Annotated in this window: 36 protein-coding genes, 1 pseudogene and 1 riboswitch; of the genes and pseudogenes, 20 read left to right on the forward strand and 17 right to left on the reverse strand. The window is 65.9% G+C overall.

Going from position 1 to position 43,078, the window contains the following annotated elements; all coding sequences use genetic code 11:
- Positions 1 to 614: AMP-binding protein (locus tag ACQKDV_RS02120; RefSeq protein WP_427782143.1), on the reverse strand; the 614-nt coding region annotated here is incomplete at its 3' end.
- 104 nt (positions 615 to 718) lie between these two features.
- Here ACQKDV_RS02120 and ACQKDV_RS02125 point away from each other — a divergent pair.
- Positions 719 to 1,090, forward strand: coding sequence for a YkgJ family cysteine cluster protein (locus ACQKDV_RS02125; RefSeq protein ID WP_116865281.1), 372 nt, complete (start codon positions 719 to 721; stop codon positions 1,088 to 1,090).
- Between the two features lie 74 nt (positions 1,091 to 1,164).
- On the opposite strand, the gene ACQKDV_RS02130 is transcribed toward ACQKDV_RS02125, so the two are convergent.
- The 5 genes from ACQKDV_RS02130 to ACQKDV_RS02150 form a co-directional block, all read right to left on the reverse strand.
- Positions 1,165 to 2,052 carry an alpha/beta fold hydrolase gene (locus ACQKDV_RS02130; protein WP_427782144.1) on the reverse strand — a complete coding sequence of 296 codons (888 nt, stop codon included), beginning with the start codon at positions 2,050 to 2,052 and terminating at the stop codon, positions 1,165 to 1,167.
- Between the two features lie 24 nt (positions 2,053 to 2,076).
- Positions 2,077 to 3,195: a protein adenylyltransferase Fic gene (fic, locus tag ACQKDV_RS02135; protein WP_427782145.1), complete on the reverse strand. Its 1,119-nt coding sequence runs from the start codon at positions 3,193 to 3,195 to the stop codon at positions 2,077 to 2,079.
- A gap of 162 nt (positions 3,196 to 3,357) precedes the next feature.
- Positions 3,358 to 4,374: a 3-oxoacyl-ACP synthase III gene (locus ACQKDV_RS02140; RefSeq protein ID WP_427782146.1), complete on the reverse strand. Its 1,017-nt coding sequence runs from the start codon at positions 4,372 to 4,374 to the stop codon at positions 3,358 to 3,360.
- Positions 4,375 to 4,475: 101 nt separating this feature from the next.
- Positions 4,476 to 4,793, reverse strand: a complete 318-nt coding sequence (locus ACQKDV_RS02145; RefSeq protein WP_108758334.1) for a DUF4156 domain-containing protein — start codon at positions 4,791 to 4,793, stop codon at positions 4,476 to 4,478.
- Positions 4,794 to 4,959: 166 nt separating this feature from the next.
- Complete coding sequence (locus ACQKDV_RS02150; protein WP_427782147.1) at positions 4,960 to 7,809, reverse strand: M16 family metallopeptidase; 2,850 nt, start codon at positions 7,807 to 7,809, stop codon at positions 4,960 to 4,962.
- Between the two features lie 406 nt (positions 7,810 to 8,215).
- On the opposite strand from ACQKDV_RS02150, the gene ACQKDV_RS02155 reads away from it, so the two are divergent.
- Positions 8,216 to 8,692, forward strand: a complete 477-nt coding sequence (locus tag ACQKDV_RS02155; RefSeq protein ID WP_427782148.1) for a hypothetical protein — start codon at positions 8,216 to 8,218, stop codon at positions 8,690 to 8,692.
- A gap of 70 nt (positions 8,693 to 8,762) precedes the next feature.
- Complete coding sequence (locus ACQKDV_RS02160; protein ID WP_079224780.1) at positions 8,763 to 9,242, forward strand: tRNA (cytidine(34)-2'-O)-methyltransferase; 480 nt, start codon at positions 8,763 to 8,765, stop codon at positions 9,240 to 9,242.
- Positions 9,243 to 9,341: 99 nt separating this feature from the next.
- On the opposite strand, the gene ACQKDV_RS02165 is transcribed toward ACQKDV_RS02160, so the two are convergent.
- Positions 9,342 to 10,505: an acyl-CoA dehydrogenase family protein gene (locus ACQKDV_RS02165; RefSeq protein ID WP_427782149.1), complete on the reverse strand. Its 1,164-nt coding sequence runs from the start codon at positions 10,503 to 10,505 to the stop codon at positions 9,342 to 9,344.
- A gap of 256 nt (positions 10,506 to 10,761) precedes the next feature.
- On the opposite strand from ACQKDV_RS02165, the gene ACQKDV_RS02170 reads away from it, so the two are divergent.
- Together ACQKDV_RS02170 and ACQKDV_RS02175 are read left to right on the forward strand one after the other, a co-directional pair.
- Entirely contained in the window at positions 10,762 to 12,438 is a 1,677-nt protein-coding gene (locus tag ACQKDV_RS02170) for an electron transfer flavoprotein-ubiquinone oxidoreductase (protein ID WP_427782150.1), read from the forward strand.
- 65 nt (positions 12,439 to 12,503) lie between these two features.
- Positions 12,504 to 12,905, forward strand: coding sequence for a c-type cytochrome (locus tag ACQKDV_RS02175; RefSeq protein WP_427782151.1), 402 nt, complete (start codon positions 12,504 to 12,506; stop codon positions 12,903 to 12,905).
- Here ACQKDV_RS02175 and ACQKDV_RS02180 read toward each other — a convergent pair.
- Positions 12,902 to 16,534 carry an ATP-binding protein gene (locus ACQKDV_RS02180; RefSeq protein WP_427782152.1) on the reverse strand — a complete coding sequence of 1,211 codons (3,633 nt, stop codon included), beginning with the start codon at positions 16,532 to 16,534 and terminating at the stop codon, positions 12,902 to 12,904. The genes ACQKDV_RS02175 and ACQKDV_RS02180 overlap by 4 nt on opposite strands.
- 76 nt (positions 16,535 to 16,610) lie before the next feature.
- Between ACQKDV_RS02180 and ACQKDV_RS02185 the strand changes: the two genes are divergently transcribed.
- From ACQKDV_RS02185 to pnuC, 5 genes are all read left to right on the forward strand, one after another.
- Positions 16,611 to 17,249: a response regulator gene (locus tag ACQKDV_RS02185; RefSeq protein ID WP_427782153.1), complete on the forward strand. Its 639-nt coding sequence runs from the start codon at positions 16,611 to 16,613 to the stop codon at positions 17,247 to 17,249.
- Positions 17,250 to 17,440: 191 nt separating this feature from the next.
- The gene (locus ACQKDV_RS02190) at positions 17,441 to 17,788 is read left to right on the forward strand and encodes a glycine zipper 2TM domain-containing protein (protein ID WP_427782154.1); all 348 of its coding nucleotides are present in this window, start codon (positions 17,441 to 17,443) and stop codon (positions 17,786 to 17,788) included.
- A 142-nt stretch (positions 17,789 to 17,930) separates the two neighbouring features.
- Positions 17,931 to 19,058: a phosphotransferase enzyme family protein gene (locus ACQKDV_RS02195; RefSeq protein ID WP_427782155.1), complete on the forward strand. Its 1,128-nt coding sequence runs from the start codon at positions 17,931 to 17,933 to the stop codon at positions 19,056 to 19,058.
- A gap of 99 nt (positions 19,059 to 19,157) precedes the next feature.
- Positions 19,158 to 19,252, forward strand: a riboswitch (TPP riboswitch).
- 70 nt (positions 19,253 to 19,322) lie between these two features.
- On the forward strand, positions 19,323 to 21,515 hold the full coding sequence (locus tag ACQKDV_RS02200; RefSeq protein WP_427782156.1) for a TonB-dependent receptor: 2,193 nt from the start codon (positions 19,323 to 19,325) through the stop codon (positions 21,513 to 21,515).
- Between the two features lie 8 nt (positions 21,516 to 21,523).
- On the forward strand, positions 21,524 to 22,081 hold the full coding sequence (gene pnuC / locus ACQKDV_RS02205; RefSeq protein ID WP_427782186.1) for a nicotinamide riboside transporter PnuC: 558 nt from the start codon (positions 21,524 to 21,526) through the stop codon (positions 22,079 to 22,081).
- A gap of 86 nt (positions 22,082 to 22,167) precedes the next feature.
- Here the strand turns inward: pnuC and ACQKDV_RS02210 are convergent, their stop codons facing one another.
- Positions 22,168 to 23,142 (reverse strand): Dyp-type peroxidase, encoded by a 975-nt coding sequence (locus tag ACQKDV_RS02210; protein WP_427782157.1) that lies wholly within the window; start codon positions 23,140 to 23,142, stop codon positions 22,168 to 22,170.
- Between the two features lie 244 nt (positions 23,143 to 23,386).
- Between ACQKDV_RS02210 and ACQKDV_RS02215 the strand changes: the two genes are divergently transcribed.
- Positions 23,387 to 24,307 carry a DUF6624 domain-containing protein gene (locus ACQKDV_RS02215; RefSeq protein ID WP_427782158.1) on the forward strand — a complete coding sequence of 307 codons (921 nt, stop codon included), beginning with the start codon at positions 23,387 to 23,389 and terminating at the stop codon, positions 24,305 to 24,307.
- A gap of 120 nt (positions 24,308 to 24,427) precedes the next feature.
- Here the strand turns inward: ACQKDV_RS02215 and ACQKDV_RS02220 are convergent, their stop codons facing one another.
- A complete protein-coding gene (locus ACQKDV_RS02220; RefSeq protein WP_324806281.1) occupies positions 24,428 to 25,000 on the reverse strand; it encodes an Ax21 family protein in 573 nt (190 codons plus the stop codon).
- A gap of 599 nt (positions 25,001 to 25,599) precedes the next feature.
- The gene (locus ACQKDV_RS02225; protein ID WP_427782159.1) at positions 25,600 to 26,073 is read right to left on the reverse strand and encodes a DUF998 domain-containing protein; all 474 of its coding nucleotides are present in this window, start codon (positions 26,071 to 26,073) and stop codon (positions 25,600 to 25,602) included.
- 1,596 nt (positions 26,074 to 27,669) lie between these two features.
- Here ACQKDV_RS02225 and ACQKDV_RS02230 point away from each other — a divergent pair.
- Positions 27,670 to 27,855 (forward strand): annotated as a pseudogene (locus ACQKDV_RS02230) (magnesium chelatase domain-containing protein); the annotation flags it as partial.
- Between the two features lie 382 nt (positions 27,856 to 28,237).
- Here ACQKDV_RS02230 and ACQKDV_RS02235 read toward each other — a convergent pair.
- On the reverse strand, positions 28,238 to 28,471 hold the full coding sequence (locus ACQKDV_RS02235) for a hypothetical protein (protein ID WP_427782160.1): 234 nt from the start codon (positions 28,469 to 28,471) through the stop codon (positions 28,238 to 28,240).
- Positions 28,472 to 28,533: 62 nt separating this feature from the next.
- Positions 28,534 to 30,078 carry a S8 family serine peptidase gene (locus tag ACQKDV_RS02240; RefSeq protein WP_427782161.1) on the reverse strand — a complete coding sequence of 515 codons (1,545 nt, stop codon included), beginning with the start codon at positions 30,076 to 30,078 and terminating at the stop codon, positions 28,534 to 28,536.
- Positions 30,079 to 30,100: 22 nt separating this feature from the next.
- Here ACQKDV_RS02240 and ACQKDV_RS02245 point away from each other — a divergent pair, with 22 nt between their 5' ends.
- Positions 30,101 to 30,469, forward strand: a complete 369-nt coding sequence (locus ACQKDV_RS02245) for a hypothetical protein (RefSeq protein ID WP_427782162.1) — start codon at positions 30,101 to 30,103, stop codon at positions 30,467 to 30,469.
- 13 nt (positions 30,470 to 30,482) lie between these two features.
- Here ACQKDV_RS02245 and ACQKDV_RS02250 read toward each other — a convergent pair whose 3' ends face one another.
- On the reverse strand, positions 30,483 to 32,840 hold the full coding sequence (locus tag ACQKDV_RS02250) for a YadA family autotransporter adhesin (RefSeq protein WP_427782163.1): 2,358 nt from the start codon (positions 32,838 to 32,840) through the stop codon (positions 30,483 to 30,485).
- Positions 32,841 to 33,213: 373 nt separating this feature from the next.
- On the opposite strand from ACQKDV_RS02250, the gene ACQKDV_RS02255 reads away from it, so the two are divergent.
- Positions 33,214 to 34,596: a sensor histidine kinase gene (locus ACQKDV_RS02255; RefSeq protein WP_427782164.1), complete on the forward strand. Its 1,383-nt coding sequence runs from the start codon at positions 33,214 to 33,216 to the stop codon at positions 34,594 to 34,596.
- On the opposite strand, the gene ACQKDV_RS02260 is transcribed toward ACQKDV_RS02255, so the two are convergent.
- Positions 34,526 to 35,263 carry a response regulator transcription factor gene (locus ACQKDV_RS02260; RefSeq protein WP_427782165.1) on the reverse strand — a complete coding sequence of 246 codons (738 nt, stop codon included), beginning with the start codon at positions 35,261 to 35,263 and terminating at the stop codon, positions 34,526 to 34,528. The genes ACQKDV_RS02255 and ACQKDV_RS02260 overlap by 71 nt on opposite strands.
- Before the next feature lie 383 nt (positions 35,264 to 35,646).
- Here ACQKDV_RS02260 and ACQKDV_RS02265 point away from each other — a divergent pair, with 383 nt between their 5' ends.
- The 3 genes from ACQKDV_RS02265 (at position 35,647) to ACQKDV_RS02275 (ending at position 38,352) form a co-directional block, all read left to right on the forward strand.
- Positions 35,647 to 36,987, forward strand: a complete 1,341-nt coding sequence (locus tag ACQKDV_RS02265; RefSeq protein WP_427782166.1) for a chloride channel protein — start codon at positions 35,647 to 35,649, stop codon at positions 36,985 to 36,987.
- Positions 36,988 to 37,269: 282 nt separating this feature from the next.
- Positions 37,270 to 37,536 (forward strand): hypothetical protein, encoded by a 267-nt coding sequence (locus ACQKDV_RS02270; protein ID WP_108763660.1) that lies wholly within the window; start codon positions 37,270 to 37,272, stop codon positions 37,534 to 37,536.
- A 120-nt stretch (positions 37,537 to 37,656) separates the two neighbouring features.
- Positions 37,657 to 38,352 carry a hypothetical protein gene (locus tag ACQKDV_RS02275; protein ID WP_427782187.1) on the forward strand — a complete coding sequence of 232 codons (696 nt, stop codon included), beginning with the start codon at positions 37,657 to 37,659 and terminating at the stop codon, positions 38,350 to 38,352.
- A gap of 18 nt (positions 38,353 to 38,370) precedes the next feature.
- Here ACQKDV_RS02275 and ACQKDV_RS02280 read toward each other — a convergent pair whose 3' ends face one another.
- Both ACQKDV_RS02280 and ACQKDV_RS02285 read right to left on the reverse strand, forming a co-directional pair.
- Positions 38,371 to 39,243 carry a methylenetetrahydrofolate reductase gene (locus tag ACQKDV_RS02280; protein ID WP_427782167.1) on the reverse strand — a complete coding sequence of 291 codons (873 nt, stop codon included), beginning with the start codon at positions 39,241 to 39,243 and terminating at the stop codon, positions 38,371 to 38,373.
- Entirely contained in the window at positions 39,243 to 40,154 is a 912-nt protein-coding gene (locus ACQKDV_RS02285) for a LysR substrate-binding domain-containing protein (RefSeq protein ID WP_427782168.1), read from the reverse strand. Before ACQKDV_RS02285 ends, ACQKDV_RS02280 begins: the two co-directional genes overlap by 1 nt.
- Positions 40,155 to 40,229: 75 nt before the next feature.
- On the opposite strand from ACQKDV_RS02285, the gene msuE reads away from it, so the two are divergent.
- From msuE to ACQKDV_RS02300, 3 genes are read left to right on the forward strand one after another with little or no spacing between them, the layout of a single operon-like run.
- A complete protein-coding gene (msuE, locus tag ACQKDV_RS02290; RefSeq protein ID WP_427782169.1) occupies positions 40,230 to 40,820 on the forward strand; it encodes an FMN reductase in 591 nt (196 codons plus the stop codon).
- Between the two features lie 17 nt (positions 40,821 to 40,837).
- Positions 40,838 to 41,815, forward strand: a complete 978-nt coding sequence (locus tag ACQKDV_RS02295) for a DUF1852 domain-containing protein (RefSeq protein WP_427782170.1) — start codon at positions 40,838 to 40,840, stop codon at positions 41,813 to 41,815.
- Positions 41,816 to 41,858: 43 nt separating this feature from the next.
- Positions 41,859 to 42,890 (forward strand): methionine synthase, encoded by a 1,032-nt coding sequence (locus ACQKDV_RS02300; protein WP_427782171.1) that lies wholly within the window; start codon positions 41,859 to 41,861, stop codon positions 42,888 to 42,890.
- Positions 42,891 to 43,078: the final 188 nt, after the last annotated feature.

Below are 43,078 nucleotides of genomic sequence, written 5' to 3' on the forward strand. Positions count from 1 at the left end.
AGCTGGATCTGGCCGACGAAGTGGCGGTGGCGGTAGACCACGCCCTTGGGCACACCGGTAGAGCCACTGGTGAACAGGATGGCGGCCATGTCCTCGCCATCGGTGGCGGCCAGCATCGGCCCGCCGCTGGCACCGGCGCGCTCCAGCGCGGCCAGGGTGGTCCCACCCCAGCCCAGGCGGCGGCCGACGGTAACCAGGCGGGTGGCCGACGGCGCCCAGCGCAGCGCCAGCCGCGCCACATGGGCCAGCGGGATGCCGATGAAGGCTTCCGGCTGCGCCTCGTCCAGGCACTGCTTGAGCGCGCGCTTGTCGATGCCCGGGTCGACCAGCACCGGCACCGCACCCAGCTTGAACAGGGCGAACATCAGCAGGAAGAACTCCGGCGAGGGCCGCACCATCACCACCGTGCGCACGCCGCGGCCGATGCCGTAGCCGGCCAGGCCGGCGGCCATGGCGTCGCTGCGGGCATCCAGCTGGCGGTAGTCCAGGGTCACGTCATAGGCCGCCATGCCGTTGCCGGCGCCGCGCCGGCCGGGGCAACGGATGGCGATCTGGTCAGGGCGTTCGCGGGCCAGTTCAGGCAGCCGCGCCGCGATATTGCAGGGTCCGTTCATCCGTTCATTGTCGCCGCTTACGGAATTTCTTGCGCGGCCGCCCGCTTCGTGGAAAATCCGCAGCCTCGTTCCCGATTCCCGTTGCCGCCCGAGGCGGCTTGCCCATGCAACACCCCTGCATGACCTGCGGCGCCTGCTGCACTCAATACCGCGTGGCTTTCCATTGGATGGAATCGGACGAGGTCACCCCCGGCGGCGTGCCGCACCAGCTGACCGAGGTACTGGACCCGCATCGCCTGTGCATGCGCGGCACGCACTCCAAGCCGGTGCGCTGCGTGGCGCTTGACGCGCAGATCGGCGTGTATTCGCGCTGCACCATCCACCCCAACCGGCCCAGCGTGTGCCGCGAGGTGGATGCATCATGGGAGTACGGAAAGGCCAGCCCGCAGTGCGACAAGGCGCGCATTGCCTACGGCCTGGATCCGCTGACCGCGGCGGACTGGGAAGGCAACGACAACAGCCCGATCGCGGCGTAGTCCGGTGTGCCGACCAACGATCGGCACCTACCGGGGGGTGATGGGCGGGTGCCGACCGTTGGTCGGCACATCCATCAGAGCGGATTCGCGTCGAGGAAGGCGCGGATCTCCGGCACCAGCACTTCGTGCTTGTCTTCCAGCACATAGTGGCCGGCGTCCTCGAAGGCATGCACCTGGGCCCGCGGCAGCGCGGCCTGGAAGCCCTTCAGGAAGTGGTGGTCGAAGACGATGTCACGCAGGCCCCAGCCGAGGAAGGCCGGGCGGTCGGCGAAGGACGGCAGCGCCTTGCCGGCACGCTCCAGCAGCGACCATGCCTTGTCGGCCGGTGACAGCGGGATGTCCTGCATGAAGCGGATGGTGCTGATGCGGTTGGCATAGCTGTTGTACGGCGAAACGTAAGCGCGGCGGACGTCGGCCGGCATCTTCCGCTCCACGCCCAGCCACGAGGCTCCGGACGAGAATGCGTTGAAGGTGCGGATGATCCACTCGCCGATCTTCCAGTGGCGGCCCAGCGCAATCTGCCACGGCATCTTCTTCGCCGCCGGCATCGGGAAGGCGGCGGTGTTGAGCACCACCAGGCGCTTGACCTGGTCGTGGTGCGACAGCGCCCAGCCGAAGCCGATCATGCCGCCCCAGTCGTGCACGGCCAGGGTCACCGGGCCGGTGATGCCCAGATGCTTGAGCAGCGCGTCAAGATCGTCCACGCGCGACTGCAGCGTGTATTCGTAGCGGCTGTCGTCCGGCTTGTCCGACAGGCCCATGCCGATGTGGTCCGGCACGATGCAGCGGTACGTGTCCGACAGGCCGGCCACCAGCGTGCGCCAGTAATAGCTCCACGACGGATTGCCGTGCACCATCACCACCACCTCGCCGTCGCGCGGGCCTTCGTCGAGATAGCTCATCGACAGGCCCGGACGGACCTCGAAACGCTGCGGGTGGGCGGGGTAACCGGGAAGATTCATGGGCAGCTCTTCAGGAGTGGGACATCACTGCGCGCCCGCAGGCGGCAGCACGTAATGTTGGGGGGCGTGTACATTGTCGGACAACAGGCGCAGATAGGCAGGATGCAGGAACAGCTTTTCCTTGCCCATGCGCTGTTCCTGCAACATGCCTACGTCCACCAGCTCGCGCAGGTAGCGTGCAGCGGTTTCGCGGCGAGCGATACCGGCGTCGACGAGGTTCTGGATGCGGCAGTAGGGTTGACTGAACAACACGTCCACCAGCTCGCGGCTGTAGATCTTGGGCCGCTGTGCGCGCACCCAATCGCAGGCCTGCTCGTGCAACTGGCGGATGGCGTGGATCTTCGCGCCCGTCCACCGCGCGGTGTCAGCGACCGCCTCGAGCATGTAGGCGATCCATGCCGCCCAGCCACCGTCGCGCGTGACGCCGAGCAACAGACGGTAATAAGCCGCCTTGCGTTCGATGATGTAGCGCGAGAGGTAGAGCACCGGCACGTCAAGCAGATCCTGCTCCACCAGCATCAGCAGATTCAGTACGCGCCCGGTACGACCGTTGCCATCGGTGAACGGATGGATCGCCTCGAACTGGTAATGCGCCACAGCCATGCGGATGAGCGGATCGATGTCCCGCTCGTCATGGATGAAGCGTTCCCAGTTGGCCAGTTTTTCTCGCAGCAGAGCCTCGCCAACCGGTGGCGTGTAGATCAGCTCACCGTTCTGCTGATTGACCAGCGCCGTTCCAGGCACACGCCGCACCTGCATGTCTGCGTCCTTGATGCGGCTGCAGACCCGTTCAGCGGTATGGGTACATAACGGCCGTTCCGCCAGCGACTGGAAGCCTTCCTGCAGTGCGCTCCGATAGCGCAGCGCTTCCCGAGTGACCGGGTCCGCTGCACCTTGGTGGTCTGCAAACCGGAACAGTTCGTCGGTGGTGGTGACGATGTTCTCGATCTCCGAGCTTGCCTGCGCCTCAAGCAGCGGGATGGTGTTGATCAGCACCGCTGGATTGGGCAGGTGCCCGGTAGCCTGCCTCAACGAGGCCAGGGCTTTGTGCGCTTCGATGCAGGCCTTCAGCAGCTCGCGGGTTTCGAGCTCGGCGGCAGGCGGCAACGGCGGCAGGGCGTTGTAGGGCGTCTGGGCATCCATACAGCCGGCTCATGTCGATGGAATCGACATGATGCCGCTGACATGTCGAAAAAGTAACGGTTTTCGCGCATGAACCGCAAAATCGGGACGTATACGCCCCGGTTGCCGACGTTCAGCGCCCCCCAGGAGGTCCAGATCCGCCATACGGCGGATCCCGGGGTCTTACCAGACCACTTCAGCCATCGAACAGTTCAGCCCCGAGCCGATGCCGAGCAGCGCGATGCGGTCGCCCTTCTTCAGCTTGCCCAGCTGCTTGAGCTTGCTCAGCACGATCGGCACCGAGGCCGGGCCGATGTTGCCGTGCTCACCGAAGATGGTCATGACCTTCTTCGGGTCGATGCCGAAGTTCTTGATGAACGCGGCGGTGTGCGGCTGGCTGACCTGGTGGATGACGAACTGGTCCAGTTCCTCCACGGCCCAGCCGAGGGCGATCTTGGCGGCGGTGAAGGTCTTCTGCGCCAGCTTGATGCCTTCGATCAGCAGCAGGCGGGTGTCGGTGACCATGCGGTCGAGATTGCCCAGGCACAGCTGGTTCCACTCGGTGGCCGAGCGGGTCACGCCACCCTTGTAGCGCGGGGCGTCGGGCACCAGCTCCGAGCGCGCCATCACCATGGCTGCGGCGCCCGAACCGGTGGTCAGGGCCGCCAGTTCGTTACGGAAGTCGTCGGCGGTGACATCCGGGGCGGTCATGCGCTCCAGGGTCTTTTCGTACACCAGGTTGGCGGTCTCGCCGTCCACCACCAGCGCATAGTCGATGTCACCGCGCTCGAGCATGCGCGCGGCGATGTCCATGCCGTTGATGAAGGCCAGGCAGGCATTGGCGACATCGAAGGTCATGCATTCGTCGCTGACGCCGAGGTTGCCGGACACGATGGAGGCCGTGGACGGCTCCAGGTAGTCGCGGCTGACCGAGGTGTTGACCAGCAGGCCCACCTGGCCGGCGGTGATGCCGGCATCTTCCAGGGCCTTGCGGGCGGCCATGGTGGCGGCGTCGGAGGCAAGCACACCGTTGTCCCACAGGCGGCGGGCGTGGATACCGGCGATATCGCCGAGCACGTCGGTACGGATGCCCAGGCGATCCAGCGTCGGCTGCAGCCGTTCGTTGATTTCCTTGGTCGTCAGCGTATGCGGCGCGTCGACATGTGCCAGGCCGGCGATCGAGACATTCTTGAAGAGCATCGAGGTTAGCGCCAAGGCTCAGGCAAAAGGGGGCGCTATTCTATAACTCCGGGGCTTTAACCGCATCTTTACGGATTCAGCCTTGCCCGTATGGTCCCTGTTCAGCGCGGCGGGCACTGGAAGGCGGCGAAGCGCTGGCTGCCGTCGGCGGGGGGCGCAGCGGCCTGCACGGCGTTGGCGCCAGCGCTGGGAGCCTCGTTGCGGGCCAGGGTTTCCAGCTCTTCCTGCACGCGCAGCGGGTTGCGGTTGTAGAAGCCGACCTTGCTCTTCACAGTGACCACGACCTCACCCTTGGTGATGCAGCCTGCCGGCAGCGGGCCGGCGGGGAGCACCCGCACCGTCTTTCCGGCCGGTTCCATCGGCACCCAGGTGCAGGCCGTGACGGTGAGCAGCAGGGACGACAGCAGCAGAAGGCGCATGGGCAGATCCTGGAAGGGTATGGGGGGATTCTGCCTGAACAGCCTGAATCGGGGGTAGCCGGGGGCGGGATTGAATCCCTATCGTCACCCTCGGATCACGCGTTGCCGGCCAGCGGCCGGCACTACCGGGGGAGCCGGCCCGCCACATGGCGGGCCGGGTATTGCCTTATTTCTTGACCGGGTTGCCTTCGGCATCGATCACGGTTACCTCGCCCAGGTTCAGCGCGCGCACGGCCGCTTCAGTCTGCTTGAGGTCACCCACCACCACCCAGGTCAGGCCCTGCGGCTTGATCTCGGCGGCGGCCTGCTGCACCTGCGCCGGGGTCATCGCCTCGATCTCGGCCTTGCGGCGCACCACGTAATCATCCGGGCGCTTGAACTGCACGATGTTGCCGATGGTCGCGGCCACCGCGGCGGCGGTCTCGTAGGCGCCGGGCAGGCTCAGGGTCTGGATGTTGCGGATGCGGTTGACCTCGGCCTCCGTGGCCGGCTTGCTGCCATCGGCGAACTGGACGATTTCCTTGCGCATTTCCGCCAGGGCCGGGCCGGTCTTGTCGATCTGCACCGGCGCCATCGCCATCCACGGGCGCTGGCCCACGGTGTTGCTGGCGCTGGTACGGGCACCGTAGGACCAGTGCTTGTCCTCGCGCAGGTTCATGTTCAGGCGCGAGGTGAAGTCACCGCCGATGACGCCGTTGGCGATGTCGAAGCGCACCGAGCTGGCATCGCTGGACGGCGGCACGACCTGGCCGGCGAACAGGTTGGCCTGCACCGCACCCGGCTGGTCGATGAGGAACACACGCGTGGACTTGGGCACGGCCACGGCGGTGCTGGCCTTGATCACCGGGGCATCACCGCTGGCCTTCCAGTCGCCCAGCTGCTTGTCCAGCAGCGGCACGATCTCGGCCAGGGTGGTGTCACCGACCACGATCAGGGTGCCGTCCTGCGGCCGCAGCCAGTCGCGGTGGAAGTCGACCAGGTCTTCGCGGCCCAGGCTGGTGATCGCTGCTTCGTCACCGCTGCCGGTGAACGGAATGGCGTACGGGTGGCCCTTGCCATACAGCAGCGGCGGCAGCACGCGCATGGCCACCGCGTTCGGGTTGACCTTTTCCTGCTGGATGCCGGCGATCCACGAGGCCTTGACCCGGTCGATCTCGCCCTGCTCGAAGCGCGGCTCGCGCAGCAGGTCGCGGTACAGCGCCAGCGACGGCACCAGGTTTTCCTTCAGCGCCGACAGGTCGACGGTCACCGCATCCAGGCCGGCACCGGCATCCAGGCTGGCACCCAGCGCGTCGGCGGCATCGGCGAACGCCAGCGAGCCTAGCTTGCCGGCGCCTTCGGTCATCAGGTTCATGGTGAAGTTGGCGGTGCCCGGCTTGCGCCCCTGGTCGGCGGTGAAGCCGCCGGGGAACTGGTAGCTGAACTGCACCACCGGAATCTCGTGGCGTTCGGCCAGCACCACGGTGGTGCCGTTCTTCAGGGTGGCACGCTGCAGCGCCGGGAACTTCAGCTGCGGGAACTCACGGGTCTGCGGCACGCCGGCCTTGCGATCAACCTGCTCCGGCAGGGTGCTGAACTTCGTGTCCACGGCCGGCACGTTGAACGGCTTCGGGGTCTGCGTCGCCTCTTCCGGCAGCGCCAGGCGCTCGCCCGGCTCGACCACCAGCGTATGGCTGCCCTTGCCCAGCCACTGCGCGCCCACGCGCTTCAGGTCGGCAGCGGTGGCCTTGTCGATGTTGGCCAGCGAGGTGCGGAAGCAGCCCGGGTCGCCGGTGTAGACGGCGCACTCGGCCAGGGCATCGGCCTTGCCGCCGAAGCCACCAATGCGTTCGATGCCGCGGATGAAGCCGGCGCGGAAGCCGGTCTTGGCGCGCGACAGCTCGTCGGCCGTCGGCCCTTCCTTGATGAGGCGCTCGATCTCCTCATCGATGATCTTCTCGACCGTGGCCGGGTCCTGGCCCTGCTTCACCGTGGCCATGACCATGAAATTGGAGCCCAGCTGCGAGGCGTAGGCACCAGCACTGATGTTGTCCACCAGCTTGTCCTGGTGCTGCAGGCGCTGGCTCAGGCGCGAGGACTTCGCGCCGCCGAGGATCTGCCCCAGCAGCTGCAACTGGTCGATGTCGGTCGTACCGACCTGCGCCACGTTCCAGGCACGGTAGACGCGCACCTGCGGCACCTTGTCGGTCATCACTTCGCGGGTGTCAGCCTCGCGCTTGGCCACGTCCACCTTCGGCTGGGCCATGGTCGGGCCGGCCGGGATGCTGCCGAAATACTTGGCGGCCTTTTCCTTGGCGGTGGCCAGGTCGATGTCGCCGGCCAGCACCAGCACCGCGTTGTTGGGGCCATACCAGGTGCGGAACCAGGTCTTGACGTCATCCAGCGAGGCGGCGTTGAGGTCGTTCATCGAGCCGATGACGCTGTGGTGGTATGGGTGGCCGACCGGGTACAGCGACCGGTTCATCTGGCTCCACACCTGGCCATAAGGCTGGTTTTCGCCCTGGCGCTTTTCGTTCTGCACCACGCCGCGCTGTTCGTCCAGCGCCGCCTGGTCGATCGCACCGACCAGATGGCCCATGCGGTCCGATTCCATCCACAGCGCCATGTCCAGTGCGGTGGTCGGCACGTTCTCGAAGTAGTTGGTGCGGTCGGTGTTGGTGGTGCCGTTCTGGCCGGTGGCACCGACCTGCTTGAAGGGCTCGAAGTACTCGCCGTCGTGGTTCTCGCTGCTCTGGAACATCAGGTGTTCGAACAGGTGGGCGAACCCGGTCCGGCCGGCCGGCTCGTCCTTGCTGCCGACGTGGTACCAGATGTTGACCGCCACGATGGGCGCCTTGCGGTCGGTATGCACGATCACGCGCAGGCCGTTGGGCAGGGTGAACTGCTCGAACGGGATATCGACCTTGGCGGCAGCGGCTGGCTTGGCCGCCAGTGCGGCAGTCGGCGCGAGCGTGCCGAGGGCAGTACTGAGGGCGACGGCCAGCAGCGCGGTGCGTGGGCGCAGGGCGAGAGACATTTCCAGATCCTTGGTCACGTTGGTGAACCGCGATCCTAGCGCGCGCCCGGCGCGGCTGGTATCGGCCAGCAGTCACTGGGGGTGTTTACCGCCGAGGACCTTCGGGCCGGTCCATCCACACGGTCACGTGCACCGGGTTCACGGTCCGGACAGTGTCCACCGCACTTCAAACGGACAGGTGTCCGCTCTGCGGACACTGCGGATCCGCCACAAAACCCTTGAATATCAATAACTAAAAGTTGGCACAGCGATTGCTTTGTACTTCCTGCGCCAGAAAGCGGCTTCACACAAAACATGACTGGATACTGAACAAAAACAAGAAACTGAAAAACCTTCTTGCATGCCCAGAACTGGTGTACTACATTACTACCACACCACCTCTCACTAACACTAAACAGGCCCCGTCATGAACACCAAGACCATTGCCATCGCCATCGCCCTGATTGCCGGCACCGCGGTTGTTTCGTCGGTGCAGGCCTCCGAATCCATCAAGACCCTGTCCACCGTGCAGGTCCGCCCGGCCGCCGACCAGCTGGCCCAGCAGGCCTGGGAACAGGCCAGCGGCATCCCGACCCTGGCCACCGTGGAAGTGCGCCCGAGCGCCGACCAGCTGGCTGAGCGCGACGGCTTCTTCGCCGCCCCGGTCGCCGCCGCGATGCCGATCACTACCCTGGCCGCCGTCGAAGTGCGCCCGAGCCTGGAACAGCGCGTCGCCCTGGCCACCGAACTGGAAGCCCAGCGCTACGCCGCCACCCTGGCCGCCGCCGCCACCAGCGTCGCCAACCAGGTCATCACCAACCTGCCCACCCTGCAGGTGCGCCCGAGCGCGGCCGATCTGCAGGCCCTGGCCAGCGAAACCGCCCAGGTCCTGCTGCGCCCGTAAGCGGCGTCCGCCCTGCCCTGTGCAGGGCGTGCGCCGTAAAGGCGGCACCGGTCGCAGGTACACTGCAGCGATGAATGCCGCGCCCCTGTTCCACGTGATCCTGTTCCAACCGGAAATCCCGCCCAACACGGGCAATGTGATCCGGCTCTGCGCCAACACCGGCGCGCAGCTGCACCTGGTCGAACCGCTCGGGTTCGCACTGGAAGACAAGCAGCTCAAGCGCGCCGGGCTGGACTACCACGAGTATTCGCGCCTGCAGGTGCACCCCGATCTGGATACCGCGCTGGCGCGCATCGCGCCCAAGCGGCTGTTCGCCCTGAGCACGCGGGCCAGCGTGCGCTATGACAGCGTGGCGTTCGAAGAAGGCGATGCCTTCCTGTTCGGGCCGGAAAGCCGCGGCCTGCCGCAGGATCTGCTTGATGCCCTGCCCGAAGGCCGCCGCCTGCGCCTGCCGATGCGGCCGGACAACCGCAGCCTCAATCTGTCCAACACCGTGGCCGTGGTGATGTACGAAGCCTGGCGCCAGCACGGCTTTGCCGGCGGGGCGTGAAAGAAAGCAGCCGAGCATGGGCTCGGCTCTACACGTACGCTCCTGTAGAGCCGAGCCCGCGCTCGGCTCCCCCGCATCGCGTCCGGAAACCGGATAGCGTCAGAACGCGTTGATGCCGGTCAGCTCGCGGCCGATCACCAACTGGTGCACGGTCTCGGTGCCTTCATAGGTAATCACTGATTCCAGGTTCAGCGCATGCCGGATCGCCACATGCTCGGTGGTGATGCCGGCGCCGCCCAGCAGGTCACGGCATTCGCGGGCAATATCAATGGCCATGCGGCAGTTGTTCCACTTGGCCAAGCTGACCTGCTGCGGCTGCAGCTGACCGGCTTCCTTCAGCCGGCCCAGCTGCAACGCAAGCAGCTGCGCGGTGGTGATCCGGCGGGCCATTTCGGCCAGCTTGATCTGCGCGCTCTGGGTGGCAGCCAGCGGGCGGCCGAACAGCACGCGTTCCTTGGCATAGCCCAGCGCCTCATCAAGGCAGGCGATGGCCGAACCGATCGGGCCCCAGCTGATGCCGAAGCGGGCCTGGGTCAGGCAGCCCAGCGGGCCCTTCAGGCCCTTCACGTTGGGCAGGCGGTGGCTGTCGGGCACGCGCACGTCATCGAAGTACAGCGCACCGGTCAGCGAGGCGCGCAGGCTCATCTTGTGCTTGATCTCCTGCGTGGTGAAGCCGGCCATGCCCTTTTCCAGCACGAAGCCCTGGATGCCATCCTCAGTCTGCGCCCAGACGATGGCCAGGTCGGCCACCGGACCGCTGGTGATCCACATCTTGCTGCCGCTGATGCGCCAGTCGCTGCCATCGCGCACCGCGCGGGTCTTCATCGCGGCCGGGTCGGAGCCGCCGTGCGCCTCGGTCAGGCCGAAGCAGCCGATCAGTTCGCCGCGGGCCATCGCCGGCAGCCACTGGCGGCGCTGCTCCTCGCTGCCATAAGCGTAGATGGGGTACATGCACAGCGAGCTCTGCACCGACACGAAGCTGCGCAGGCCCGAATCGCCGCGCTCCAGTTCCTGGCAGATCAGGCCGTAGCTGACCGCGCCGAGGCCGCCGCCACCGTACCCGGTGGGCAGGGTCGCGCCGAGCAGGCCGAGCGCGGCCACCTCAGGCACCAGCTCCTCGGGGAAGCGGGCCTGGTCGAAGGCATCGCCGATGATCGGCAGCACGCGCTCGTTGGTGAAGCGGGCCACGCTGTCCTGCACCGCGCGCTCTTCCTCGCTGAGCAGGGAACGGACATCGAACAGATCGTACGGATGCAAAGCCATGGCACTCACGCGCAGTCAGGACCTGGCCATTGTCGGTCATCCGGGCAGGGTTGGTGCACGGGTAGAGGCCGACCTACCGACGGCATCGCTCGCTGCACTGCAGCAAACGCGGTGTGAACATCGCCGATCTAGCTCGATCACGCGCGTCCCGGTACCCTGACACATTCAAACAAGCGTTTCGCACGTGGTTGCACGCGCGATTCCCAGGCACCGCCGGTGGCCCCGATGCCGGCACTACCCACGAGTCATGCATTCGATGAGCGCTGAAGCCAACGCCCTGCCCCCGCGTGAAGTAATGGAATTCGACGTGGTGATCGTCGGTGCCGGCCCGGCCGGCCTGGCCACCGCGATCCGCCTGCGCCAGCGCGCGCTGGAAGCCGGCCGCGAGCTGTCGGTGTGCGTGCTGGAAAAGGGCTCCGAACCCGGTGCACACGTGCTGTCCGGCGCGGTGATGGACCCGCGTGCGCTGACCGAGCTGTTCCCCGACTGGGCCGAGCGCGGCGCGCCGCTGAAGCAGAAGGTCACCCGCGATGAGTTCCTGTTCCTCAGCGAAACCGGCGCGCGCAGCACGCCCAACGCGCTGCTGCCGGAGTGCTTCCACAACGAAGGCAACTACATCATCAGCCTGGGGGAAGTGACCCGCTGGCTGGCGCAGCAGGCCGAAGCGCTGGAAGTAGCGATCTTCCCCGGCTTCGCCGCCGCCGAGGTGCTGTACGGCGACAACGGTGAAGTGATCGGCGTGGCCACCGGCGACATGGGCATCGAAAAGGACGGCAGCATCGGGCCGGCCTTCGAGCGCGGCATGGCCCTGCATGCCAAGTACACGATCTTCGGTGAAGGCGCCCGTGGCCACCTCGGCCGCCAGCTCATCGCACGCTTCAAGCTGGATGAAGGCAAGGATCCGCAGGCCTACGGCATCGGCATCAAGGAACTGTGGCAGATCGACCCGGCCAAGCATGAGCCGGGCCTGGTGGTGCACGCGGCCGGTTGGCCGTTGGACAGCGACACCTATGGCGGCGCGTTCCTGTACCACGCCGACGGCGGCAAGGTCGCCATCGGCTATGTGGTCGGCCTGGATTACAGGAATCCGTGGCTGAGCCCGTTCGAGGAGTTCCAGCGCTTCAAGACCCACCCGTCCATCCGCAAGCACCTGGAAGGCGGCACCCGCATCGGCTACGGCGCCCGCGCGATCACCGCCGGTGGCCTGCTGTCGCTGCCGAAGACGGTGTTCCCGGGTGGCGCACTGGTCGGCTGCGAGGCCGGCTACCTCAACGCCAGCCGCATCAAGGGCAGCCACGCGGCGATCAAGACCGGCATGCTGTGCGCCGACGCCGCGTTCGATGCGCTGGCTGCTGACCGCCAGCACGATGAACTGAGCGCCTATCCGAAGGCGTTCGAAGCCAGCTGGCTGTTCACCGAACTGCAGCAGGCCAAGAACTTCAAGCAGTGGTTCAAGAAGGGCCAGACCGTGGCCACGCTGATGACCGGCGTGGAGCAGTGGCTGCTGCCCAAGCTGGGCGTGCGCAACCCGCCGTGGACCCTGCATCGCACCCAGCCGGACCACGCCTGCCTGGAACCGGCAGCCAAGCACACCCGCATCGCCTACCCCAAGCCCGATGGCGTGCTGACCTTCGATCGTCTCAGCTCGGTGTTCCTGAGCAGCACCAACCACGACGAGAACCAGCCCAGCCACCTGACGCTGAAGGATCCGAGCATTCCGGTGAAGGTGAACCTGGCCGAGTACGCCGGCCCGGAAGCGCGCTACTGCCCGGCCGGCGTGTACGAGTTCGTTGGCGAAGCCGACAACGCGCGGCTGCAGATCAACGCGCAGAACTGCGTGCACTGCAAGACCTGCGACATCAAGGACCCGACCCAGAACATCGTCTGGGTGACCCCGCAGGGTGGCGGCGGCCCGAACTACTCGGGCATGTGATGGCCCGGGGCTGCGACCGCGTGTCGCAGCCCGCTGCGGCGGGCCCACCGCTATCCTGCCCGCCCATGCGCGCCTGCCTGCCCCTGCTGCTGATCCTCGCCCTGGCCGCTACGGCGGCTTGCCAGCGCACGCCACCAGCCCCGCTGACGCCCGCACAGGCCCGCCTGCAGGCCCAGCAGCAGGCCTTCGAGATCTGCGCCGGCTGCCACACGACCGAGGCCGGCGGCATCCACCGCTTCGGCCCCAACCTGCATGGGGTCATCGGCCGCCGTGCCGGCAGCCTGCCCGACTACGCCTATTCGGACGGCATGCGCCGCGCCGGCTTCGTGTGGAGCGCGCAGACCCTGGACACCTTCCTGCAGTCGCCCACCCACATGGTGCCGGGCACGCGCATGTACAACGCCTTCCCCAGTGCCGAACGGCGCGCGCTGGTGATTGCCTACCTGCAGGAGCAGGCGACGCGCTAGCCCGCCGTTGAAGCGGCAAGGCGCTGCAGCTGCTGCTGCAGGTGCTGCACGAACTGGCCGACCTGCTGCAGCACCGGCGTGGCATCAGCTTCGCCGGCCTGCTGAAGCTGCTGTTCCAGCGTCGCGGCGCGCTCGGCCAAGCCACGTGCCCCTACCGACCCCAGAGCGCCGCCCATACGATGCAGCTGCACGATCACACTGGCGCGATCACCTTCGTCCAGCGCGCGCAGCAGCTGCGCAACATCCGTCGCACTGGCCTGCAGCAGGCTGTCGCGCAGCTGGTGGGCCACCTGCAGTGAACCGAAACGCTGCTGCAGGGCGGCCAGATCGGGCAGCTGCAGCGATGCCGTGTCCTCATCGGCGCTGGCCTGCGCCTGTACGGCGGTCGGCGCCGCCTGCAGGTCCTTCGCCTGCGGCAGCCAGCGCAGCAGGGCCTGCCGCAGCGTGGCCAGCGACAATGGCTTGGCCAGCACATCGTCCATGCCGGCCTCGCGGCAGCGGCGCGCATCATCGTCGAACACACTGGCAGTCAGCGCCAGGATCGGCAGGCGCGGCTGGCCGCTGCGACTTTCGCGCTCGCGCAACAAGCGGGCAAAGGCAAAGCCATCGAGCACCGGCATGCGGCAGTCGGTGATAACCAGATCGAAGCGCTCGACCGACAGGCGATCCAGCGCCTGCTGGCCGTCGTCCACCAGCACATGCGGCACGCCCAGCTGCTGCAGGCGCCAGGCCATCATCGCCTGGTTGGTGGGGTGGTCCTCCACCACCAGCACGCGCGCCACGCGCAGCGCCGGCGGCAACAGCGCGGTCTGTTCCTGTTCGGACAGCAGCGCCTGCACATCCTCAGCGCGCGCCTCGACCAGCGACAGCAGCACTTCCACCCGTGTGCCCTGGCCCAGCACGCTGTGCAGGGAGATCTCACCCCCCATCTTGTCTACCAGGCGCTGACAGATGCTCAGGCCCAGGCCGGTGCCGCCGTACTCGCGCTGGATGTGTGCACCTGCCTGGGTGAACGGCGCGAACAGGTGCGGAACATGCTCGTCGGCGATGCCGATGCCGGTGTCCGACACGGTCAGCCGCAGCGGCTGGCTGCCGTCTTCGGTGGTGGCACCGAGCACATCCACCTGCAGCCGCACGCTGCCCTGCGCGGTGAACGTGATGGCATTGCTGAGCAGGTTGAAGATGATCTGCCGCACACGCACGCCATCCACTTCGTGCGCCTGCGCCAGCCGCGGGTCGATCTGCACCTGCAGATCCAGGCCGCGCGCGCTGGCCTGCGCCGACAGCAGCCGGCACACGCTTTCCAGCAGGGGCCGCAACGGCATCGGCACCGGTGCCAGGCGCAGCGCGCCGGCCTCCATGCGCGAGTAATCCAGGATGTCATCGAGAATCTGCTGCAGCATCTGCGCCGAATCCTCGATCACACCGATGATGCGCCGCTGTTCCTGGTCCAGCGGCGAATGCGAAAGCACTTCCAGCATGCCCAGCACGCCGCTCATCGGTGTACGGATCTCGTGGCTCATGGTGGCCAGGAAGCGCGATTTGGCTTCCACCGCCTGTTCGGCTTCTACCTTGGCCGCGGCCAGCGCATCGGCCTGCGCACGCGCTTCGCTCACATCCACCCAGTAGCCGCTCCAGGTCACCACACCCGCTTCGACCGAGTAGGGATGCGCCTGGGTGCGTACCCAGCGCAGCGTGCCGTCGTCGGCGTGCACACGGAACTCGAACGACAGCGGGGCGAAGCTGCGTGCAGCCAGGTCGGTGCCGCGCAGGATGCCGGCACGGTCTTGCTCGTCGATGCGCTTCAGCAGCACAGAGGCATCGGCCATGGCCTGCTGCGGAGATATGCCGAACAGGGCCTGCACGTCGCCGGCAATGAACGGGAAACTGAGCGTACCGTCGGCATCGCGGCGGGCCTGGTAGACCGTGGCCGGCAGGTTGTCGGTGACGTCGGCCAGACGCTGTTCGACAAGGCGTCGCCCAGCCATTTCCCTGCGCAGGCGCCAGTGCCCCAGCGCATACACCACGCCAGCGGCCAGCAGCACCAGCACCACCGGCACGCCCCACTGCAGCAGGGCACTCCACTGCACGTCACGCGCGTACTCGGTGGCCACCCAGCGATCACGCAGGGCCTGGCGCTCCTGCGGGGTCATCTGCAGCAGCAGGCGGTCGAAGGTGGTGGCCAGGGCCGCGTGCCGGGCGTCCACGGCCAGCGCCAGCTCGTCGTTGAAGTTGGCCGGTGCCGCAATCTGCAGTTTCCCGGGAAAACGGGAGCGCATCAGCTGGTCGACCAGGGCCAGGTTGCCTACGTAGGCATCGGCGTCGCCGTCGGCCAGCCGCTGCAGGGCCTGTTCGGCGCTGCGTGCGGCAATGATGCGGGCCTCGGGCGCCTGCAGCAGCACATAGCCGCGCACCCGTTCCGGATCGGACAACAGCACGCGCTTGCCCTGCAGATCGGCCAGCCCGAGCAGCACCGGGCTGCCCTGGGCAGTGACGATCACATTGGGAACACTGATGAACGGCTGGCTGAAGACCCAGTCGGGCCCCAGATAGCGGGAATCCAGGGGAATGCCGATGACCGCCTGCAGTTCGCCGCGCCGAGCCTTCTCGCGCACATCGAACCAATCATGGCTGGGCTCGATCCGCAACGTGGCACCGGCCTTCTGCAGCTGCTGCAGGTAGCCGCTGGCCAGACCGCTGGGTGTGCCATCCGGCCCGGCAAAGGACAAGGGCGCGGCGTTGGGTGCGAAGCCGATCATCAGCGGTTCCTGCAGCACCTGCTTCTCGGCCTGGCTGAGTGCCAGCTGCGCCGTCGCCGACCACTGCAGCGGCGGCAACCAGTGCTGCAGCACCGCATCGCGTTGCGAAGGGCTGGTTCCGGCCAGGGCAACATCCAGCGCCTCGGCCAGGGGCTCACTGCCGTGGGCGACACCGAAATGCAGGCGCTCGGGCGGCAGATCGCTGGGCCGCAGCAACGTGATGCCGTCGATCTGCCGCATCGCGATCAACTCGGTGGCCACGTACGCATTGCCGATGAACACGTCAGCCTTGTCGTCTTTGACCATGCGCAGCGCCGCTTGGGTGTCTGCCGCAAACACCTGGCGGGCCCGGGGGAACCGCGCGCGCACCTGCGGAGCGGTCAGGAAATCCTGCTCGGTCACCACCCGCAACCCATCCAGGTCCGGCGCCTGTGACGCACGCAGGTCGCCGTTGCGGCCCACGATGGCCAGGGGCGCTTCCATATAGGCACGGGTGTAGGTCATGCAGCGGGTCCGCTCACGGCTGAGCGCGATGTTCATCACCACGTCGATCTCGCCGCGGCACGCTGCATCCAGCACGGCATTCCAGTCGCGGTAGCGGCGGTACTGGACCTTCACACCCAGTTGACGCGCCAGAAGCGACAGGTAATCTGGTCCCAGACCCACAGGTTGGTCCTGCTGCAGGGTCTCGAATGGAGCCCACCCACTGTCATACTGGCCGACAACGATGACCGGATGTGCCGCCACGAACCGGCGCTGTTCTGTAGTCAACAGCAGCGGTCCCGGCTCGGCCTGCGCCAGTTGCGCCAGTACGGACAGGCACAGAAGCCCCAGCAAGAGGATCCATCCACGCACTGCCCGGTTCCGCATCTGCGACGTTCTCCCAGAAACCCGCCTGGTACCGCGCGACTCGCGGCTGGCACTGCCCGAAAGGCCATACTAGAGCATGACCTTGCGCATCATCATCGCAGACGACCATCCCGTCGTACGCATCGGTACCCGCGCCGTGATCGAATCCAGCGGCGTGGGCCGGGTGGTGGGTGAAGCGGAGAGCGTGCAGGCGCTGATGGCCGTGCTGGCCAGCCAGCCCTGCGACATGCTGGTAACCGACTACTCCATGCCAGGCAGCGCCCAGGCCGATGGCTTTGCGATGATCGGCATGATCCGCCGCCGCTATCCCGAGATGCCGGTGCTGATGCTCAGCGTGTCCAACAATCTGGCCATCCTGCGCATGGTGCTGGACAGCGGAGTGCTTGGCCTGGTCGACAAGAGTTCGTCGATGGAGGAACTGCCGCAGGCCATCCAGACCGTCTACCGCGGGCAGCCCTATATCAGCCGCAGCCTGCGTGATCGGGTGGAGGAGGCCGGCGGCTGGCGCATGCGCGAGGGCGATGGCAAACCGCTGTCGCCCCGTGAAGTGGAAGTGCTGCGCCTGCTCGGCACCGGGATGACGGTCAAGGAAATCTCCCTGCAGCTGCACAAGAGCGTCAGCACCATCAGCCGGCAGAAGGGCGATGCGATGCTCAAGCTGGGCCTGAAGGGCGATGCCGAGCTGTTCGACTACCTGCGCGATGGGAAAATCTGAACCTCGTGCCTCTGGCGATTGAATTTTCAGGCTGGCTTCATCCCGTTTGACGCTGGATGAATGCAGCACGCTGCACGGTGCCACGCGCAATGTTCCGACAATGTTGGACGACCAGCGTAGGCATCACGGCAGCCGGGGCACCCCCCGCCCTCCCTGCCCACCGTGGCACGTCCCAGACAGGAGAACCGAACATGTTCAGTACGTCCGCAATCAGCTTCCGTGGTCTGGCGATGGCATTGGCCCTGCTGGCCGGGGTGGCCGTGGTCAGCGATGCCAGCGCGATGTCGAGAAAGGACAAGCGCACCGTGGTCGGTGCGGTGGTGGGCGGCGTGGCCGGCCATCTGATCTCCAACGGTGATCCGACCGCGACCGTGGGCGGCGCCGTTGCCGGTGGTGCCATCGGCAACCTGACCACCCGGGACCGCCATGACAACCGCCATGACCGCCGTTACGACAACCGCCGTTACGACCGCAGCTACCACAACCGCGGCCACGACCGGCGCCATTACCACGACCGCGGCCGTCATCGCGGCTGGTAAGCGCGCCATCGGTTGAGCGGTATCGCAGCGGGCAGGTCCTGGACCTGCCCGTTTTTCGTTGCGGCATCGCATGTTGCGTCGGCAGCGCCCATGGCGTTGAATGCGCAGCCTTGGTGACTCCTTTCCAGGCAGCGGCTGCGGCATGACTTCTTTCCCCCATCGCGTGCAGGGCCTCAACAACGACGAGGTTGCCGCCGACTGGCCGGCGATCAGCGCCGCTGAAGTGGCGTGGCTGTGCACGCAGTACCCGGCATTGGCGGCCGACAGCACGCTGCGCTGGCACAGCCCGCGACCGTTGTCGGCGGCGGCTATCGTCGAAGGCACGATGGGGAGGGTGTTCATCAAGCGCCACCACCACAGCGTGCGCAGCGCCGCCTGCCTGCAGGAAGAACACCGTTTCATCGCCCATCTGGCGGCACACGGCGTGCCGGTGGTACAGGTGATGGCGGCCACCGATGGTGCGACCGCCGTCGAGCACGGCCCGTGGACCTATGAGCTGCATGCCGCCGGTGCCGGTGCGGACCTGTACCGCGAGGCCGTGTCGTGGTCGCTGCTGACCGATACCGCGCAGGCACGGCAGGCCGGGCACATGCTGGCGCGCCTGCACCAGGCCTCAGCCAGCTACACGGCGCCGCAACGCAGTACGCATATGCTGGTCGCCCGCGACGATCTGATCCGCGCCGACGATCCGATTGCCGCGCTGCAGGCCGATCTGCCAAAGCGGCCCGGGCTGGCCCGCTACCTGGCGCGCATTCCATGGCAGGCACAGCTGCGTGCCGAGGTGCTGCCCTGGCATGCCGGCCTGGCGCAACGCCTGCGAGAGGAACCACGGCTGTGGGCGCACAACGACTGGCACGTCTCCAACCTGCTATGGGGGGCCGACGGCACGGTGGCCACCGTGCTGGATTTCGGCCTGGCCTCGCCCACCAGCGCCCTGTTCGATCTGGCCACCGCCATCGAGCGCAACGCCGTGGCCTGGCTGGAACTGGAGCGCGGTGCCGACGCCGTGCGCATCGACATCGCACTGGCCCTGCTGCAGGGCTACCGCGAAGTGCTGCCACTGTCGGCCACCCGCGTGCAGCTGCTGGCCGACCTGTTGCCGATGGTCCATTTCGACTTCGCTCTGTCTGAAGTGGAGTACTTCGAGGGTGTCACCGGCTCTACCGCCAATGCCGATGTGGCGTGGCAGCCGTTCATGCTGGGGCACCCGGCGTGGTTCAGGAGCGAGGCGGGGCAAGGGCTGCTGCAGGCGCTGCGCGCAGCGGCGTGAGGGTCGTTGGGTCGGGGTCAGAACCCTTTGCTGCGCAAAGGGATCCGACCCCATGCTCGCCCGCCGCTCGCAAATCCGTACCGTTTGTAGTGAAATGGTCACCTGAAGCGGGGGTGCCTGGATTGCCAGGCTGAGAGAGTCCCTTGGAACCTGATCCGGTTTGCACCGGCGTAGGGAGCTTTGAGCAGCAGTCGCACCCCCACTCCGGGCAGGTGCGCCCGCGCGCCGTCGCTTCGTCTCCCTTGCTGTCAGAAGACGAACCGAATGAACCGCTGCCTGCGCCCCACCCTGCTCGCTCTCGCCCTCTGCGCCGCCCTGCCGCTGCATGCCAGCGCTGCCGAGGTGTCCCCCGACGTGGCCGCCACCGGCGCCGAACGTTCGCCGACCGAACTGGCGGCGGTGCGCGTGCAGGCCGGCAGACCCGCCGCCGATACCTCGCGCGCCAACGCCTTCGGCGGCGGCAGCTGGAAGGACACGCCGGCTTCGGTCAACGTGCTCGACCGCGAGTACCTCGACCGCCGCCAGGTGCGTTCGCTGTCCGAGCTGGCCAGCAACGACGCCTCGCTGGGCGATGCCTATGCACCGGTCGGCTACTACCAGAACATCGCCATCCGCGGCTTCGCCCTGGACGCAGCCACCGGCTACCGCTTCAACGGCCTGGCCATCGCCGGCGAACAGCGCCTGGCGCTGGAGAACGTGCAGGAGGTGCAGATCCTCAAGGGTGAAGCTGGCCTCGCCGCTGGCGTGATGGCACCGGGCGGCATCATCAACTACGTGGGCAAGCGCCCGGCCGAGGTGCGCAACGTCACCCTGGGCACCGATTCGGAAGGCTCGCGCTATGTCGCCGCCGATGTCGGGCACTGGATCACGCCGCGGTTTGGCGTGCGCCTCAATGCGGCGTGGGACGCCAGCAATTCCTACATCGATCACGCCGACGGCAACCGCAACTTCTATTCGCTGGCTGCGGACTGGTTCATCGGCGAGCGCGGCAAGCTGGAAGTGGATGCCAACTACCAGACCAGCACGCAGCGCTCGGTGTCCGGCTATCAGTTGCTGGGCGCCAGCGAGCTGCCGCGCGGCGTAGACCGCAAGCACCTGCTTGGCTACCAGCCGTGGCAGCGCCCGGTGGCTATCGCCAGCACCAACATCACCGCCCTGCACACCTACGACTTCAACGAGCGCTGGCAGTCGCGCGTGTCGGTGGGCTACAGCCGTTCGGTCATCGATGACAACGTGGCCTTCGCCTACGGCTGCTACTACACCGCGCAGTGCGCCGATGGCAGCACGCCGGGCAACTACTTCGCGCCCAATGGTGACTACGACATCTACGACTACCGCAGCCCGGACGACACCCGCCGCAACCAGCAGGCGCGCGCCGAGCTGCGCGGCCGCTTCGACACCGGCAGCGTGGGCCACGAACTGACCGTCGGCGCCGATACCTTCCGCCGCACCGTCGACCGCCGTCCCAGCGTGAACGAATACGTGGGCAGCGCCAACATCCACGACGCGCAGGTGCCGGTGTACGAACCCTCGCCACTGCAGCCCGGCCCGTCCGCACGCCGCCTGGACAGCCGCCAGACCGCCGTGTTCGCGCTGGACCGCATCCGTTTCGGCGATGACTGGCAGTGGCTGGCCGGTGGCCGCTTCGTGCGCCTGGACGAGCGCGCCTACGACAAGCGCGGCAACCGGCAACGCCAGAGCCGCCTGTCGCGGTTCCTGCCGCAGACCGCGCTGGTGTGGAAGGCCACCGACCAGCTCAACGCCTATGCCAGCTACGTGCGTGGCATTTCGCTGGGCCAGGAGGCGCCATTCTGGACCACCAACGCCGATGAATTCCTGCCCTCGGTGCAGTCGCGGCAACTGGAAGTGGGCGTGAAGTACGTGCCGGTGGAGGGCGCGCTGACCCTTGGCGCGGCACTGTTCCGCATCTCCCAGCCGTACCAGTTCGCCCAGCCGGATGACAGCGAGGCGGGCTATACCTTCGTGCAGCAGGGTACGCAGACCCACACCGGCCTGGAGCTGACCGCCAATGGCCGGCTGACCGACGCCCTGCAGGTGGTGGCCAGCGCCAGCGTGCTGCAGGCGCGGGCGCGCGATGCCGGTACGCCGGACTATGAAGGCCACCAGCTGGTGAATGTGCCCAAGGTGCGCGCCAGCGTGCACCTGGCCTATGCGCTGCCGTTCGTGCAGGGCCTGGACGTGACCGGTGGCTGGCGCTACGCCTCCTCCAACGTGGCCCGTGCCGATGGCAGCGTGCGTGCGCCGGACTATTCGGTGTTCGATGCCGGCCTGCGCTTCCAGCATCGCCTGCACGAGCGCGCGGTGACCTGGAACCTGTCGGTGGACAATGTGTTCAACCGCTTCTACTGGCGCGATACCGGCAGCAGCGGTGGTGACTACTACCTGTTCCCCGGCGCACCGCGGCAGGCGCGCCTGTCGGTGACGTTCGCGCTGTGAGCGGCCCGCTGCTGGAGTGGACCGCTGCCCTGTGCAGCGTGTTCGGCGTCTGGCTGATGGCCCGGCGCCGGTTGTCGGCGTGGCCGGTGGGCCTGCTGTCGGTGACGCTGTACGGGCTGGTGTTCGCCGAGGCCAAGCTGTATTCGGACACGCTGCTGCAGGTCGCCTTCGGTGGCTTCCTGGTCTACGGCTGGATCAACTGGCGCCAGCACGCCGCCGATGAAGGCAGCATCCGCATCGTGCCGTTGGCGCGCAGCAAGCTGCTGCGCGACCTGTCCATCGGCCTGTGCGGCGGCGTGGCGCTGGGCGCGGCCATGCACAGCTTTACCGACGCCGCGCTGCCCTGGCTGGACGCGATGCTGACCGCGCTGAGCCTGGTCGGGCAGTGGTGGCAGGCGCGTCGGCATGTGGCGTGCTGGTGGGTGTGGATCGGCGTGGACGTGGTCTACGTGGGCGCGTACGTGTTCAAGTCACTGCACGTGACCGCGGCGCTGTACGTGTTCTTCCTGGGCCTGGCCGTGTATGGCCTTCGTGCATGGAGTGCGGCGGCGCGCGCGAATCGGTAGCCGCCAACCTTGGTTGGCATCTACCAGAGGGTCATCCACGCATGGCGTGGATCTACTGGGCAATGACATCCACGCATGGCGTGGGGTCATTCGCCCAGCTCGGCCAGTACCTTGCGCGAGGGTGCGAAGAAGGTGACGCCCGTGGTGGCCGTGGAGAAATCCAGGATGCGGTCGTGCAGCGGCGCGGGGTTGCCGATGAACATGCGCTCGAGCATCTGCTCGATCACCCACAGCCGCCGCGTGTAGCCGATGAAATAGGTGCCGTACTCGCCACGCCCGGGGGCGGCGAAGGGCATGTTGTCACGCAGGATCTCGTGCTCGCCGTCGGCATCTTCGATGGTGCACAGCGTCTTGTGCGATTTCTGCGCGTCGGCCGGTGCGTCATCCAACTCGATGTTGTCGTGCTTGGTGCGGCCGATGATCGCTTCCTGTGCCTCGGTCTTCTGCGCACGCCAGGCATCGAGGTTGTGCAGGTATTTCTGCACCACCACGTAGCTGCCACCGGCGTGCTCGGGATCTTCATCGCCCACGATCGTGGCTTCCGGCAGCGACAGCCCTTCCGGGTTGGCCGTGCCATCAACGAAGTCCAGCAGATCGCGGCCATCGAAGTAGCGGAAGCCGGCCACCTCATCCACGGTCTCCACGGCATCGCCGAACGCCATGAGCAGATTGCGCTCGAACGCCACGATCAGATCCTGGGTGCGTGCACGGATGTGATACAGCAGATCACCCGGGGTGGACACCGCCGTGTGGGTTGCACCCTTGATTTCGCGGAAGGGCTTGAGCTCGCGTGGCAGCGTGCTGCCCACCACCGGCCCCCACACACGGTGGCCGATGGCCACGTTGCAGGTGAACGTACGCCCGATCTCGCGGATGGCGGTGTTCTTGATCAGGTCATCGGTGCTGCCCAGCACCTCGCGCACCCTGGCGATGGAACCGGCATCATCTCTCACCTTCAGCATCAGGAACGCGGCCGAGTGGGTCAACGGCGCGGTGATCTGCTGCGGCTCGTTGTCGAGCGTGTGGTTGAGGGCGGTGATCGGTGCGGGCTGGGAATTCACGGTACTTCCTGCTGGCTTGAAGCGGGCGATTCTAGCGGAACCCGGCTGCAGTAGAGCCACGCCATGCGTGGCTGGGAAGTGCATCCACGCATGGCGTGGCGCTACTGAAGAGCATCGGGCGATTCCAGCGGAAGCCTCCTGCCGACGACGGAGCGGTTCTCAGGTAGAGTCAAGCGTGCTCGACTGCTGGTCGAGCCATCCGGCCACGCATGGCGTGGCTCTACTGTCCCGTCAGGAAGACACGATGACATCCATCCGCACTTCAACCCTCACCCCGGCACTTCTTGCGCTGCTGCTTGGAACGACCAGCGGCGCCCATGCTGCCGAAACCGGTACGTTCTTCAGCGCAGTAGAGCAGTACCAGGACGACAATTTCAAAGGCTGCGCCGATACGCTCGGCACGATGTATCAGCAGGGCGCGAGCTTTCCCGATGCCGGCGAACTGCTGCTGGTCGAGTGCACCGCTGCTGCCGGTGACCACCCCGCCGCGATGGCCTATGCCCTTGCACTGGTCGAACAGGACCGGCTGCCCGTCGACGACCTACTGCACAAGGACCGCCCCGGCCTGAACGCCCTGCGCGCCGAGCCATCCTGGCAATCACTGCTGGCACGCGTGGATGCCGCACAGAAGCAGCGCGCCGCGCAGATGGACGAACCATTGCGCACGGAGCTGCTCGATCGTGAGGCCCGCGACCAGGCCGAGCAGCACGCGGCCATCGCTGAAGGCGGCGGCGAGGCGTTCAAGCGCGTCGCTCCCTTGGCCCAAGCCAATGCGGACTGGCTGAAATCGGTGATCGCCGAGAAAGGGTGGCCGACACGTTCGAAGGTCGGCCGCGATGGTGCCAAGGCCGCGTGGCTGCTGGTGCAGCATGCCGACCAGGACCCCGCGTTCCAGGCCGAAGTGCTGCCGCTGATCGAACAGGCCGCCAACGACGGCGAAGCCGACCGTGCCGACGTGGCCCTGCTGACCGATCGGGTGCTGGTGGCGCAGGGCAAGCCGCAACGCTACGGCAGCCAGTTCGTGCGGGGTGACGACGGCGCGATGCGCTTGCGTCCCACCGAAGACATGCCCGGCCTGGATGCGCGGCGCAGTGCGATGGACCTGCCGTCGCTGGCGGATTACAAGGCCATGCTCGCCGAAACCTACGGCACGCCGGTGCGTTGATCGCCGTGGTGGTTTCACAAAAAAGAAGCCCGGCGCGAGGCCGGGCTTCGGGTGGCGTGCGGGAGAGAGAGAGAGAGAGAGAGCACACGCCGGTAACGCACTCTTGCTGACTTGCTGTTCTTACCAGGTGAAGCGCGGACCCACGAACCACTCGCGGTCGCCGGCCTTGGCCAGCTTCACTTCGCCACTCAGACCCCAGTTCGGGGTGAACTTGGCGGTGGCACCGACGCGGCCGTAGAACTCGCCGTCCGGATCGATACCGTGCTTCTTGCTGAAGTCTTCGTAGCCGGCCAGCGCGTAGCCTTCCAGGTACGGGTTGAAGGCGGTACGCAGGCCCACTTCCGTGGAGTAGCCGTTGAAGTCCAGGCCGTGCTTCATGTCGAACTTCTGGTACGCAACACGTGCCACCAGGTCGGTGTTCGGTGCGATGCCGTAGTTGTAGCCAGCGCCGATGCGCCACTGGGCGACATCGTTCTTGAAGGTGTCGGTTTCCTGCTTGTTGTAATCAGCGAAGACCGAGAAGTTCGGGTGCACGGCAACCGAGCCCTTGACGCCCCAGCCATCGGCGTCGCCGCCCTTGGCGTCGGTGTTCACGTAACCGCCTTCAACGTAGTTGTACGACAGGCCATCGGCAGCCGATGCAGCAAACGGCAGGGCAGCCAGCAGACCCAGGGCGAGCAGCGAATTCTTGATCATCGGGACACACCTTTTAATTATTTTGATTTCGTCGGCCGCCTCACCGGGAGGGGAAGAGGTGGTCAACAGGTGTGAATTATCCGTTTGCTGGTGAAATCGACCCTGAATATTGAACTGAGCAGTACATGAATGAGGTTGCTGTTCAGGGAACTATGGTGACCAGGCTTAGTAGACGGGCAACCATAGGTTTGCGTTCTTGCTGAACCTATGGTTGCGCAAGGGCTGAAAACCTATGGTTGCAGCGGCCCAATTTCAGTTTCAGCCAACGTCACTACGTTTCAGTTGACGACGCTAGTCGAGTACGCCCATGACTCTTCCAGGCTCGCAACTGACCAATACTATGAATGCACCCACCATCGAATTGGCTTTGCCCACGTTGTAGATCGGTGACTTCCAGATCCTGGCGATCACCGATGGCCATCTGACCGCCAGCCTGGGCCTGCTCGTCCACATCGATCTGGCCGACGCCGCACGGCTGCAGCTACAGGCCGCGCTCAATGATCCGGCCTTGATCACATCAACTGCTATCTGGTCAGGGGCAGGGGGCGCCCTGTCCTCATCGACGCTGGCGCCGGCGGCAACAAAGGATGGGGAGGTCACTTGAGGGGCAATCTGCTGCGAGCGGGTGTGCGGCCCAGGTTCAACCAGAGATAGACGATGCCCGCGATGCTCATCACAGTCGTCACGGCGAACGCCCGTCCGTTGGCAGACCACGCGCTGAATCCGATCTGCGACATCTCCAGTGCGATCATGTTTGCGATACCGATGGCGTTAAAGCCGTGCATCGGATGGCCCGTGGGCCAGAGTCCGTTAGTGAGCATCGAGACGCCAAAGATCATCCAGCAGATCGCACCTACGGCAATCCGTTGGCCGGACACCCGCCATACCCCAATGGCAAGCGCCACCAAACCCATGCCAGAGTCGATGGCGGAGATCCTGACGCAGATGCTTGCGAGCGTTGGCGCCTGCAGCAGCTCGCTGGCGTGCTGTGCAAGCGGATCGTAGCTGGGCGCAAACTCTGCGGCAACGCTAGCCCAGAACAGGAGCCACGGAAGGGGAGCCAGATGCACGGCGGCGTGCGCCGGATATCGAGTGGCTGCTTCTCAGCATCTGCACCAGATCCGGGGCTGGTGCTGTTGTAACGTGCGGCGTCTTCGTGGGTTGAAGCGCGGCTTGGGGCTTCAGTGGGGTGCTGCCTCATTGGCAGCGATGCTTTTAAGGCCCTGAAATGCATAGATCACCGAGACAGCCACCCGCAGCGGATTTGGCTCCGCAGCAAGGCGCTGTGCGTAAACTTCACACTACCCGAGCAAGTCATGCATATCGATGTCCGACGAATTGACCAAGCACTTCTATCGTCCAACGTAATAAAGCTCAAAATTCCCTTTCTCTGAATCGATGACACGAGCACCGTCAAGCACGGCCAGAAATCCGAAAACCGCCGAGCGGGCTGCATCGCGGACAACTGCGCGCACCATGTCAGCTTCCGCATCGGACAAGCTGTTGAACCACTCAGAGCGCGCAGAAAGTTCTGGAGCAACCCGTCGGCCTGGTGGACGCGCCAAGTTGGAAATCGTGTTATCCACAGCTGACTCAAGCACGTCGCGCTGGATTGCGGAGACAAATTCGTATGCTTTGATGGCGCCACCTCGGACCTGTGGATGAATCAGAATGTGTTCGCGTGTGCAGCCAAGTTGTTCTTAGGGATCCTCTGAAGAATCCCCGGTAGTGCCGGCCGCTGGCCGGCAGCTTGAGCGACAATAGCGGCACATGTTGAGGAGCCATCCATGCAGCTGACATTCGGCGACGCCGAGGGCCTGGGAAAGCCTGCAGCTGCCCGTAGGGTGTGTAGTCGTAGCGCTGCTGCAGCTCCCCGGCCCCGTTGGTCAGGGCGCGTGTACTGCCCAGCTGGTCGGTCAGGTAGTAGGCCCGCCCGCTCGTGTCGTTACGGGCGAATCGCTGATCAACGCCGAGGCCAGTCAGTATCGGGTTGACCGTGCTTCCGACCGTCTCCTGCACGGCATTCTGGCCGTCGTACAGGTATTGGGTGGTGATACCCGCTTCGGTACGAACGACGCGTCTGCCCAGCGGGTCATAGCCGAATGTGGCCAGAGTGCTGGCCCCTTCCCGCATCTCCACCAGTTGGTTGCGCACGTTCCAAACGTAGCTGCGGACGCCATCACTTGTGATGGTTGCCGTTGTCGTCGTAACTCAGCGTGCGGCCGTTGTGCGTCAACTGGCGATTGGCATCATCGAAGCTGCTCGCGCCGGTAGTCGCGGCAGGCAGAATCTGACTTGCAAAGCTGCCGCTCTGGTTGATGACCTGGCCGATGCTGTCATATCCGAAGCCCAAGGTACCGACTGCTGGTTGACCAGGCTTCTGCCACGCCATACCCGTGAGCTGGTTGCCGGCGTCATAGCTGTGCGCAACTTCGATGCCATTTGGCAACGTCAGACGGCTCAAGCGATCCGCGCCATCGTAGGCGAACTGGACCGATTCCATGCCCTGATCCAACTGGCGCAGACGGTCAGCCGCGTCGTAGGTGTAACTGACTTTTGCCTGCGCTGCTGCGCGCATTTCCGTGCGCCACCCTATGGCGTCATGGGTGTAGCCTACCCGCAGCGCGCCGCCCCACCATCGAGCGCTCCTCTGCTGGAAACCACACATCAGCCTGGCGCTGGCCCACAGCCGTGCTCGCGCCGGGGTTGATGCCCCGCTGGTGTGCATCGAGGTACATCTCTCTGGCGGCGTGCCGGTCACCCAGATTGTCGGCCTGGCCGAGATCAGCGTGCGCGAATCACGCGAGCGCGTGCGGGCAGCGCTTCTCTGCGCCTGGCCGCTTCCGGCCAGAAGCGGACGTCCGCCATAGCGGCGAGAAGTCGTCCCGGTCACCAGCCAACCTCCAGCAATCTGGCAGGCGGCCTGCGTCCCGGCGTAACGGCAGGCCAGGATTCAGCTTGCTCGCGCACCAGCGCCCTGTAAGACGTTTGCCTTGACGGGCACCAACTGCCCTTTTGGGGTGATCTGATAGCGCGTCCCGCAGAACCACCCGCTCGATCCCGGCGAGGACACTCCCACGCCGGGTCTGCTTGCGCCAGCCCAGGCCCACGTCATCGCCGAGGGCCTGCTGGATGCCCGGCTGCTCACGATGAACTGCCATTCCCGCTCAGGCTGCCAACCAGCGGCCAGCACTCCCAGCGCGATTGTTCAGCGGATGCTCAAGCGGCTCTGCATCAGGCGTCCTTTGCGAAGCACAGCAGATCTTCATCCGCCTGCTGAGTCACTTCGTACATCAACCCCGTTGTCACCAGCTGGCGACAGCGCCATGCCAGCAACTCCAGTTTCCAGTCACTCTCTGCAACGCAACTGCGTTGGCAGAAGACGGTGCGCGAAATAGTGAATTCCAGTCTGCCGGGCACAGTTTCAACCCACAAAGCAGGGTCATGCAGCCAGTCAAATCTGCTCACAACGTTCTCCGCCGCGCAGAACTGCGAGGTACGGCGCCCGCGCGGGGCGCCGTACTCTGCGCTTACTGACGCACCACCACGGTCACGCCGGAATATGTCCCGGTCAGACGGATGTAGTACGTATCGGCGGCCGGCTGCGCAATGCGCACGGTTTCAGTATTGGTCGGGCGCACCGAGCTGGCATCGAAGTCGGTCGCGGTGGGCTTGCGACCGCGGGCGACGTATAGCGATGCATTGCCGCTGCCGCCCAGCGTCATCACCGTCAGCGGTACACCTGCGGTGGCTACGTAGCTGTAAACAGCATCGCCGCTCTCGCTGTTGACGCCGCGCAGTTCGGCCTTGTTGGTCAGTTCAACGGGCGGCGGGCTGCAGTCCTCGGTGTTCGGATCGCACGGCGGTGCCAGCGCAGCTGTCAGCAGGGCAGATGCGTTGAGAATGCCGGTGCCGATGGGCGTGCTGGACGGGATTGAAGCCGGGAACGGACGCGCGGTGCGCTTGAGCAGGTCACGCATCTGGTCCCACTTCAACGGGGTTTCCACCACGCTCTGCACCAGGGCAACGGCGGCTGCCACGTGGGGCGACGCCATCGAGGTGCCAGTGTAGCCGCCAATGACGAATTCACCCGTGGGCACCGTGGTGCCTGCATTGATGACCTGGAAGATATAGCCCTTGGGGTCACCATCCACATCTCCGCCGCCACCCGGTGCGGACAGGTCTACGCGGCTGCCCCAACTGGAATAGCTGGCCTTGCCACCGGTTGATCGGGTTGCGCCCACACTGATGACGCCACTGCATGACGACATCGTGTAAGTACCGGCATCGGCATTGGAGTTGCCGGCGGCCACGACGATGGTGGCACCCAGGCTATCGGCCTGGTTGATCGCATCCTGGTACACCTGTGGGCAGGTATCCGGCCCTGAGCTGCCGAGGCTCATGTTGATGACTTCGGCCGGGTTGGGGTTGACCGGCAGGCCCTCCACGGTCGCGCCAGCGGCCCACAGGATGCCATCGGCGATATCGCTGCTGTAGCCACCGCAGGAGCCGAGCACACGCACGGGCAGGATCTTGGCGTTGTGGGCAAGCCCGGCCAGTCCAGAGCCGTTGTTGGTGACCTGGGCAATCGTGCCTGACACATGGGTCCCGTGCCAGGAACTGGCGCGCGCCGGATGGCCCCCGGCACCCAACTGCGTGCAGTAATCAGCCTCAACCCAGTCACCTTGGTCCCAGCCGCCTGCCACGCGCGCGTCCGACTCACGACGCGAGATGAGGTGGTCGGAAATCATGTCATAGCCGGGCAGCACGTTCGCCGCCAGGTCGGGCGTGTTCTGCACCACGCCGGTATCGACCACGGCTACCACTACCCCCGCACCGGTCGACCGTTCCCACGCCTGCTCGGCGCGCACGCCGCCGGTTGCATCATTGAAGTTCCACTGGAGGGTGCCGTACTGGGGGTCATTGGGCACCATGCGCGGCTGCACCAGCCCTGGCGCGGTGTCCAGTGCGCGGTAGAGCTTGTCTACCTGGACCGATGCAACGCCGGGTTCGGCCGCCAGTTCGCGCACGAAGTTGGCTGACTCGGCAGCGTTGAGCGCTCGCGAGGTCCGCACCACGTACCATCCCGGTACGCCCATGCCGCGCATGATCGTGGCTGTAGCCGCCGAACGTCCTGCGCTGCTCGCCGTGGCTGCCACCGCCCTGTTGATTCCAGCGCGGCTGCTCGAACTGGCCAGCGAGTTGCTGAGCACGCTGCGTGCCTGGCTGCTGCGGTTGGTCATTTTCACGATGAAACGCTGGCCGGGAGCCGCACTGCTGGCAGCAGTGGCGGGTAGTTCGCGCGTGATGACTTTGCTTGTGTTGAGCTTCGGCGCAGCATGCGCACCGGTGCTGGCCAGCAGAAGGATGGAGGCAATGGCGGCGGCCAGGGATGTGTTGACGGACATGGAACGACTCCTGATGATCTGGAAAGGGAAGGCTGCACAAGGTCAAGCGCGCGCATGAAGCGCGCGCATGGTCACAGGTCGATACCGAAGCCGATACCCGCCGACGATTCGCTGCCACTGAAGGCACCGCCCAGGCTGAACGAAGCGCGTTCGCCGACTTTCCTGGCATAGCCGATGGACAGCGCCTTTTCACTGCTCTGGAAACCCGCGCCCACTGCGATTCGACCGCGCTCACTCTGCGTGCCGGACGCGTTGGTGGCCATGTTCAGCATGGCTGCACTCATCGCCCCCTGACGATCCAGGCGCCGATCCACGGCATTGAACCGGCGGTCGACGCCGTTGCGGTAGGTCGTGAAGTCGTCATCCCACGCAGCAAAGCGCGAATCGGTGTAGGCCTTGGAATCAGCCACACCGCGCTGCACCTGGCCGACGTTGGCAGCATCGGTGGTGCGCACGCCATCGGCCACATGGGTGATCTGCCGTTCGTTGCCGGTGCTGCCCACCGAAACGGTGTTGGCACGGTCGGCCACCGCGCCCTGGCCCAGGGCCACGGCACCTTCGGCTGTGACCGAAGCGCCCTGGCCGATGGCGGTGCCGGACGCAGCCGTTACCGTGGCCGATTCGCCAACCGCCACCGCGTTGGTTGAAGACGCACTGATGCTGGTATTGGCACCTACCGCGGTACTGCCGTCGGCACGAACATCGGCATTGGCACCCAAGGCGGTATCGTTGGGGCCGTGCGCATAGGCTGCGCCGCCCACGGCCAGGCCATTCTCACCGTTGGCCGTTGCCCCTGCGCCCACCGCAACGGCATTGGTACCCTCGCCAACCGTCGCTTGACCGGGTCCGCCGACCGCTACCGTTCCGGCCTCGCCGGTGATTTCGGCCGTGCGCTTGATCTGGGTCAACTGCGAATTGATGGCCGCAAACGTATCGCTGAAGGTGCTGTAGGTCGCGCCCTGGATGGTGTAGGCCGGCAGGGATATCGCACCGGTGGACGACAGGGCCGCGCCGCCGCCAACAATGGCGACCGTCGACTGCAGGGCTGCGAACAACTGACCGCCATTGATGGCCTGCAGGCTGCCCGCTGCAATGGCACCCCCTCGTAGATTGGATACGAGCGTGCCGTCAGCACCGGCCAAGGTCAGCGACTGCAGGTCGTCCTGGTCGTAGACCACCGCGCGGGCACTGAGGCTGCCCAGCCCGGCGGCAACAGAATCAAGCTGCGCCTTGTTGACTGCATCGGTGGCCTCGGTACCTGCGGCGACATTGGTGATCTGCCGCTCCTGGCCCGTGGCTCCCACCGACACAGTGTTGTCGCGGGTGGCAACCGAGTTGGCACCCAGCGCCACCGCGTTGTTGACGATCTGCGTATGGCCATCGACAAAGTCCGGACTGCCGGCGCTGGCATTGGCACCGATGGCGATCGATTGGTTGCCATAGACCTGGGCACCGGTTCCGATGGCAACGCTGTTATCGAACAGGACCGGCGTGTCGCCCCAGTAGTCGCCGCGCCAGGTCATCGCATCGCCGATGGCAATGCTGCCTTCGCCCGCCGCCCATGCCTTGCTGCCCAGCGCAGTGCTGGATGCCTGCAGTGCAAATGCCGCATCGCCGATTGCGGTGGCGCCTTCACTCGCGGCAAAGGTGTTGCTGCCGAGGGCCATGGTCCGGTCCGCAGTGGCCCGCGCACCGGAACCAAAGGCATTGGAGAACTCGCCCGTTGCCTGCGCACGATCACCCACGGCCAGCGCATCGTAGGCGGTAGCCTGTGCGCGGTAGCCCACGGCGATGGCACGGATCTCGCTGGCTGCTGACAACGCGCCCACTGCAATCGTCTGGTTCTGGGTAGCCTGTGCCCCGGCCCCCAGGGCGGTCGACAGCGCTCCGGTGGCCTCGGTGGACTTCAACAAGATGCCGGGCGTGCCACCGTACTGGTCCTCCAGATCGTCAGCGATTCCACCCACGGCGACGCTGGACTTTCCGGCACCGACCGCGCCGGCACCGTTGGCCACCGAGAAATCGCCTTCGGCAAGCGCACCCGCGCCGACCGCCGTGGACGCCACGCCGGTGGCGGTCGTCTGCTGCAGCAGGACAACGCCGTTATCAGGGTTGTTGATCGAGTAGTCCACATCCAGCAATCCGCCGATGGCCGTGGAGGATTGGCCCACCGCCAGCGCCTCCTGGCCGACGGCCGTGGCATGGTCTGCGTATGCAGTACTGCCGGCGCCGAACGCGCTGGCGCCGGTGCCCACCGCTGAAGCGGCCTCGCCTGCTGCCGTGGTATCGACGCCGTCGGCGTACGCGCCGGCATCACTTCCGCCGCCGCCGTTTGCGATGAAGTAGGTCAGGTCGGGGTCGGCGGCGGCCGGCGCGGCCGACACCACATTGGCGCGCTGCACGGGGACCGCCTGCGTACCAAGGGCCATTTCCACTGCCGATGCCAGTGCCGACAGCGGCAGGAGCGCCAGCCCCGAACACAACAGGGCCCCTGCTACATGCCTGCGTGCCGAGCCTGTTGCCGATGCCCCGCGCGATGGGACTGCCACGCCTGCGCAGGCCGCGCCTTCCAACGTACCGTCGTTACGATTCATTACCCTGTCCTCAGTGAATGGCGTTTGCCGGGCGCACCCCTGGCCCGGCATCGCGCATGAATGATTAAGCGATGCGTTGCCTTTGCCGTGTCATGTTCATCGGCTAAAGGACCCCTTGCGGATTCGACCGTACTGGGCGCCGCCGAGGCTTGTCGACCGCAACTTCTCGCGAGAAGATCACCGAATCCTCACATCCGGGATCTGCCCCATGCTACGCCCCGCACTGCACTGGTTGGACCAAGCACCTGTGCGTGATCCCGTTGATCGCCGCAATGCGCGGGTTGTGCAGGCCCTGCTGATTTTCATGGGCATCACCATTCCGGTCATGCTCGGCATTGCGGTCTGGATGACCCTGCCCTACTTCGCACAGGGCGACGTGCATTGGTCTACCTATGCGTCGCTGGGGATGAGTGCGAGCGTGGCGATCAGCGCGTGGCTGGGCCTGCTGTTGATACGACGTGGTGCATTCCGCGTGGCGGTGCAGTGGGTGATTGCCGTGATGCTGCTCGTCTCGACGGTGAACCTGGCGGTGAATGGCCTGCAGCGGCAGGCGCCTGACCAGCTTGCGCAGATGCTGGTGCTGATCCTCAGCGGTCTGGTGCTGGGTCGCAGAGCGCTGTGGACCACCTGGTGCGTGCTGGTGCTGGGGGTGGCCCTGGGTGCCGGTCGTGACGCCATCGCACATACCTCCGGCACGGCGGCCCAGGCCTTCTTCAACATTCTGCCGCTGGGGTTCAGCTACCTGCTGGTGGCGCTGCTGATCGACAGGACGACCGAGGCGCTGCGCGAAACGCTGCGCGAATCCAATGCACGTGGCGAACGCCTGGCCGAGGAAATGCTGCAGCGTGAGAAAACCCACGCGCAGCTGATCCATGCACAGAAGAAGGAAATCGCTGAGCGCATGGCGACCGGCATGGCGCACGATTTCAACAACATTTTCGCGATCATTGCCGGGTTTTCCGCGCAGCGCCACAACGATGACGGGGGCAGCCATGCTGCGCGTGCTGCGGAACTGCATGGCGCGCTGGAGTCGGTTGAGGAGTCGGCACGGCGCGGCATGGCCATCAGCCGCCGCCTGCTGCGTTTCAGCCGTTCCGATGTCCGATCCCCGCAGTGGTTCGACGTCGATGAAGCCATCGGGATGCTGCAGGGCATGCTGCGCCAGTTGCTGGGGCCTGAAGTACAGTTGTCGCTGGAAGGAGGTGCGCAGTCGGCGCAGGTCATGATGGACCGCAGCGAGTTCGAGCTGATGCTGCTGAACATTGCATCCAACGCCGGCGACGCGATGGACGGCTCCGGTCAGTTCCGCATCACGACTGCGTTCGAGCAGGACGGTGTGACCATCACTCTGCAGGACAACGGACATGGCATGCCAGCGCATGTGGCCGAGCGTGTTTTCGAACCGTTCTTCAGCACCAAACCGGCCGACTCCGGTACCGGGTTGGGCATGGCGGTCGTGCGTGAGTTGGTCGATTACGCCCAGGGCAGCATTGCGGTGGAAAGCGCGGTCGCGGTGGGTACTACCTATCGGATGCGTCTGCCCGCCGTCCGCGGGGGTCCAGGCAGTAGCCCCGGCCATGCACCGAGGTGAGGGGAAGATCCAAACCGCAGCGCTTGCGGACTTTGCTGCGCAGGCGATGGATCATTGAATCCAGCCGGTGATCATCGAAATCCTCCGACCGGTCGGCCAATGCATCGCATAGTTGCTCGCGGCTGACCAGCACCTTGGCGGCGGCGAACAACCGCCCACAGATGCTGCGTTCGCTTGCGGTCAGCGCTGCTGCAGTGCCGTTGGGTGCCAACAGGCTCCAGCCATCTTCGGCCAGCGACCATTGTTCACTGTTGTCGCGGTTCACGCCGCGCACAGGCACGCTGAGGCGTCGGGCCAGACTATGCAGCGCCGCCGACAACAGATCCAGTTCGATGGGCTTGGAAAAGAACGCATCGGCCCCTTCGGACAGCCCCCGGATCCGGTCGACCACATCGGCACGACTGGTCAGCATGATGATGCCGACATGCGGCAGTTGCAGCCGTAATTGCCGGGCCACGCTGAAGCCGTCTCCGTCGGGCAGGCCAACGTCGAGCACCAGCAGGTCGACCGGGTGCGAGGCCACGCCAGCCAGGAAGGCCTCGACCGTGCCATACCCCACTGCGTCGAACCCATACCTGATCAGGCCCGGCACGACAATGCGATCACGCAAGGCCGGCTCATCTTCAAGCACCGCTACCCGGATGCTGGTACGAAGTGTGTCGCCCATCGAGACTCTCTTCAACACTGGATGGATTTGATGGTACCCCGTTGAACATGGCGGTCACAGCCGCTGGTCGAAACCCTCAGGCGCGCGGCGCATCAGCCGGATCGGAACCTCATCGCCGCGACATTGCTGATTTCGCCCGACTTCATGGAACCCAGGACAATGGATTCAAGCCCAGGCGGTCAGACCACAATTCGTCGATTGGAGGGCGTGGTCTGGGCAGCATTTGACTCACACGGCACGGACGTTGCAGAACAAGGCGGGAAAAAACCATGCCGTTCTCCCCTCCACGCCCTGGCATGGCCTCCCTGTTCCACCGCTTCGGGCAAGGCCAACGACCCTGATGCTGCCTTTCGCCCGCGCGCGCGGCTGAGCATACTCCCTGCATGATCAACTCCCAACGACTCCGGAGCCACCTGCTCACCCAGATGCGCAGCGAAGCGTGGCGCCGCCGCGCTGCGTTATGGATCGGCGCGGTGGCGGTGGCCCTGGTGGCCATCCTGTTCGCCAAGGCCAGTGACGCAGCCTTCAGTCTGTTCCGCCGCGTGATCGAGCATTCGCCCTGGTGGGCGCTGCTGCTCACGCCCGGCATCTTCGCGCTGCTTGCGTGGCTGACCAGCGGCGCGCTGCGCCCCACCCGTGGCAGCGGCATCCCGCAGGTCATCGCCGCTCTGGACAAGCCCGATGAGGCATTCAGGAAGACCAACCTGTCCCCGGCGGTGTCGGCCGGCAAACTGCTGCTGACTTCACTGTCATTGCTGGGGGGTGCCTCGGTCGGCCGCGAAGGCCCCACCGTGCACGTGGGTGCCAGCCTGATGTACCTGTTTGGCCGCTGGTTCGGCTTCAAGGATCCGCGCGAACTTTCCCACTTCCTGCTGGCCGGCGGTGCCGCCGGTATCGCGGCGGCGTTCAACACGCCGCTGGCGGGCATCGTGTTCGCCATCGAGGAACTGAGCGGCCGCTTCGAGCATCGCTTCTCCGGCACGCTGCTGACGGCGGTGATCGTGGGCGGCGTGGTGTCGCTGGGGCTGCTGGGCAACTACACCTACTTCGGCCACGTCAGCGCGCGGCTGCCGCTTGGGCAGGGCTGGCTGGCCATCCTGCTGTGCGGCGTGGTGGCCGGCCTGCTGGGTGGGCTGTTCGCGCGCATGGTGCTGGCCAGCGTGGCCGGGCGCCCGCGGTGGCTGGGCAGGCTGCGGCAGCGCCATCCGGTGCTGCTGGCAGCCGGCTGTGGCCTGGTGGTCGTCGGCCTGGCGCTGGTGTTCGGCGACGGTGCGTTCGGTACCGGCTACGAACAGGCACGCAGCCTGGTGCAGGGGCAGGCGGTGGTCGGCCATGAGTTCGGGCTGATGAAGCTGATGGCCAACCTGGCTTCGTACATCGCCGGCATTCCGGGTGGACTGTTCTCACCCGCGCTGGCGGTAGGCGCCGGGCTCGGCCACAACCTGGCCGTGCTGATGCCCGGCGTGGACCCGCGCGCGTTCGTGCTGCTGGGCATGTGCGCCTATCTCACCGGGGTGACCCAGGCGCCGCTGACCTCGGCGGTCATTTCGCTGGAACTGACCGACAGCGGCGATCTGCTGCTGCCGATCCTGGCCACGGTGCTGATCGCACGCGGCGTGTCCGGGCTGGTCTGCCGGGTGCCGATCTATCGTGGTCTCGCTGAACAGCTGTTGCCCGTGCAGCCCCCTGAACCGGTTGGCAGTGCCCAGAATGAACGGTCGTGATGGACACCGATATCGGCTCCCCCCCCCCCGCTTGAACTGATCTGGTAGCCGCCAACCTTGGTTGGCGCGCCCCAGCTGCACGGCCGACCACGATCGGCATCTACCAGAGCGATGTCGGCGCCGTGCTGCTACAGCGCGCACAGCTGAATTTGCGGCAAATTGAAGCTGACTGCACGTTCTTCACAGTGCCTGCACGTCCGCCAACTGCAGCTGAAAACGCATTCATGGAACTAACAAAAAGCCCGCTATATTCCAGACTCCCCAGACGAAGGAGGGAGTGCAATGACCCTTTCCACGCAGCACCTGAAGATCGCCCGTCCCCTTGGCGTCGCCATTCTGGCCCTCAGCCTTGGCGCGTGCGCCAGCTACAAGGAAGACTTCGCGAAGGTCAACTCACGTCTCGACGCACTCGATGTGAAAGTGCAGGGCGCGGCGCAGAGCGCCGAGTCTGCCAACCAGTCCGCACAGCAGGCCAACCAGCGCCTGGACCAGATCGAAGGTCGCGTGCAGAGGCTGGAAACCGCTCCCCGCCGTACTCCGCGCGGCTGAAGCTGAATTGGGAGCCAGTGGCTGCAACGGCCACTGGCTCCCTGGAACGACGGTCTTCAATTGAGGAATCGCGCCATCCGTACGTACACCTTCTCCGCATTCCGCACTGCCTGCACCGCACTGAGCCTTGCGCTGGCACTGGCGTGCACCGGCGTGGCCAGCGCCAAGGGCGCCAGGGGTGCCGCTGCACAACCCACCGCTGCCGTCGATGAGCTGCCGCAGGGCCAGGAAGTGTCCGGGACGGTGATCGAACTTGCCGGCTGGGTGGTCGCCAGCAACGACAGCGAAGGCTATCCCTTCGCGATCATGGACAAGGCCGCTGCACAGGTCCTGATCTTCGGTGGTGACGGCAAGCTGCGCGGCGCGGCTCCGGCGCTGTTCGGTTCGGCCAAGGGCGATCACTCCGCCCCGAACGTGGCCAAGCTCGCCCTGAGCGCGATTCCCGGCCACGACCGCACTACGCCCGCAGGCCGTTTCATTGGTGGCTACGGTCCATCCGACGACGCCGGCCGCGTGTTGTGGGTGGACTACGATTCGGCCGTCTCGATGCACCCGCTGCCGCCGGGCACCCCGAAAGAGAAGCGCGCCGAGCGGCTGGCAACGCCGACGCCGGACGACAACCGCGTCACCCACGGCTGCATCAACGTCAGCGCCAATTTCTACGAGCAGGTGGTCCAGTCCACGTTCGAGAAGGGCGGCGTGTTCTACGTGCTGCCGGACAAGGACTCGCTGGAAAAGACCTTCCCTGCGTTCGCGCAGAGCCGCGCGAAGGCGGAACATGACGACAGCAAGGACGCGCGCTCGGCCAGCAAGTAGGGCGTGCGCGCGCTCTGATTACAAACGTGTGCCGGCGACCGAACGCTGCCGGTACTGCGCCAGCCAGTCCAGCGACGGCGCGATGCCGCCGAACGGGAAGAAGTGCGGGCTGACCGGACCGTGCGTTTCACTGAGACCACCCACCAGGTGATCGACAAACACATCCGGCCCCGCCGTGCCCAGCAGCCGGCCGATGGAGATGCCATACCGCGCCAGCATCGCTGCGCTTGCGCCCACGCCACACATCGCCGCATAGCGCAGCAGCCGCGTCACGCTGGCCGGACCGGGCACGCCCACCAGCACCGGATGGCCGATGCCACGCGCACGCAGTGCATCCAGCCACGCCAGAACGATGTCAGCGTCAAAGGCGAACTGGGTGATGATCTTCGGTGCCATGCCACGCGCCTGGATGGACTGGCACTTGCGTTCCAGCACCTGCCAGCGCTCGGCGTCACTCATCAGCGGATGGCCTTCCGGGTGCCCGCCCACGGCAACCACCTTGATGCCTGCACGTTCCAGCAGGCCGGTCTCGATGAGGGATGCACTGTCGGCAAACGGCCCGGCTGGCGTGGCCAGATCACCGGCAATCAACAGGCACTGCTCGACACCGGCCTCGCCCACCGCACGCGCGATGAAGCGTTCCAGCGCGGCCTGCGAACCGATGCGGCGCGCGGACAGGTGTGGCATCGGCTGCAGGCCCAGCGCACGCACCGTGCGTGCTGCGGCCAGCCGCGCATCGTCGTCTTCGCTGGCCAGATAGGGAATCGAGATCATCGTTCCCGGGGCGATGCGAGCCGCCTCGGCAATCAGCGCGGGCATGGCCTTCGCGCTCACTTCCAGCGAACAGGCATCGATGAAGGCACGCGCACCGCGCCCGGATGCTGCGGACATCACTCGCCCCCGCGCAGCGTGCCGGCGCTGGAACTGGCTCGCGCCAGTTCGACGAACGCCTGCAGGTAATCGATGCCGGTGTCCGCCTCGCGCGCGCCCAGGTAGATCTGCTTGGGGATGCCCTTGGCCCCCAGCCGCACCGGCACCACGTCCATCCGCGTCGCATACTCTTCCACCAGCCAGCGCGGCATGGCCGCCACGCCGCGGCCGCTGGCCACCATCTGCATCATGATGTCGGTGGTTTCGATGGCCTTGTGGCGGCGCGGGGTAACCCCGGCCGGCAGCAGGAACTGGTTGTAGATGTCCAGGCGCTCGAACGGCACCGGGTAGCTGATCAGCACTTCCTGGGTCAGCTGGCGCGGCTTCACGTAGTCCGCCTTGGCCAGTGCGTGGTTCTTCGCCACTACCAGCACCTGCTCGTAATCGAACACCGGCACGAACGTCAGGCCCGGCTTGAGCAGCGGGTCGGGCGTCACCAGCAGGTCGATCTCGTAGCCGAACAGGGCGCCGATGCCACCGAACTGGAATTTCTGCTTCACGTCCACATCCACGTCCGGCCACGCTGCCAGGTAGGGCGAGACGATCTTCAGCAGCCATTGGTAGCAGGGGTGGCATTCCATGCCGATGCGCAGCGAGCCGCGCTCGCCCTGGGCGAACTGGCCCAGCCGCTCTTCGGCCAGGTCCAGCTGCGGTAGTACCCGGTTGGCCACCGCCAGCAGGTACTGGCCGGCCTGGGTCAGGCGCAGGCTGCGGCCTTCGCGCAGCCAGACATCGGTACCCAGCTGCTGCTCCAGCTTCTTCATGCTGTGGCTCAGGGCTGACTGGGTCAGGTTGAGCACACCGGCTGCGGCGGTCAGCGAGCCCTGCAGTTCGACCTGCTGCACGATGCTCAGGTGGATTCGTTCCAGCATGTCGATGAATCCCACTCATGGATGTGTGAAGTAAAACCATTTTACGTCATGGGAAGGCCTGTCTAGGATCGGGTCATGCTTTCTCCCCACCGCCCCCTCCGTATCGTCGCCGTCTCCGGCGGCCTGCAGCGCCCCTCGCGGGCCGCCACCCTGTGCGAACACCTGCTGGACCTGCTGGGTGAGCACGTGCCGAGCGAGCCGCACCTGATCGAACTGGGGCAGCTGGCCCCGCAGCTGGCCGGTGCGCTGTGGCGCTCGCAGCTGCCCGAGGCCGCCGAACAGGCCTTGGCCACGGTCGAGCAGGCCGACGTGCTGGTGGTCGCCACGCCGGTCTACCGCGGCTCCTACACCGGCCTGTTCAAGCACTTCTTCGATTTCATCCACCAGGATGCGCTGGTCGACACCCCCACCCTGCTGGCCGCCACCGGCGGCAGTGAGCGCCACGCGCTGATGATCGACCACCAGCTGCGGCCGCTCTTCAGCTTCTTCCAGGCCCGCACCCTGCCGCTGGGCGTCTACGCCACCGACAAGGACTTCGCCGAGGGCCGCGTGCACGACGAGGCCCTGCTGCAGCGCGCACGCCTGGCCGTGCAGCGGGCGCTGCCGTTGCTGGCGCTGTCCCACCGCCCAGCGCCTGTGCGCGCCGAAACCGCCGACGCCCTTTAAGTCACCGGAATGCCGCCATGACCACCGAAAACTTCACCTTCCGCATCACCCGCATCCCGTTCAACGAGGATTACCAGCCGGCCGACGGTACGCGCATCACCACCAACTTCGCCAACCTGGCACGGGGTGCCTCGCGGAAAGAGAACCTGCGCAACACCTTGGGCATGATCAACAACCGCTTCAACGATCTGGCGCACTGGGACAACCCGAATGCCGATCGCTACGCAGTCGAGCTGGACATCATCTCCGTGGAGATGCACATCGATGGCGCAGAGGAAAGTGATCCGTTCCCGCTGATCGAAGTGCTGCGCCCGACCATTGTCGATACGCACACCGGCACGCGCACTGCAGGCATCGTCGGCAACAACTTCTCCTCCTACGTGCGCGACTACGATTTCAGCGTCGTGCTGCCAGCCAGCAACGAGGGCAGGGCCACGTTCGGCATCCCCGAGGGTTTCGGCGACCTCCACGGCAAGCTGTTCAAGCATTTCCTGGATTCAGATGCCTACCGCGCCAACTTCAGCAAGGCACCGGTCATCTGCATCAGCGTGTCCAGCAGCAGGACCTACCACCGCACTGAAAACCAGCACCCCATCCTCGGCGTGGAATACCGTCAGGATGAGGTCTCGCCCACCGACCAGTACTTCGACAAGATGGGCCTGCAGGTGCGCTACTTCATGCCGCCGGGCAGCGTCGCGCCGCTGGCGTTCTACTTCCAGGGCGACCTGCTGGGTGATTACTCGAACCTGGAACTGATCGGTACCATCAGCACCATGGAAGCGTTCCAGAAGATCTACCGCCCGGAGATCTACAACGCCAATTCCGTGGCCGGCAAGGTCTACCAGCCCAGCCTGAAGCACCAGGACTATTCTTCCACGCGCATCGTCTACGACCGCGAAGAGCGCAGCCAGCTGGCCGTCAAACAGGGCCGGTTCACCGAAGAACACTTCATCAAGCCGTACCGCGCGGTGCTTGAGCAGTGGGCTGCCCGCTGATCCCTCGCTTCTCCCTCCCACAGGACACAAGACCCCGCACACGATGAAGAAACTACTGCCCACCTCCACCGCCGGCAGCCTGCCCAAGCCCTCCTGGCTGGCAGAGCCCGAAAAGCTCTGGTCGCCCTGGAAACTGCAGGATGACGTACTGGCCGAAGGCAAGCGGGACGCGCTGTTGTTGGCGCTGCAGGAACAGCAGCTTGCCGGCATCGACATCGTCAGCGACGGCGAACAGACACGGCAGCATTTCGTCACCACATTCATCGAACACCTGGACGGTGTGGACTTCGACAAGCGCGAGACCGTGCGTATCCGCAACCGCTACGACGCCAGCGTGCCGACCGTGGTCGGTGCCGTGAGCCGCCCGAAGCCGGTGTTCGTCGAAGATGCGAAGTTCCTGCGCAGCAAGACCACACAGCCGATCAAGTGGGCCCTGCCTGGCCCCATGACCATGATCGACACGCTGTACGACGCGCACTACAAGAGCCGCGAGAAGCTGGCGTGGGAATTTGCGAAGATCCTCAACGAGGAAGCGAAGGAATTGGAAGCGGCCGGCGTGGACATCATCCAGTTCGACGAACCCGCCTTCAACGTGTTCTTCGACGAAGTGAACGATTGGGGCGTGGCGACCCTGGAACGCGCGATTGAAGGGCTGACGTGCGAAACCGCCGTTCACATCTGCTATGGCTACGGCATCAAGGCGAACACCGACTGGAAGCAGACACTGGGTTCGGAATGGCGCCAGTACGAGGAATCGTTCCCGAAGCTGCAGGAATCCAGCATCGACCTGATCTCACTGGAGTGCCACAACTCGCACGTGCCGATCGACCTGATCGAGCTGGTGCGCGGCAAGAAGGTGATGGTCGGTGCCATCGACGTGGCGTCGAGCACGGTGGAAACGCCCGAGGAAGTGGCCAACACGCTGCGCAAGGCGCTGCAGTTCGTCGATGCCGACAAGCTCTACCCCTGCACCAACTGCGGCATGGCGCCACTGTCGCGTAGCGTGGCGCGCGGCAAGCTGCGCGCGCTGAGTGCCGGCGCGCAGATCGTACGCGAGGAACTGGCCGGCCGATGACGGTGGTAGAGCCGAGCATGGGCCCGGCTCTACACGGGAATTCCGAAGCGTCGACCTTGCTCGACTGCCCGACTGTAGAGCCGAGCCTACGCTCGGCTGATCTGCATCCGGCTGACCGCAGCCGAGCATGGGCTCGGCTCTACACGGGAATTCCGAAGCGTCGACCTTGCTCGACTGCCCAGCTGTAG

Origin of the sequence: Stenotrophomonas sp. NPDC077659, from assembly GCF_050268705.1 — a bacterium.
GTDB lineage: Bacteria > Pseudomonadota > Gammaproteobacteria > Xanthomonadales > Xanthomonadaceae > Stenotrophomonas.

Bases quoted from the DNA above. Each gene is read 5' to 3' on its own strand.
- ACQKDV_RS02125 (WP_116865281.1), top strand. From the start codon at position 719: ATGCAACACCCCTGCATGACCTGCGGCGCCTGCTGCACTCAATACCGC.
- ACQKDV_RS02130 (WP_427782144.1), bottom strand. From the start codon at position 2,052: ATGAATCTTCCCGGTTACCCCGCCCACCCGCAGCGTTTCGAGGTCCGT.
- fic (WP_427782145.1), bottom strand. From the start codon at position 3,195: ATGGATGCCCAGACGCCCTACAACGCCCTGCCGCCGTTGCCGCCTGCC.
- ACQKDV_RS02140 (WP_427782146.1), bottom strand. From the start codon at position 4,374: ATGCTCTTCAAGAATGTCTCGATCGCCGGCCTGGCACATGTCGACGCG.
- ACQKDV_RS02145 (WP_108758334.1), bottom strand. From the start codon at position 4,793: ATGCGCCTTCTGCTGCTGTCGTCCCTGCTGCTCACCGTCACGGCCTGC.
- ACQKDV_RS02150 (WP_427782147.1), bottom strand. From the start codon at position 7,809: ATGTCTCTCGCCCTGCGCCCACGCACCGCGCTGCTGGCCGTCGCCCTC.
- ACQKDV_RS02155 (WP_427782148.1), top strand. From the start codon at position 8,216: ATGAACACCAAGACCATTGCCATCGCCATCGCCCTGATTGCCGGCACC.
- ACQKDV_RS02160 (WP_079224780.1), top strand. From the start codon at position 8,763: ATGAATGCCGCGCCCCTGTTCCACGTGATCCTGTTCCAACCGGAAATC.
- ACQKDV_RS02165 (WP_427782149.1), bottom strand. From the start codon at position 10,505: ATGGCTTTGCATCCGTACGATCTGTTCGATGTCCGTTCCCTGCTCAGC.
- ACQKDV_RS02170 (WP_427782150.1), top strand. From the start codon at position 10,762: ATGAGCGCTGAAGCCAACGCCCTGCCCCCGCGTGAAGTAATGGAATTC.
- ACQKDV_RS02175 (WP_427782151.1), top strand. From the start codon at position 12,504: ATGCGCGCCTGCCTGCCCCTGCTGCTGATCCTCGCCCTGGCCGCTACG.
- ACQKDV_RS02180 (WP_427782152.1), bottom strand. From the start codon at position 16,534: ATGCGGAACCGGGCAGTGCGTGGATGGATCCTCTTGCTGGGGCTTCTG.
- ACQKDV_RS02185 (WP_427782153.1), top strand. From the start codon at position 16,611: ATGACCTTGCGCATCATCATCGCAGACGACCATCCCGTCGTACGCATC.
- ACQKDV_RS02190 (WP_427782154.1), top strand. From the start codon at position 17,441: ATGTTCAGTACGTCCGCAATCAGCTTCCGTGGTCTGGCGATGGCATTG.
- ACQKDV_RS02195 (WP_427782155.1), top strand. From the start codon at position 17,931: ATGACTTCTTTCCCCCATCGCGTGCAGGGCCTCAACAACGACGAGGTT.
- ACQKDV_RS02200 (WP_427782156.1), top strand. From the start codon at position 19,323: ATGAACCGCTGCCTGCGCCCCACCCTGCTCGCTCTCGCCCTCTGCGCC.
- ACQKDV_RS02215 (WP_427782158.1), top strand. From the start codon at position 23,387: ATGACATCCATCCGCACTTCAACCCTCACCCCGGCACTTCTTGCGCTG.
- ACQKDV_RS02245 (WP_427782162.1), top strand. From the start codon at position 30,101: ATGCCGCGCATGATCGTGGCTGTAGCCGCCGAACGTCCTGCGCTGCTC.
- ACQKDV_RS02250 (WP_427782163.1), bottom strand. From the start codon at position 32,840: ATGGCCCTTGGTACGCAGGCGGTCCCCGTGCAGCGCGCCAATGTGGTG.
- ACQKDV_RS02255 (WP_427782164.1), top strand. From the start codon at position 33,214: ATGCTACGCCCCGCACTGCACTGGTTGGACCAAGCACCTGTGCGTGAT.
- ACQKDV_RS02260 (WP_427782165.1), bottom strand. From the start codon at position 35,263: ATGGGCGACACACTTCGTACCAGCATCCGGGTAGCGGTGCTTGAAGAT.
- ACQKDV_RS02265 (WP_427782166.1), top strand. From the start codon at position 35,647: ATGATCAACTCCCAACGACTCCGGAGCCACCTGCTCACCCAGATGCGC.
- ACQKDV_RS02270 (WP_108763660.1), top strand. From the start codon at position 37,270: ATGACCCTTTCCACGCAGCACCTGAAGATCGCCCGTCCCCTTGGCGTC.
- ACQKDV_RS02280 (WP_427782167.1), bottom strand. From the start codon at position 39,243: ATGTCCGCAGCATCCGGGCGCGGTGCGCGTGCCTTCATCGATGCCTGT.
- ACQKDV_RS02285 (WP_427782168.1), bottom strand. From the start codon at position 40,154: ATGCTGGAACGAATCCACCTGAGCATCGTGCAGCAGGTCGAACTGCAG.
- msuE (WP_427782169.1), top strand. From the start codon at position 40,230: ATGCTTTCTCCCCACCGCCCCCTCCGTATCGTCGCCGTCTCCGGCGGC.
- ACQKDV_RS02295 (WP_427782170.1), top strand. From the start codon at position 40,838: ATGACCACCGAAAACTTCACCTTCCGCATCACCCGCATCCCGTTCAAC.
- ACQKDV_RS02300 (WP_427782171.1), top strand. From the start codon at position 41,859: ATGAAGAAACTACTGCCCACCTCCACCGCCGGCAGCCTGCCCAAGCCC.